The organism is Marinobacter zhanjiangensis, assembly GCF_014651935.1.
Taxonomy (GTDB): Bacteria; Pseudomonadota; Gammaproteobacteria; order Pseudomonadales; family Oleiphilaceae; genus Marinobacter; species Marinobacter zhanjiangensis.
The window spans coordinates 169,237-226,101 of the sequence record NZ_BMXV01000003.1; the positions used below are offsets into that span (position 1 = coordinate 169,237).

Sequence of the window (56,865 nt, forward strand, 5' to 3'; positions counted from 1 at the left end):
TGGATTCAGGGGCAGTAGCTCCCAACGACAGGTCGCGGGGGCTTGCTGCATCCGGCCAGGAAATTATTGTCAGCCGGTACCGTTTCTGCGCATGAAATGCCGGCTGTAGCGAGCCGACAACTCACTGACCTCGAGCAATACCAGCACATCGGCGCACCGGAACTCGGGATCCCAGCATGGCTCTCCGCATACCCGGGCGCCCAGGCGCATGTAAGCGCGCAGCAGGGCGGGGATATCCACCGGGCGTTCGGAGTCTGCCCGGGTCAGGTGAGGCAGGGCCCGCCGTGGCCAGACCCGGTCATCCTCTGATGAAAGATACCGGTCCTGAAGGTGCCGGGCAATACGCCAGGCTTTCAGGCCACCATCGGACATGCTGATGCTGGCGCAGCCGATGATCCGGTCGACCCGGTGCTTGGTCAGCCAGTCTGCCAGCGTTGCCCACAGCAGTCCGATGGTGGCGCCGGTTCGGTAGGCGGGATGTACACAGGTGCGGCCCAGTTCAGCCACCCGACCGGCCCCTGACAGCAATTGCGACAGATCGAATTCGCTCTCGGAGTAGAAACCACCGGTGTGACCAGCCTGGTCCTGGCGGAGGATCCGGGTGGTGGCTACCAGCTCCCCGGTCTCGCTATCGGTCACCATCAGATGATCACACCAGGCGTCGAACGGATCGGAGTCCAGCCCGGGGATTTCGGCGCCAAGATCCGAGTCGTATTCCGCAGAGAAAACGTCGTATCGCAGCCGCTGGGCCTGTTGCACCAGGTGAGGGTCGCGGGTGACCCGGGTCAGCAGACGGCGGGATACGGCAGCACGAGCGGTTTGGGCAGTCATGGCAAACTCTCTTTTTGTCCATTTCAGAACGAGGTTATGAAGCGCCTGTGACACGCCCGTGACGTGGCAATGACGACTTGATGACGACGATGACTTGCCGCCTGGCCCGGCCCACTGTGGCGGCGGCGCCAGAAGCTGCTATCTTTTGTGACGGGAGGTAACATCCAGTGGCGTCATGTATTTCTCGCAGCAATATGTATAATCGTTGTTACACGATTCGGGTAAGCTGCTGAGTTTACTCAGGCCGGACTATCTGGAAGGCACACCAGGTGCGGGGGGCTAACCCGGCGCCCGACGGCAAGCAAGGAAAGGGGGCGTCCCGAGAGCCGGGACGTTCTCTGACAGATAACAACACAAACAGAGATGGATGGCGTGGAACAGACAAACGAAGGCTGGCGAATTCTCATTGTTGAGGACGACGAACGTCTGGCAGACCTGACAAGGGAGTACCTTGAAAGCAACGGTCTGGTGGTCACTCATGAAAGCCACGGTGGCAATGCCGTTGAGCGTATCCGCAATGAACGGCCGGATCTCGTGGTGCTGGACCTGATGCTGCCGGGAGAGGACGGCCTGTCCATCTGTCGGCGAGTGCGTCCCTTCTACCAGGGTCCGATCATCATGCTGACGGCTCGCAGTGATGACCTGGATCAGGTGCTGGGCCTTGAGATGGGGGCAGATGACTATGTCAGCAAGCCGGTCAAGCCCCGGGTCCTGCTGGCTCGCATACGCGCCCTGCTTCGCCGGGCTGGTGGCCCCGCCGGGTCAGAGGGTGAGGAAGGCATTGGCGACTCCCCCGAGGAGCCAGTAAGGCTGCAGTTCAACGACCTGGTGGTGGACCGCTCCATGCGGGAGGCCTGGCTGAATGACGAGAGCATCGACCTGACCAGTGCCGAGTTTGACCTGCTCTGGTTGTTGGCCCGCAGCGCCGGCCGGGTGCTCAGCCGCGAGGAGATATTCACTGCCCTGCGTGGCATCGAGTATGATGGTCAGGACCGGTCGATTGACGTCAGAGTGTCCCGCATTCGCCCCAAGATCGGCGATGATCCGGTGCACCCCCGTCGCATCAAGACCGTTCGCAGTAAAGGCTACCTGTTCGTCAAGGAAGCCTGACCGACCACCGGGCAGCATCGCCTGACGGGACACTTGTGTTAAGGCACACTACACATGCCCTTTAGCTTTACGATCAAGTTGTTCGCCCGTCTGGCCGGCCTCGCGGTGTTGATTACCCTTGTCTGTTCCCTGGTGTGGTGGGGGCTGGCGTCGGTGCGCCACCAGGCGTGGCAGGAGCAGCTGGTGGAGCCATTGATGACGTGGCTGGCCCGTACCCCTTCCCCGGGGCAGCAGTACCACTGGCTCTCTCCCCTTTACGACTTTCAGATCACCAGCGCCGACCGGCTGTCCCTGGACCCGGTGATCCGGGAGCGCCTGCACTACGGGCAGACACCGGTGCTGTCCGATCAGGTGGGCCCGAGGGCTCTGGTCGCCAGGTCCACGGGCGGTGTGCTGTCGCTGCGCCTGCGCAATCTGTACCGGAGTATCGCCGAAGCCACCGCGCTGACGGTGCTGTGGCACATGAATCAGGCGGGGCCGGATGATTATGACGAAATGTCACGTTTGCTCGCCAGGGAACTCAACGTCACTTTGGGTGTTGTCGACCGTGCTGGTCGATTGCCGCCGCCGGAGGTGCTGGAGCAGCTGACCGGACAGGACGCGGTTTTCTTTGGCGATGATCGGCAGGGGCAGGTCATGCTGCGTCTGGAAGACGGTTCGCTGATGCGGATGACAATGCCGGCGGGGTTTCATTCCCTGCCCGGGCCGGTGTTGCTGCTTCTGGTTGTGCTGGCGGGACTGGTGCTGCTGATTGCCGTGCGGCTATTGATGCGTGACCTGGACCAGAACCTGAGAACGGTGGAGTCGGTCGCGGTGCGCATCTCCCGGGGCGAACTGGAGGCGCGGGTAGAGCCGGGGCAGGGCAACCTGGTGTCCCGTCTGTCCCGCTCCTTCAACGGTATGGCAGACCAGATCCAGCGCCTGGTGGAAGTGCAGCGGGAAATGATTCATGCCGTCTCCCATGAGCTGCGAACGCCCGTAGCCCGCATCCGTTTCGGCGTGCAGATGATCGAGACGGCAAGGGACGGGCAAGCCCTGCAGCGGCAGCTTGACGGTATTGATAACGACATCCAGGAGCTGGATGAGCTGATTGACGAGATTCTCACCTATGCCCGCCTGGAGCAGGGCGGGCCGGTGTTCAGGCTGCGCCCCGGTCGGGTGACCGATATCGTGCGCCAGGTGGTGGAGGAGCAGCAGGTGATTCACCCCGGCGCCAATATCGAGGCAGTGATCCCGGAAGCGTCCGAGGTCTTCTCGGAGAGTGATATCGAGCCCCGTTATCTGCATCGGGCGATCCAGAACCTGGTAGGTAACGCCTGCCGTTATGCCCGTGGCGAGGTCAGGGTCCGCTGTCTGCTGGACGAGGAAAACTGCCGTATCGACGTTGAGGATGATGGCCCCGGTGTGCCGGAACAGGAATGGGAGAAAGTGTTCAGTGCCTTTGCCCGGCTGGACGACAGCCGCACCAGGAACTCGGGGGGGTACGGGCTGGGGCTCTCCATTGTCCGGCGCATCCTGTTCTGGCACGGCGGCCAGTCATTCGTCGGTCGCAGTCCGGAGCTTGGCGGCGCGCGCTTCAGCCTGGTGTGGCCCCGCCGTCAATAACCCGCAAACTCATCGGGTATTCTCAGGTGCGCTGGAAGGCGATCAGGTGGTCGGCCTCCACCCGTACGGGAACGTGTTCCCCCAGCCGGAAATCCAGATGGCTGCGGAACAGTGCCTCGAATTCGGTATCGTCTGACAGACGGAACCGGTAGAGGGTGGAGGTGCCCGCGAAAGTCTTTTCCACCACCCTGGGTTTCAGGTCGGAGTCCGGATCATAGACGATGTCGTCTGGCCGGATCAGTACGTCCAGTAAAGTGCCGGCCCGCCACTGGCGGTTACGCTTGCCCGTCAGGCTGCCCAGTTCGGATTCAATGGTATCCGCTCCACTGGCCGTTCCCGGAACAAACGCGCCCTGACCCACAAAGCCTGCCACAAATCGATTGGCCGGCTCATGGTAGAGATTGTAGGGCACGTCCCATTGTTGCACCTGGCCATCCTTGAGCACGGCCACCTGGTCACACATGGCGAAGGCTTCCTGCTGGTCGTGGGTGACCAGCAGGGCGCTGATGCCCAGTTCCTTGAGAATATCCCGCACATCCAGGCTCAGGCGCCGGCGCAGGTCCGCATCCAGGTTGGAGAACGGCTCATCCAGCAGAATCAGGGTCGGTTCCGGTGCCAGCGCCCGCGCCAGGGCAACCCTTTGTTGCTGGCCGCCGGACAACTGGTGGGGGTACTTGTCCGCGAGGTCCTGAAGGTGGACCAGCTCCAGCAGTGAGGCGGTCTTGATGCGCTTTTCGTCCCGGCTCAACCCTTTCAGGCCAAAGCCAACGTTCTCGGCAATGGTCAGGTGCGGGAACAGGGCATAATCCTGGAACACCATGCCGATCCGCCGTTGCTCCGGGGGCAGGGTGAAGCCGGGCACGCTGATGGCCTGATCGTTGAGCCGGATTTCGCCCTCGCTGATGGGCAGGAACCCGGCAAGGGCCCGCAATATTGTGCTCTTGCCGCATCCGCTGGGACCGAGCAGGCAGCCGATATCACCATGACCAAGGGCAAACCGGACGTCGGACACAACGTTGGCCGAGCCATAGCCACAGCCCAGCGCCCTTACATCCAGCAGCCAGCTGTCTGGCATCAGGTTGGGTGGTGGCATGGGCTACTCCGATCCGGTTGAATGGCTGATGGGCTCTACTGCTCCAGTTTTCCGAGAATCAGGAATTCCAGCAGTGCCTTCTGGGCGTGCAGCCGGTTTTCCGCCTCGTCCCAGACCACTGAGCCCGGATGGTCCAGCATCTCATCGGAAATTTCCTCGCCACGGTGGGCCGGCAGGCAATGCATGAACAGGGCATCCGTCGCCGCCAGATCCATCAGGGCAGGATTGACCTGGTAGGGCGTGAAGATTTTCCGGCGAGCATCGGCTTCCTGTTCCTGCCCCATGGAGGCCCAGACATCCGTGACGATCAGGTTGGCTCCACGGGCGGCTTCCCGGGGGTCGTCGAAGACTGTGACGCAGTCCTGGTGGGTATCCAGCAGTCCACTGTCGGGGGCATAACCTTGCGGGCACGCGACGTTAAGGTGGAAACCGAAAAGGCGGGCCGCATTGATGTATGAGTTGCACATGTTGTTGCCATCGCCCACCCAGGTCACGGTGGCGCCGGCGATGTTGCCCCGGTGTTCCCGGTAGGTCTGCAGATCCGCGAGTAGCTGGCAGGGGTGGAAGTCATCCGTCAGGGCGTTGATAACCGGTACCTGGGAAACCTTGGCGAACCGGTCTACCTTGTCGTGGGCGAAGGTGCGGATCATTACGGCATCCACCATGCTGGAGATGACCCTGGCGGAATCCTCAATAGGTTCCCCACGGCCCAGCTGGGTGTCCCGGGGGGACAGAAACAGGGCGCTGCCGCCGAGTTGTGACATGCCCGCCTCGAAAGATACCCGGGTGCGTGTGGACGACTTTTCGAAGATCATCGCCAGCACCCGGTTGCCAAGGCTGTTGCGGACCTTTCCGGCTTGCCATTCGCGGCGCAGGAAGCTGGCATGGTCCAGCAGGTCGCTCAGTTCGTTGATGGTCAGGTCATTGAGTGTCAGAAAGTGTCTTGCAGCCATGGCGATGCCCGTTGTGATTTCCTGGCCGACAGCAAATAGAAAACATGCCGGAATGCGTTTTCGCACCGGCTGTGCGGCCTTGATTGAGAAGCCCCCGGGATAGCCCTGAGCGATTGTTTGTCAGGATTTTCCGAGGGGCTTCGATGGTCCATGTGGACGAAAAGCAATAAGTCTATAGGGTTCCCGGGGGTATGACAATCCAGTGCGCCGTCCAGGACACTGGCGCTATTACCTGAGTGTGTTGGTCGGGATTGCGGTTCCCGTGTACAATAGATTTCAGTTCCATACCGTTTGCATGAGGTGAAATTGTGGATATCAACGAGCAGATCAAGAGCCAACTGGAAGAAAACCCGATCATTATCTACATGAAGGGTACGCCGCAGGCGCCCCAGTGCGGATTCTCGTCCCGTACCGTGCAGGCGCTGATGGCCTGCGGCGAGCGGTTCGCGTTTGTGAACATCCTGGACAATCAGGAGCTGCGCGAGGAACTCAAGAGCTACTCCAACTGGCCGACCTATCCCCAGCTGTACATCAACGGAGAGCTGGTGGGTGGTTGCGACATCGTGCTGGAGCTGTCCGAATCCGGTGAGCTGGCAGAAATGGTCAAGGCCGCTGCCAAAGAGCAGGAAGCCTGAGCCGGAACCTGGCGATAACAAGCCTGTAAGAACCAGAAAAGCGCCTCGCGGGGCGCTTTTTTTGATTGAGCATTGAGCTTGCCCTGTCAGGCCTGCTTGCGAAGCGTGCCGACCACGGCGTCAAGGGCCCGGTCGATCAGGGCGCCCTGTTCCAGTACCGTCAGCCGGCCACGTTGCATCTCATGAGCCAGGTCCACCCGGGTTTTCTCGATCACTTTCAGGCCCATGCGGTTGACGAAGACGAAGGAGTCCGCCTCGTCAATAATGGCGGAGAGCTTGCAGCGGAAGCTGGAGCCGTTGACCAGGCGGAACTCCACCCACTGGCCCACATTGATGGCGTCAATCTCGGGCAGGTATTCGGCAACGCCCGCTTCCAGCGGCTCTTCCGGCTCCATGGTGTCTTCGGGTAACGGCTGCTCGGGCTCCAGATCGTCCGGTTCCCTGGCTTCGGCAAGCGCCAGGTTACGGAATGCCTCGGTCAGTTCGTGTTTGAGTTGGGCCATCATCTCGTCGAGACGGGATGAGTTGTAGGACACTTCCTCCAGACCGGCGCGCAGGGCTTTCAGCAAGCGCGGCACCACCCGTACCCACTGGTCCCTTTCGTCGTCGTCCAGGTGGGGGTGCAGGCACCAGATCAGGTCATCCACCACTCGCACCGACTGCTCCCAGCGGTGTTCCACATCGTTGCGCAGATAAGCCAGGAACATCACCCTGCTCCAGCCGTTCACCAGGATATCGTGAATGGCTGGTGGAACCGGCCGCCGGGCCAGTTTCTCCTTGAGCAGGCGGTCCACGGTGTCCTGTGCTTTCTGGGACTTGATACGTCCGCGCTCGGATTCACGGGTACGCTGCTCGACCAGCGAGGCCTTGCGATTCTCCCGGGTCAGGAACTGGTCGAATTCCTCGCCCAGGGTTTCGAAAAGCTGAACATCACCATCGAACTCGTCCAGAATCCGGGCAACAATGTTATGGATCTGCTCGTAGAGTTTGTCGCGGGACTTTTCATCGGCGTTGCTCCAGCCGATACCGGCGCGAGCCAGGGAGTTGAGCAGCTTTCTGGCCGGGTGATTGGCGCGGCTGAAGAAGGACTTGTCCTTGATGACCACCTTCAGGATCGGGATCTGAAGCCGGCTGATCAGCACCTGGATAGGTGCGGACAGGTTGTAGTCATCAAGGATGAACTCGAACAGCATGGCCACGAGGTTGATCAGGTCCTCGTCCATTTCCTGCAGTGCCGGCTGTTTGCCATCCTCGGGCTGGTGAGTCTCGAGGACATGCTCGATCAGGTCCCGCAAATCCACTGTCACCGGTTCGCCGGCACTCAGGTTTCCGCGGGCGGTATTCTGGCCGGCGGTGTTGGCGGATGCCCTGGACAGCATATGCAGCAGTTCGGCGCCGCCAACAATATGGATTTCGGTGCCGCCATGACCCTGCCCGCCACCGTAATGACTGGTGCTATAGCTGCGGTGCCCGCGCTGCTCGGCCAGTAGTTGGCGGATCTGCTGGAACAGGGCGTCGTTTTCCCGGGCCTGATAGCTTTCCTGCGCTTCCGCTGCCTGATGGCTGTCGGGCCCACCCTGGCCGGGCGCATCAGCCTTCGCGGTTTCGGCGCTCTCGTGGCGGGTTTTGCCCTGATAACGGAAGTTGGGCACAACGCCGGCCTGGACAAGAATCCGGTTGGCCTCGTCCATCAGCATGCCAAGATTGGCGACCACATAGCGGTCGAACTGCTTGAGAACAATCAGCCGCTCACGAATCTGGATCTCGAAGGCGCCGGCGGCGTCGGCAAAGGCACGACAGACATAATCCGGCAGCATCGGGTTGACGGGGCGCTCTTCCGACGCACCGGGGTAGATGACCGTAAACCGGGTCTGCAGTTGCAGGAGTGGCCCCTGGAAATAGGCACGTGCCTTGGAAATCATGGCGCTCAGGGCTACCTGCTCTTCCAGGTCATCGTCCTGTACCAGGGAAAGGCTTTCGGCCGAGGCGGCCTCCTGATGCGCTTGCTGGTCCTGGGATTGCTGGTCAGCGTCCGCCAGAGGCGGATGCTCGAAGAGGGCTCCCACAGAATGCTGGAACTGCTTCTCGACACCCTTGCGCTTGATGCGGATTTCCCGCATGGCTTCGAAATAGCGGTTCTGCTCATTGTTGCTGCGGGCGTTATTGGCCAGTTCGAACAGGGAATCATCGACGGCATCGAATGCCCCCTGCAACAGATCGCCCAGGCCGGCGACCACCGTGTCACGGATGCGGGTTACTTCCGGAGGAACGGATACCGGCGACCCCGCACCCTGACGATCGTGCAGGTAATGTATGCCGGATTGTCTGTTCATGGCTGACTCCTGATACGCCTCAACCGGATACGTTACCGAGCTTACTCTGAATTGGTTCTTTATATGCGTAATCTATCGCAAAACCTGCCGGGGTTACACGATTAATTATTGTTAATCAGATAATCAGTTCCCTTCCCGGCCAACAACGGGTACTTCGGTTATTTCCTTAATAAACAGGCCGGCCCTTGCGGGTCGGCCTGTTACCGGGAAGCAGAGGTGGCAGGTGTCAGCTGACGTACTGTGGACCGATACCCATGCTCCAGATGACAACGCTGATCGCCAGCAGTCCGACAAACATCACCAGGCCCACGGTCAGCACGGACGATGCAAACATGAAGCCCCGGTCTTCAGGAATCTTCATGAGTATCGGCAGGCCTTCGTACAGAAGGTAGACCGCATAGGCGACGGCTGCCGTACCCACAGCCATATTGACCCAGATGTTCGGGTAGACCGCCGTCACGCCCAGCAGGAAAATGGGAGTGGCCGTGTAGGCCGCCAGGGTAACGCCCCGGGGTGTGGATTCCTTGACATCGTAGGTCGCGGCAAAGAAATCGATGAACTTGCCAATGATGAAAACGCCTGCCAGCATCGCCATATAGGCCAGGGCGCATAATTGCAGTGCGCTGCTGGTGGTCAGTTTTATCAGCTGACTGCCTCCCACCTGCCAGCCCACCTGGGTGGTGCCGTAAAAAGCTGCGGCAACGGGAATCAGAGCCAGCAAGAGGATGTGGCCGAAGTACAGCTTGCTGACTGATTCGGATTCCTCGCGAATCGCTTTCCATTCTTTGTCGGGGTGTGTAAACAGCCCGAAGGTGTGTGAAAGGCTCATGGACCTTCTCCTCTGCATTTCCTTTATTGTTGTTGGGTGCGGCAATGGGTCGCACGCTTGCAGTTTTGGGTACAGGAGGTCGTCCGGTCAAGAAACTGCTTAAATCATGATCTTTCTAAAAATGTCCGGTTAGACCTAAAGGGCATAAGACTCAAGTGGCCTTTTTGCGCCGGAACGCCTTTTTCTTCGGTAGCGGGTGAACGATGGCAGCCTTTACCACATTGTCCTTGATTTGCAGGACCTCGGTGCGATGGCCATGGATAACCAGGCACACGTTGGTGTCCGGGATGGTCTCCAGGGTCTCGGTGATCAGGCCGTTGAGGGTCTTGGGGCCGTCGGTCGGCAGTTTCCAGCCCAGGTCCTTGTTGATGATCCGCAGGGCAGCGCTGCCATCGATGATGAAAGTGCCGTTGTCCTGGGGGATGATGTCCGGGCTGGTCTCCGAGTAGTCGGTGGTGAAGTCGCCCACGATTTCCTCGAGTATGTCTTCCAGGGTCGCGATCCCCAGGACATCGCCGTACTCGTCCACCACGATGCCGAAACGGCGCTTGGCTTTCTGGAAGTTGATCAACTGGGTATTCAGTGGCGTGCTTTCCGGTATGAAGTAGGGCTCCCGGGAGAGCTGCATGAGCATCGCCTTATTGATGTCTTCCTGCATCAGCAGGCGCGAGATATTGCGCAGGTGCAAAACACCCTGGATGTTGTTGATGTCGCCCTTGTAGATCGGGAGCCGGGTATGCTGGCTGGTGCGTAGCTGGCGCAGGATGGTATCCATGTCGTCCTCCAGGTCCACGCCCACGATTTCGTTGCGGGGCACGATGATGTCATTCACCGTGACCTTTTCCAGATCCAGTATGCTGACCAGCATGTCCTTGTGTTTGGAGGGGATCAGGGCGCCGGATTCATTCACCAGCGTGCGCAGTTCCTCCCGCGAAAGATGATCGGAGCTGGCATCGTCCGTGGAAATGCGCAGCAATCGGAGAATGGCTCCGGTGAACAGGTTAACTGCCCACACCACCGGGTAGAGGGTCTTCAGTAGGGGGCCGAGAACATAGCTTGCGGGGAAAGCGATTTTTTCCGGAAACAGGGCTGCCAGAGTCTTTGGCGTCACTTCCGCGAAGATCAGGATTACGATGGTCAGTGCCACAGTGGCGATGGCAATGCCGGCGTCTCCCCAGAGCCTCATGGCAATCACCGTGGCGATGGCCGAGGCAAAGATGTTGACGAAATTGTTGCCGATCAGGATGACGCCGATCAACTGATCGGTCCGCTGCAGCAGGCCCTGTGCGCGGCGTGCGCCACGGTGACCGGTTTTGGCCAGGTGCTTGAGGCGATACCGGTTCAGGGACATCATCCCGGTTTCCGAGCTGGAAAAGAATGCCGACAGGACAATCAGGCCGGCGAGCAGTATGAACAGCGCCGTGAGCGATGCCTCGTTCAAGAGAGGGGGTCCTTCTTATTGCGGGTGAGCATGGGAAACCGTCGTCGTGTCTGCTGCTGTCAGCCGGCCCGGTGAAAGACCAGTTCCAGCACAAACTTGCTGCCATAATAGGCCAGCATCAGCAGAGCGCAACCGGCCAGGGTCCAGCGGCTTGCGGTGATGCCACGCCAACCCTGGGTCTGCCGGCCAATCAGCAGGGCGGCAAATACCGCCAGGGAGATCAGCGAGAACACGGTCTTGTGGGCCAGGTCCTGGGCGAACAGGTCGCTGACGAACAGGGCGCCGGTGACAATGGCCAGTACCAGCAGAATGACCCCCGCCCACAGCAGCTCGAACAGCAGGGACTCCATGGTCTGCAGTGGTGGCAGGCTGCGCACCAGGGGGCTGTTGTAGTTGTGTTTCAGCTGGCGGTTCTGGAAATACAGCAGCAGGGCCTGGCCGGCGGCCAGGGTAAACAGGCTGTAAGCCGTGACTGACAGCGCGATGTGGGACAGGATGCCCCAGTCGTCCCGCTGAATGAAGCGTGGCGGTGTGTGGGTCAACAGGGCGGCGACCACGGTCAGGCTGGCCAGCGGGTAGGCGCCTAGGAACAGGCTGTCCACCGGCTTGCTGTGGTTCATCACCAGCAGGATGACCACCACCAGCCAGGAGATCAGCAACGAGCTCTGGAAGAAACCCAGGTTCAGGGCGCCGCCGACGAACAGTGTCTGCCACAACAGGAGACTGTGGGCCACCAGGCCCAGGCCGCCGATAATGGTGACCACACGTTTGTTGATATCAATGTGTCCGCGGAAGCTCAGCGCCTGCAAGGCGGTACCAATGCTGTAGAGGAACAGGGTGGTTACGGCGAGAATCAGCGTTCCCATGGCATTCCTGGCTGGTGGTTATGTGATAAGGTCCGGGCTTCCTGCTTAACAGGCGGTGGAATTTGCCGGGCTGGTCGTTTCAGCGCGTTAGTCTGGTTATAATGTCGTGATTGTGCAACCGGAATCAACCGGTTTGCGTTTGCTGTCATGCTCTTGGGCCATTTTTCTGGCGGCCCGGCATGATCCGGACGTTTCAGCAATTCATTCTTCAGGGCTTACGGATACCACCATGTTTGAAAACCTGACAGACCGACTCTCGGGGAGTCTCAGGAAAATTTCCGGCCAGGCCAAGCTGACCGATGACAATATAAAGGAAACGCTGCGCGAAGTTCGCATGGCCCTGCTGGAGGCTGATGTCGCCCTGCCAGTGGTCAAGTCCTTTGTCGAGGGCGTGCGCCAGCGGGCGCTGGGCCAGGAGGTACAACGCAGCCTCTCGCCGGGCCAGGTGTTCGTGAAGGTGGTCCAGCAGGAGCTGGAGCAGGTGATGGGGTCCGGCGACGAGAAGCTGAACCTGTCCGTGCGCCCGCCGGCGGTGATCATGATGGCCGGCCTGCAGGGTGCGGGCAAGACCACCACGGTTGCCAAGCTTGCCCGCCTGCTCACTGAACGGGAAAAGAAATCCGTGCTGGTGGTGAGTGCTGACGTCTACCGGCCGGCTGCCATCAAACAGCTGGAAACCCTGGCCGGTGAGGTGGGGGTAGAATTTTTCCCCAGCTCCGCGGACCAGGACCCGGTGGCGATCGCCGAAGGTGCCATCGACGCCGCCCGCAAGAAGCATATCGATGTGGTGATCCTGGATACCGCCGGTCGTCTGCACGTGGACGAGCAGATGATGGGCGAGATCGGGCGCCTGCACAAGGCCGTCAGTCCGGCAGAAACCCTGTTCGTGGTGGACGCCATGACCGGCCAGGACGCTGCCAATACCGCCAAGGCGTTCAGCGACGCCTTGCCGCTGACCGGTGTGGTACTGACCAAGACGGACGGCGATGCACGGGGTGGTGCGGCCTTGTCCGTGCGGCACATCACCGGCAAGCCCATCAAGTTCATGGGTGTGGGCGAGAAAACCGATGCCCTGGAGCCGTTCCATCCGGACCGGGTGGCGTCACGGATTCTGGGCATGGGCGATGTGCTTTCGCTGGTAGAGGAAGCCGAGCGCAAGCTCGACAAGCAGAAGGCCGAAAAGCTCACCAGGAAGATCAAGAAGGGCAAAAGCTTCGATCTGGAGGATTTCCGCGACCAGCTGCAGCAGATGAAAAGTATGGGCGGCATGGCCGGCATGCTGGACAAGTTGCCTGGTATGGGGCAAATGGCCCAGATGGCCCAGAGCCAGGTCAGCGACAAGTCCTTCGGGCAGATGGAGGCCATTATCTGTTCCATGACGCCCAAGGAGCGCCGTTACCCCGACAGCATCAACAACTCCCGCAAGCGTCGTATCGCCGCGGGTTCCGGTACCCAGATCCAGGACATCAATCGTCTGCTCAAGCAGCACAAGCAGATGCAGAAGATGATGAAAAAGTTTGGCAAGAAAGGTGGCATGCAGAACATGATGCGGGGTATGCAAGGCATGATGCCACCGGGTGGCGGTGGTGGCGGAATGCCGCCTATGGGCCGTAGGTAGAAATCGGCACCGGTTGCCTGTTTTCTTTACCGGGGAATTAGCATAGAATAGCGCCCCTTTCGAGTATGGGTCGACGTGGCAGCGCAGTTGTGGCTGGCGCGCATCGTATAAAGTTCGCAAAACAGAACAGGATATTGGTCGAAATGGTAACAATCCGTTTGGCTCGTGGCGGCGCCAAGAAGCGTCCGTTCTACCACTTGGCAGTAACAGACAGCCGCAACGCCCGCGATGGTCGTTTTATTGAGCGTGTAGGTTTCTTCAATCCGGTCGCCCGTGGCCAGGAAGAGCGCCTGCGTATTGACCAGGAGCGTGTGGACCACTGGATCAAGCAGGGCGCACAGCCCTCCGAGCGTGTTGCACAGCTGCTGAAGACTGCTGGCAAGTAATAGTCTTTACCGGGGTTCTGGCATGGCGCAGCATCCACAGGAAACTGTGATCGGCCGGATTACCTCGGTCTTCGGGGTCAAGGGGTGGCTCAAGGTCTACTCCTACACAGACCCCGTGGACGGCATACTGAGCTACCGTCACTGGACGCTGGTCCATGACGGCAAGCGTATCGCCGCCGAGCTTGACACCGGTCGCCGCCAGGGGCAGGGGATCGTGGTCAAGCTCAAGGGCATCGATGACCGTGACCTGGCCCGGACCTACGGCGGCGCCGAGATCCGGGTGCCGTTGTCGGAACTTCCGGATCTACCGGAAGGTGAGTACTACTGGTATCAGCTGGAACAGCTGTCCGTGTACACGGTAGAGGGTGAGCGCCTGGGCAAGGTGGATCACCTGCTGGAAACGGGGTCCAATGACGTTCTGATCGTCAAGGCGGATGACGCCTCCATTGATCAGCGCGAGCGCCTGATCCCCTATTTGCCGGACGACGTGGTTCGTGAGGTGGATCTGGCGGCCGGTCGGCTGGTGGTGGACTGGGACCCGGAGTTCTGAGGGTGTGGATTGGCGCGGTCAGTCTGTTTCCCGACATGTTCGGCGCGGTCACCGATTACGGGGTCACCAGCAGGGCAGTGCGTGACGGGTTACTGACCCTTCAGCGCTGGAACCCCCGGGACTTTACCCATGACCGGCATCGTACGGTGGATGACCGGCCCTACGGCGGTGGTCCCGGTATGCTGATGAAGATTCAGCCGCTGCGGGATGCGATTCATGCCGCCCGCAAGGAGGCGCCGGGCAACGCTTGTGTGGTTTACCTGTCGCCCCAGGGCGAGCGGATGAACCAGCAGGTGGTGGAGTCTCTGGCTTCACAGGACAGTCTGATTCTCGTGGCAGGTCGCTACGAGGGTGTGGACGAACGCCTGATCTCGACGGAAGTCGATCGGGAAGTGTCACTGGGGGACTTTGTGCTCTCCGGTGGCGAGCTGGCGGCCATGGCCGTCATTGATGCGGTTGCACGCCTCATCCCCGGAGCGCTGGGTCATGCGCAGTCAGCAGAGCAGGATTCCTTTGCTGACGGTCTGCTGGATTGTCCGCACTACACCAGGCCCGAGATATACGAAGGTCAGGCGGTGCCGGAGGTATTGCTGGGCGGTCACCACGAACAGATCCGGCGATGGCGGCTGAAAGAGTCGCTGAGGCGAACCCGGGAGCGACGCCCCGACCTGCTGGAGCAGCGGGTGCTGACGGACGAAGAGCGTGAGCTGCTGGACGAGATTTTAAACGAACCGGGTGCCTCTGATTGAATCAGGGCATTATGAGATTGGGTATCAGGAGCACAGTACGATGAGTGGCAAGAACGACATCATCAGTCAGATTGAAAACGAACAGATGACCAGGGAAGCCCCGCAATTTGCACCGGGCGACACCGTGGTTGTTCAGGTTCGCGTAACTGAAGGTAACCGTGAGCGTCTGCAGGCGTTTGAAGGTGTGGTTATCGGCAAGCGCAACCGTGGCATGAACTCCTCCTTCACCGTTCGCAAGGTATCCTATGGTGTGGGTGTTGAGCGTACTTTCCAGACGTTTTCCCGTCTGATCGACAGCATTTCCGTGAAGCGTCGCGGCGATGTTCGTCAGGCCAAGCTTTACTACCTGCGCGAACTGTCCGGCAAGGCTGCACGGATCAAGGAAAAGCTGGGCTGATTCCAGTCCGGTTGAAGACTCTGCGGCGGGTTTGCAAACCGGTGGCAGTGTTCTCGAAAAGGGCGGCTCCGGCTGCCCTTTTTCGCGTCGGGCGGCCAGCAATCGATGGGACAGTCGCCGTCAGGGCGTGCCACTCTTGCGGAGGTCCGGGGGCATGAGTACACGTACCCCGAATAGCGCGATCAGGGATGAGGATGATCAGCTTATCCAGCGGTTCCTGGACGCCTTGTGGCTGGAAGACGGTCTGGGCGAGAAAACCCGTGCCGCCTATGGCAGTGATCTGCGCCAGCTGTCTCACTGGCTGGCGGAGCGGCCAGCAGCCCCTTTACTGCAGCAAGCCGGTCGCGACGACCTGCTGGGCTGGATATCCGCCGCTTTTGTCGAGGGTCGCAAGAATGCCACTGCGGCCCGTCGCCTGTCGGGGCTCCGGCGTTTCTTCCGCTATCTGCTACGGGAGAAGCTGATTGCGGAAGACCCCACCTTGCGGATCGAAAGTCCTCGCCTGTCCCGCCGCCTGCCGGATTCACTGTCGGAAACCGATGTTGAGGCGTTGCTCGATGAGCCTCTGGGTGACCGGGTTCAGGACGAGCGCCTGGAGCTTCGGGACCGGGCCATGTTGGAGATCCTCTACGGTTGCGGGCTGCGGGTGACCGAGCTGGTGTCCCTGAGGGTGGATCAGGTCAACCTGCGCCAGGGTGTGGTCCGGGTTACCGGCAAGGGCGACAAGGATCGCCTGGTCCCGCTGGGGGAAGAGGCGATTGACTGGTTGCTGCGTTACATGAATGAAGCCAGAAGTGATTTGCTGAGGGGACGCGTCAGCGATGACCTGTTTCCCGGCAACCGGGGCAGTGCCATGACGCGCCAGGCGTTCTGGTACCGGGTCAGGCATTACGCCCGGCGCGCCGGCATCGCGAAAAAACTGTCGCCACACACACTGCGCCATGCTTTTGCCACCCACCTGCTGAATCATGGTGCTGACCTGCGTGTGGTACAGATGCTGCTGGGACATGCGGATCTGTCCACCACCCAGATCTATACTCATGTGGCGCGCCAGCGTTTGCAGGATCTGCACCAGAGCCATCATCCCCGGGGTTGATCATCCACGCCCGGGAGTTTCGCAGAGTTTATCCGCTGAACTTTTTCCTCCCGCCTCAGTCACATTAGGGTTATCGGGCAATTGCCTCGGTACCACGGCTCTGATTTACTGAGGCCCCGATTGACACCCATTCACTTCTTTTACCCAGTACGCAGGAATATTCATGAGTCACATTTTCTTCCGATTGTTGCCAGCCCCGGCAGCCGGTCTGATCGCCGGTCTGGCGTTGTGCCTGTTGGCTTTTGTCCCCGCCGTTCATGCGGCAAGTCCCGAAGAAACCATCACTGAACGGCTGAACCAGTCGGTTCCCGGTCTGAGGGTTGATGATGTGTCGGAGTCGGCGGTACCGGGGCTGTATGAAGTCCGGACCAACAACCGCGACATGATCTACGCCACTGAAGACGGCGAGTACATTATTGCCGGTGAACTGTTGCAGCTCACCGACGAGGGTGTGGTCAACGTTACCGAGCAGGCCAGGGCCGGCGAGCGGGGCGAAACCATGGCGGCTTACGGCGAGGAAGGACTGATCACTTTCAAGGCGGACGAGGAGCAGGCCGTGGTGGATGTGTTCACCGATATCGATTGTCCCTATTGCCGCAAGCTGCATGACGAAATGGATCGTCTTAACGAGCTTGGTATCACCGTAAACTACTATGCCTTTCCTCGCTCGGGGCCTGGTACCCCCTCGTTCCGTAAATATGAGTCGGTGTGGTGTGCGGATGACCCGCAGGCTGCCATGAGCCAGGCCAAAGCCGGTGAACAGGTTGAGGAAATCACCTGCGAAAACCCGGTGGCCGAGCAGTATCGCCTGGGTCAGCAGGTGGGTGTGACCGGTACGCCGGCGATCCTGCTGGAAGATGGCGAGATGATTCGTGGCTACGTACCGGCAGAGAAGCTGGCCGAAGGCCTGGGGTTGCTGTGAGCTGCCACGGGTAATGGCACGGCCGGTGCTGTTCTGAGCCTTGCTAATCGGTATACTATGCGCGCTATTCATTTAACGGGCATTGAGGTGGCAGCTTGAAAGAAGTCAGGGTCGGAATCTGCGGATTGGGAACCGTCGGTGGCGGAACGTTTAACGTGCTGGCCAGGAATGCCGGCCTGATTTCCGGTCGTGCTGGTTGCAGTATCCGGACCGCACGAGTGGCGACACGTACCTGGCGGGATGATATCGACCTGGGAGATATTCCCTTCAGTACCGATATCATGGATGTGGTCAACGATCCGGATGTGGATATCGTCGTCGAGCTGATCGGTGGCTATGAAGCCGCCCTGGAGCTGGTTCTGGCTGCCATTGCCGGGGGCAAGCATGTGGTCACCGCCAACAAGGCGTTGATTGCTGTCCACGGTAACGAAATCTTCGAGGCTGCCGACAAGGCCGGCGTGGTGGTTGCCTACGAGGCCGGCGTTGCCGGGGGTATTCCGGTCATCAAGGCCATTCGTGAAGGTCTGGCGGCCAACCGCATTGACTGGCTGGCCGGCATCATCAACGGCACCGGCAACTTCATCCTCACCGAGATGCGCAAGGGCCGGGCGTTCAACGAGGTGCTGCAGGAAGCCCAGGACCTGGGCTACGCCGAAGCAGACCCCACCTTCGATGTGGAAGGGGTGGACGCCGCCCACAAGCTCACCATCATGGCCTCCGCCAGCTTCGGGGTGCCGCTTCAGTTCGAGCGTGCCTACACCGAGGGCATCTCCCGTCTGACTCCCTATGACATTGCCCATGCCGAATTGCTGGGCTATCGCGTCAAGCACCTGGGCATTGCCCGTCGCCGGGAAGGCGGTATCGAACTGCGGGTTCACCCCACCCTGGTTCCCCGTAGTCACCTGATTGCGCAGGTGGACGGTGTGCTCAACGCTGTTCTGGTGGATGGCGATGCCGTGGGCCAGACCATGTATTACGGGCCGGGCGCCGGTGACGAGGCGACCGCCTCCGCGGTGATTGCGGACATCGTCGATGTGGCCCGGACCATCCAGGGAGGCGGCGCAGGCCGCGTGCCTTATCTGGGCTTTGCGCCGGATGCCATCGAGAATCTGGAAGTGCTGCCCATGGAGTTCACCCAGTCAGCCTACTATCTGCGTATCCAGGCCCTGGACCGTCCGGGTGTGCTGGCGAAGGTGGCTTCCATTCTCAGTGAGCATGGCATCAATATCGAATCCATCATGCAGAAGGAATCCGAGGTCCATGACGGTCGGATTCCGGTGATTATCCTTACCCACACGGTGCAGGAACGTCAGGTCAACCAGGCTATCGAGGATCTGGAAGCCCTGGATGAGGTGGACGATCAGGTTGTCCGCATCCGCGCAGAAAACTTCAACTGACAGGTAACCACGTGAGATACATCAGTACACGGGGCGAAGCTCCGGCCCTGGGCTTTGAAGACGTTCTTCTGACCGGTCTGGCGACGGACGGGGGGCTCTATGTGCCGGAGTCGCTACCGCATTTCAGCCTGGAGGAAATCCGCAGCTGGCGTGGCCTGTCCTACAGCGAACTGGCGTTCAAGGTCATGTATCCGTTCGTGGACGATGCCATTCCCGAGGTGGATTTCCGCCAGATGCTGGAGGAAACCTACGACGTATTCGCCCACAAGGCCATCGCGCCACTGGTTCAGCTGGATGTCAACGAATGGGTGCTGGAGCTGTTCCGCGGCCCGACCTTGGCGTTCAAGGATTTCGCCCTGCAACTGCTTGGCCGCCTGCTGGACTATGTACTGGAAAAGCGTGGCGAGCATGCGGTAATCATGGGCGCCACTTCCGGTGATACCGGCTCTGCCGCCATCGAGGGTTGCCGCCGTTGCGAGCACGTGGATATTTTCATCCTGCATCCCCACGAGCGGGTTTCCGAGGTACAGCGCCGGCAGATGACCACTGTGCCCGGCGACAATATCCACAATATTGCGGTGAAGGGCAATTTCGATGACTGCCAGCGCATGGTCAAGGCCAGCTTTGGCGACCAGTCGTTCATGGGGGGCAAGGTCCGTCTGGCGGCGGTGAACTCCATCAACTGGGCCCGGATCATGGCCCAGATCGTCTATTACTTTCAGGCGTCCCTGTCACTGGGTGGCCCGGACCGCTCCATGGCGTTCTCGGTACCCACCGGCAACTTCGGAGACATCTTTGCCGGTTACCTGGCAAAGAAAATGGGCCTGCCCATCTCGCAACTGGTGATCGCCACCAACCGCAACGATATTCTGCATCGCTTCATGAGCGGCAATCGGTATGAGCAGCACCAGCTGGAGCATACCCTGTCGCCAAGTATGGATATCATGGTGTCGAGCAACTTCGAGCGCCTGCTGTTCGACATGCATGGACGCGATGGCGCTGCCGTCAAGCTGCTGCTGGAGAATGCCGCCAAGGGGCCGGTGAGCATTGAGGACTATCGCTGGCGCCATGCCCGCAAGCTGTTCGACAGTGAGTCGGTGGACGACAAGACCACCTGCGAGACCATCCGCCAGGTGTACGATGACAACGAATACCTGCTGGACCCCCACACCGCCATTGGCGTAAGGGCAGCCCGGACCTGTCGCCGGGACAGCAGTGTGCCAATGATCACCCTGGGCACCGCGCACCCGGCCAAATTCCCGGATGCCATTGCCGCGGCCGGTCTGTCGGTCAGGCCGGAGCTGCCGCCCCATATGGCGGACCTGTTCGAGCGGGAAGAGCGCTACACCGTGCTCGAGAACAATCTGACCGCAGTTCAGGACTTCATGGCAAAGCACTGGAAATACGCCTGATGCACCCGGAGGGGGTCGCCCCTTCCGGCCACCACTGAGTGTCTATGACTCCCAAGAAAATTCTGCGCCGCCCCGGCTCTGATACCAATCAGGACGACTGGGGCAGTGACCTGCCGCCGTTACTTCGTCGACTCTACGCCTCACGGGGTGTGTCTTCCGATGCCGAGCTGAGCTATACCCTGAAGCACCTTGCGTCTCCCATGCAGTTGCGGGGAATCGACCGGGCCGTGGAGCTGCTGGCGGATGCCATCGAGCACCAGAAAAAGGTTGTGGTTCTCGGCGACTTCGACGCGGACGGCGCCACCAGTACGGCGGTGGCCATGCTTGGGCTTTCCATGCTGGGTTTGGGCCAGATCGATTTCCGTGTGCCCAGCCGTTTCGCCGACGGCTATGGCCTGACCCCTGGCATCATTCACCGCCTGGTGGAGGAGGGTGATACGCCAGACCTGCTGGTGACCGTGGACAACGGCATCTCGGCCCACGAAGGCGTGCGCGCCGCCCGTGAAGCCGGCATGAAGGTGGTGGTCACCGATCACCACCTGGCGGGCGAGAGTCTTCCGGAAGCGGATGCCATCGTGAATCCAAACCAGCCCCAGTGTCCCTTCCTGAGCAAGAATGCCGCCGGGGTCGGGGTGATGTTCTATGTGCTCACCGCCCTGCGCAAGCACCTGCGGGAGCAGGGCAGGCTGCCACAGCCGGAACCTAATCTCGGTACCCTGCTGGATCTGGTGGCCCTGGGCACGGTGGCGGATGTGGTGCCTCTGGATCACAACAACCGCATTTTCGTGGAGCAAGGCCTGCGCCGCATCCGGCAGGGTCTGGCCCGGCCGGGGATCCTGGCACTGCTGGAAGTGGCCGGTCGCGATCACACGGTGATCAGCTCCACCGACCTGGGCTTCGTGGTGGGCCCGCGCCTGAATGCCGCCGGGCGCCTGGACGACATGAGCATTGGTATTGCCTGCCTGCTGGCGGATGACCCCGATGAGGCCATGCATCTGGCCCGGGAGCTGGATACCTTCAACCGGGAGCGGCGCACCATCGAACGTGACATGAAGGCCCAGGCTCAGGAGTTGCTGGCCTCCATGTCACTGGACCTGGAAGGCCTGCCCTGGGGGCTGGCGCTGTTTGATCCGGATTGGCACCAGGGGGTGATCGGTATCCTGGCGGCCCGTATCCGGGAACAGACCCACCGGCCGACCATTGCGTTCGCTCCGGACGAGGAGGGTCAGCAGCTCAAGGGGTCGGCCCGCTCCATCCCCGGCCTGCACATCCGTGATGCCCTGACCGTGGTCGACGCCCGTCACCCGGGCCTGCTGAAAAAATTTGGTGGTCACGCCATGGCCGCCGGCATGACCATCGCCAGCGATGACCTGGCGCGCTTCAGCAAGGCCTTTGACGAGGCGGTAAGGGATGCGTTGACGGAAGACGACCTGGAGGCGGCCATTGTGACCGATGGCCCGTTGAGCCCTGCTGAATTGTGCCTGGAGACGGCCCATTTGCTGAAACGCGCCGGGCCCTGGGGCCAGCATTTCCCGGAACCTCTGTTCGATGGCGACTTCCGGGTGATCAGCCAGCGTATCGTTGGCGAGAATCACCTGAAACTGGTGCTGCAACCCGTGGACGGCCGCGATGCGGTGGATGGCATTGCGTTCAATACCGGGCCAGAGGTGCCGGATTTTACCCGCAGCGGCGCCCGGGTGGTCTACAAGCCGGATGCCAATACCTTCCGCGGGCGTACCAGCCTGCAATTACTGATTGACTATCTGGAGCCGATTTAGCCCCTCTCCCTTGAGGGGAGAGGGGTTGGGGTGAGGGTGGAGACCCCCGACTCCGTCATTCGACTTGGCGCCCTTTGCGGGCGCTCCCCCTCACCCTGACCCTCTCCCTCCAGGGGAGAGGGGACGCATGCCGCTGGTAGGGTGCGCTATCACGGTTTCGGAATCACCCGCTCCCGCACGAAAACGATCAGTATCGCCACCAGCGTGAGTACCGGCCAGGACCCGGTCAGCATGAACGGGGTGTTGCCACTGGCCGTGCGAACCTCGCCGTCCATCACCGACCGCTCGAACTGGGGGATGCGCTCCGTGATCTGGCCCTTCTGGTCAATGACCGCGGTTACCCCGTTGTTGGTGCCCCGCAGCATGTAGCGCCCGGTTTCCAGGGCCCGCATGCGGGCCATCTGCAAGTGCTGGTGAGGGCCGATGGAGTCCCCGAACCAGCCGTCGTTGCTGATGGTCACCAGCATATTGCCACGACGGGCATTCATGGCCACGAAATCCGGGTAGGCCACCTCGTAGCAGATGGCAGGTGTCAGCCGTGCCTTGCCGGCTTCCAGTGGATGCTGGTATTTAGGCCCGGCGCTGAAGCTGGACATGGGCAGATCGAAGAATCCGATAATGCCCCGCAGCCACTGCTCCAGCGGAACATACTCGCCGAAAGGCACCAGCTTTTGCTTGTGGTAGACGCCTTCACCCGGCTCGCCAATGGCCATGATGGAATTATGGAAGGTGTAGTCCTCCCGGTCGGCACTGTAGGTGTACCAGGGGATACCGCTGATCAGCGTGCTGTCCTCGCCCAGCCTGGACTGGATGTGCTCGATGATCGGCCCGGCCTGGTCCTGGGTAATGGGAATGGCCGTTTCCGGCCAGAGAATGATATCCCGGTTCCAGTTATCCTCTGTCAGCTCCAGATAGATCACCAGTTGATCCCGCAGGAAATCCGGGTCCCATTTTATCTGCTGGGGGATGTTGCCCTGCATGGTGGCGAAACTCAGCGTCTCTTCAGACACTTCGGTCCACTGAATGCGGTTCAGCGCGGGCCCGGCCAGCCAGATCGCCAGGGTGCAGGCGCCGACTATCGCCGCCCGGGATCGCTGCCTGGCCTGAAGTAGCCAGTAGAGACCATACAGGGCGGCACCGGTGGCGGTTACCACAAGGGTAATGCCGTGAACGCCGGTGACCGGCGCCCAGCCCGCCAGGGGCCCATCCACGTGCGCGGTGCCCAGGTAGGACCAGGGGAACCCGGTAAGCAGCCAGCCCCGGATCCAGTCCGCCAGTACCCACACCGCAGGGAACAGGATCAGCCGTCGGACCTCGCTGTGCTTCGCCAGCTTGCCCCAGAACCAGAAGGCCAGGCCGTGCACCAGGGCGAGTCCTGCCACAAACAGAACCATCAGCGTCACCGCAATGGGGATCGAGGTGTTGCCGTGTTCGCTGATGCTGATATAGATCCAGGTAACGCTGGATGCAAACAGCCCCAGGCCGGTCATCCAACCGGCCAGGAACAGGTGTCGCGACGCCAGGGGCAGGGCGGCAAATACGATCAGGGCGGTGGACAGCGGCCCGATCCACCACCATTGCCAGGGCGACAGGGTCAGCGTCTGAAGTGCGCCAGCCAGCACCAGAAGCAGGTAGTTGAGCCAGCGTGGCGTTCCGGCCAGCGGATTACTCGACATCGTCCCTCGTCACCTGCAGCAACCGGATGACCCGGTTGTCGGCGTTGGCAATGGTAAAAGTGAAGCCATGGAAGCTGATGGTCTCGCCCCGGCGGGGCAGGTGGCCGAATTCCTTGAGCACGATGCCGCCAATGGTATCGAACTCCTGCTGATCCATTTCGGTACCAAAAAATTCGTTGAAGTCTTCTACCGAGGTCATCGCCTTGATAGCCCAGGAACCATCACCGTGGGGCTTGATGTTGGTTTCCTCGTCGAAGTCGTGTTCGTCCTCGATCTCACCCACAATCTGCTCAAGCACGTCCTCGATGGTGATCAGGCCGGCGGTGCCGCCATACTCGTCGACCACGATGGCCATGTGGTTGCGGGTTTCCTTGAATTCCTTGAGCAGCTGATTGAGGCGTTTGCTCTCGGGCACGAAGGTAGGCGGACGCAGAATCTCGCGGATACGGTTCCAGTTCAGGTCATTGTTCAGGGCCAGTGGCAGCAGATCCTTCGCCAGCAATACGCCGATGACGTCGTCCTGGCTGTCGCCGATGACCGGGAAGCGGCTGTGGGCCGAGTCGATGATTTCCTTGAGGAAGGATTTGGGCTCCTGAGCCCCCTTCACGGTCACCATCTGGGAGCGGGGTATCATGATTTCGTCGACACGCATGTCAATGACCTGCATGGCGCCTTCGATGATGCTCATGGCATCGCTGTCGATAATATTATGTTCTTCGGCATCGCGAAGAATCCCCAGCACGTCCTCGACGGACTCAGGCTCGCTGGAGAAAGCCTGGGATATTCGCTCCAGCCAGGACTTGTTGCCCTGGCCGCGACTCGACTGATCGTCGCTCATGAGTGTGGTTCCGATTCCTCTGTCTGGTAAGGGTTGCTGAAGCCAAGTGTGGCCAGCAGCCGGATTTCCAGGGCTTCCATGACCCCGGCCTGGTCATCTTCAATATGGTCGTAACCCTGAAGATGCAACAGGCCGTGGATCACCATGTGGGCCCAGTGTGCTTCGGGTGTCTTGTTCTGTTCCGTGGCCTCGCGGGCCACCACCGGCGCGCAGATAACCAGATCGCCAGCCAGAGGGACTGTTATACCGGCTGGCGCTTCAAATGGGAAGGACAGCACATTGGTGGGCTTGTCCTTGCCACGAAACTGGTGGTTCAGGGCACGGCTCTCGGCCTCGTCCACCAGGCGCAGGGTGACCTCGGAATCGTCAGGCTGCTGCCAGCCGGCTTGCGCCCAGCGGGTCAACTCATGGTCTGTGGGCAGGTCATCGGTGTCGATGATCCGCTGGATGTCGACGGTCAGCTGGCTCATGTGGGAGTGCTGTCGCCAAAGGCGTCGTAGGCTTCAACAATACGTTGCACCAGCGGATGACGAACCACGTCGGCGGATTCGAAGCGGGTAAAGCCGATGCCGGAGACCTGGCTCAGTACGCTGGCAGCGTGGATCAGTCCCGAGTTCTGTCCCCGGGGCAGGTCCACCTGGGTGGTGTCACCAGTGATTACCGCGGTGGAGCCGAAGCCGATCCGGGTCAGGAACATTTTCATCTGTTCGCGGGTGGTATTCTGACTTTCGTCCAGAATGATGAAGGAATTATTAAGGGTCCGTCCGCGCATGAAGGCCAGCGGGGCAATTTCGATCACGCTTTTTTCGATCAGACGGGTGACCTGCTCGAAGCCCAGCATTTCATACAATGCGTCGTAGAGGGGGCGCAGGTAAGGATCCACTTTCTGGGCCAGATCGCCGGGCAGGAAGCCCAGTTTCTCGCCCGCCTCTACCGCCGGTCGTACCAGCAAGATGCGTTTGACCTGTTCGTCTTTCAGGGCTTCCACGGCGCAGGCCACGGCGAGCCAGGTCTTGCCGGTACCGGCGGGGCCGATGCCGAAGTTGACGTCGTGGTTGCGGATGTTGTGGACGTATTTCTGCTGGTTCTTGCCCCGGGGCCGGGCCTGGAGTTTCGGGGTTTTGATGACGATCTGGTTGCCGTCCCACTCGGCGGCTTCCGGCAGGCGTTCGAAGCCGGATTCGCGGATGAACAGGTGGACGGTTTCCGGGCTGATGTCGTCGCTGGCTTCGGTTTCCCGATACAGGTGACGGATGACCTCGGTGGCGGCGGTGGCGTTTTCCGGCTGGCCTTCGATGCGGAAATGGTGACCACGGCGGCCTATGCGGACGTCCATGCGGCGTTCGATGTGCTTCAGGTGTTCATCAAACTGTCCACACAGGACGGTCAGCCGGCGTTGGTCGGCTGGGCTCAGATCGAATTGTCGGGCTTCGGTGGTTGTAGTCAATCTTTCCTCTGGTTCGGTTTGGGGGTTGGGCCGTGGTGCCAGTCCCGGCATTCAGTATAGCTCTTCGTTGACTGGCAAACCCCTCAGGGAGTTTGGTAAAGCTTCCTTGATTTCCACATCGATAAAGTTTCCCACCACCTCGGGATTGTCGTGGCGGAAGTTGACGATGCGGTTGTTCTCGGTGCGGCCGGCGTATTCGCCCGGGTCTTTCTTGGACAGACCGGTGACCAGGATGCGCTGGGTGGTGCCGACCATCTTGCGGCTGATGTCCATGGCCTGCTGGTTGATGCGCTGCTGGAGGATCGACAGGCGCTGCTTCTTGAGGTCCATGGGCGTGTCGTCCGGCAGGTCAGCCGCCGGTGTGCCCGGGCGGGCGCTGTAGACGAAGCTGAAGGAGACATCAAAACCGATGTCGTTGATCAGCTTCATGGTGTCTTCGAAGTCTTTTTCGGTTTCACCCGGGAAGCCGATGATGAAGTCGGACGAGAAGCTGATATCCGGGCGGATCCTGCGCAGGCGGCGTAGCTTGGACTTGTACTCCAGTGCCGTGTGGCCGCGCTTCATGGCCGCCAGGATGCGGTCGGAGCCGCTCTGTACCGGCAGGTGCAGGTGGCTGACCAGTTCCGGTACCCGCTCGTAGACGTCGATCAGGGCATCGGAGAATTCCACCGGGTGTGAGGTGGTGTAACGGATGCGGTCGATGCCGTCGATGGTGGCGATGACTTCGATCAGCTCCGCCAGGTCCATGGCGTCGCCGTCATGGGTTTCGCCCCGGTAGGCGTTGACGTTCTGGCCCAGCAGGTTGACCTCGCGGACGCCCTGGCCGGCCAGGTGGGCCACTTCCACGATGACATCGTCCACCGGCCGGCTGACTTCCTCGCCACGGGTGTAGGGCACCACGCAGAAGGTGCAGTACTTGCTGCAGCCTTCCATGATGGACACGAAGGCGGAGGGACCATCAGCCCCGGGGTCCGGCAGATTGTCGAACTTCTCGATTTCCGGGAAGCTGACGTCCACGACACCGACGCCATTACCCTTGGTCTTGATCTCGGTGATCATGTCCGGCAGCCGGTGCAGGGTCTGGGGGCCGAAGACCATGTCCACGTAGGGCGCGCGGTCGATGATGGCCTGGCCTTCCTGGCTGGCGACACAACCGCCCACGCCGATAATCAGCTCCGGCTTGTGCTTTTTGAGGCTCTTCCAGCGGCCGAGCTGGTGGAAGACCTTCTCCTGGGCCTTTTCCCGGATGGAGCAGGTGTTCAGCAGCAGGATGTCGGCATCGTCCGGCGTGTCGGTCATTTCCAACGCCTCGCCGGTTTTGAGCAGGTCCGCCATGCGCGCGGAATCATACTCGTTCATCTGGCAGCCGTGGGTCTTGATGTAGAGCTTCTTGGCCATGGGTCTCAACTAACGTGGTGAATTCGGCGCCTGCGGGACGCTGGCAGAATTGAACCGTGTATTATAACGGGGTGGCCACTTATCAACCACCGTTGTCTCGGTTAGTTGGTAGTCTGTTGTGGTAAACTTCGCCTTCTCCGATCCCGCCATGGGTTATAACAGCAGTAGACGACACCGCCATGACTCCGGAACGCCTTGCCCGAATCAAACAGATCCTGGACACCCGCCAGCCCGATATCAGCGTGCTCACGGACCAGGTCCACAAACCCCGCAACCTGTCCGCCATTATCCGCTCCTGCGATGCCTTTGGCCTGGCCAATATGCACGTGGTGTGGCCGAAGGAGGGCTTTCGCGCGTTCCGCAAGACGGCCGGCGGCAGCTACAACTGGGTGCGGACGCATACCCATCCCTCCATGGACGATGCCATGGCCTCGCTGAAGACCAGTGGCCACAAGCTCTACGCCGCACAGCTCTCGGACCGGGCCGTGGACTACCGCGAGGTGGACTATACGGTGCCCTGCACGGTGATCCTGGGCAATGAAGTGGACGGGGTCAGTGACAGGGCGTCAGACCAGGCGGACAAGCACATTATTATTCCCATGATGGGCATGGTGGAGTCACTGAACGTGTCGTCCGCCTGCGCCATTATCCTGTCCGAGGCCCAGCGTCAGCGCCAGCTCGCCGGCCTGTTCGACCAGCGTCGCCTGCCGGATGACGAGTACATGCGCCTGCTGTTCCAGTGGTGTCAGCCTACGGTCAAGCGCTACTGCGATGACCGCAAACTGCCATACCCGCCGATTGATCCGGAGACCGGGGAGTTAATCGACGGGGTGGGGTGGATGAATAAGGTACGGCGGCAGCGGCGTCCCGACCTGGTCAATGACTGACACCTGACGCCTACTGGTCTTCCAATCGCTTTCGAGCTTGGTATGGGGCTCGTCTCGTATCGAGTATAGCCACAACGCTGACCACTTCGTTTTCTAGATCGTAGTAGATTAGAAAGGGAAAACGTTTGGCCGGGCAGCAATAGTAGCTGAGCCGCTTTTCGTGAACGCCTGCGAAGAACTCAAGTGATTCGATATCGGTGGTAATGGAATCGAAGAAGTATTCCCCCAGTCCTTCCAATAATTCGTCATAGAACAGCGTGGCAGTGTCGATATCTCTGACAGCCTCGTCCGTGAGTCTTACTGTCCTGTGTTTCATGTTTTGGGGCCGCGCTCCTTCAATTGATCAAGATTCAGATAATTCACCTGGTTTTCCTGAATTCGAGAAGTGCGGCGCTGTAGTTCCTCAACATGCCATTCGGGTGAAGCCGGCAGCTCACTATCGCGGGTCAATGCATCCCAGAGCTGTTCCATGGCCCTGATTTTCTCAAGACTGGTCATGCTGTCGACGTTGTCCATGGCTTTGTCCGTACATATGAATTTATACCAATAGTATGCATCAGATGCTTAACTGGTTCACCATGCCTTCACTCGCTGTCTCGTCCTTCCAGATAACGCTGCAACTGCTCCCGCAAAGCCTTGGGCAGGCGGGTGATGGTGAGCGCGTCCTTGTCACGGTCGTAGTAGACCGCCTGGTTTACCAGATCCGATGAGAATGACAGGCTCATGCCACCGCCGGAGCCGGCGATGCGGACCAGTTTCTTTACCTTGCGGTGGTCGGGGTGCAGTACGCCGCTTTCCGGGACTTCGGCGTTCTGCGAGGCAAATTCCCGGAATCGTTCCGGCTGGTTCTCATCGAGGTAGCCGGACAGGGCGCCGATCTCCACCGGCTCGCCCAGGGCGTGCTGTTCCTTGCAGAATTCGTAGGCTTTGGCGCGGACTTCTCCGGCCTTCTCCGGTTCCGAGGTCTTGGCGAAGGCTTCCACGGCGTCCAGGAAGGTGACGGTTTCCTTTTCCACATCCACCTGGTTGGTGAAGCCGCACAGGCGGATAAAGAGGTCGCCGCCTTCGCCGGTGCCCCGGCCATGGACCAGGGTCAGGTAATTTTCCGCACTGCTGTCACCAAGCCAGTCATCCAGTTCGATGCGTACGGCCAGGTTCAGTCGTGACAGGCTCAGTACCTCGGTGGCGTCCAGTGCCTGGTTGTTATCGAAGCGCATGGCGCTGTCGGACTCAAGTACCAGCAGATAGGCCACTTCGCCATCGGCCAGAGCCTCGTGCACCAGCATCAGGTGACCGGAGAATTCTTCCTGGGCGCCGTTGAGCAGTTCCTGGAACTGGCCGAAAAGGCGCTCTGAAAGGGAAGCGAAGGTCTGCTTCTCCTCCATATAATCCTTCAGCCAGGCGCTGAACGGGCTTTCACCGATATCCTCGGAGAAGCGCCCGTATTTCTTGCCGGGCTTGCTGTTGAACAGCCGTTTCATCTGTTTGTGCAGCATCTCGTAGTCGCCACCGGGTTCCTGTAGTGGCTCGCCGGTCTGCAGGCGGGCTGGCTGGCCGGGTTGATACTGACTGGCAAAGGCGGTTCGGAGTTGCTTGATGGCCATAGAAGCGCGAATCCTGATGGGGTATTGAACGGGCCATGATTTTGCCATGGTGAGGCGGTCAGTAACACGGGTGTAAACGCAAACAGCCCCGGTTTCCGAGAAAACCGGGGCTGTCATGTTTACGGGTGGCTGATTCAGGCGATCAGACCCGCTTGTGCCGCATCAGGCCCTGGATCAGCTCGTTGACTGCTCCCGGAATAGCCGCTTCGTCGTCCGCACTGATGCTGACAGTTGCAACGTCGGTGCCGAGATTGACGGCAACCGCAATCAGGCCGTGTGCGGCCAGCATTTGTGAAGTACGGCGGCGGTCGTCGGCAGTACCAGCGTTGTCCTCAGTGAGCACCACGGAGGTTTTGCCCTGATCGAACAGGGCCCGCTCCACGGCAACGGCCAGGTCGTCGGCCTTGCGGCCGTTACAGGCAACGATGGCAGGCTTCTGGGCCAGGCGGCGCTCACGCTCCTCAGCGGTTACCGGATCGAGGGATTCCACCTTGCCGGCGGTACCGGCCACCATGCCGGCACCGATGGTGACGTTGGTCAGCCGGTCAATCACGATAAAGCTGCCGGTGGCGTGGTTACGCGGGTAGGCGTCAAACGCGATGGGCTGGCTCAGGGTCAGCTCGCACAGGCCGATTTCGTTCAGGGCCAGCTGTGTGGGGTTGGCGCGCTGTTCCAGCGTATTCACGTCGGTCTGATGGTGGATCCGTTTCACCGTGCCAGACGTAAACGTGGGCCCCAGCTTGATGTCATAGAGGCGGCCGGTTTCCAGCGGGGCGTCGGTCATCCAGACGATATTGGCAGTGAAACGATTGCCCACCTCCGGCTCATCGTCAATCTTGACCAGCATGTCGCCCCGGCTGACATCGATTTCATCATTGAGGGTCAGGGTCACAGCCTGGTCGATGTAGGCTTCCTCAAGGTTGCCATCAAAGGTGACGACTTCCTTGACGGTGCTGGTACGGCGGGATGGCAGCGCCATCACTTCCTCGCCCGGGCGGATAACGCCGGAGGCGATGGTGCCGCAGAAGCCCCGGAAGTTGAGGTTGGGGCGGTTGACGTACTGCACAGGGAAACGGAAATGCTCCAGATTCTTGTCCCGGGATACTTCCACGGTCTCCAGGATTTCCATCAGCGGCTGGCCGGTGAACCAGGGCATGCTCTCGCTCCTGTTCACCACGTTGTCGCCTTCCAGTGCTGAAATCGGCACGAAACGGATGTCCTTCAGGCCCAATTTGGCAGCAAAGGCCAGATAGTCTTCCTTGATCTCGTTGAACCGTTGTTCGCTGTAATCCACCAGGTCCATCTTGTTGATGGCCACCACGATATGGCGAATGCCTTGCAGAGACGCGATAAAGGAGTGCCGGCGGGTCTGGGTCAGCACGCCGTGGCGGGCATCGATCATCAGGATCGCCAGCTGCGCGGTGGACGCCCCGGTGGCCATGTTGCGGGTGTACTGCTCGTGGCCCGGGGTGTCGGCAATGATGAACTTGCGCTTGTCGGTGGAGAAATAGCGGTAGGCCACATCGATGGTAATGCCCTGTTCCCGCTCCGCCTGCAGGCCGTCGACCAGCAGGGCCAGATCCAGCTTCTCGCCGGTGGTGCCCATCTTGGCGCTGTCTGTCTTCAGGCTGGCCATATGATCTTCGTAGATCATCTTGGTGTCGTGGAGCAGGCGGCCGATCAGGGTACTCTTGCCGTCATCGACGCTGCCGCAGGTGAGCAGGCGCAGCAGCTCCTTGTTCTCGTGCTGTTTCAGGTAGGCCTGAATATCTTCTGCTATCAGATCAGACTGGTGTGACATTTTAGAAGTACCCTTCCCGCTTTTTCTGTTCCATGGAGCCGGCCGAATCGTGATCGATCACGCGGCCCTGGCGTTCGGAGCTGGTGGCCAGCAGCATTTCCTGGATGATCTCCGGCAGGGTGTCGGCTTCGGACTCGATGGCACCGGTCAGCGGATAACACCCCAGGGTGCGGAAACGGACCGATTTCATCACCGGCTTCTCGCCTTCCTTCAGGGGCATGCGGTCATCGTCTACCATGATCAGGGTGCCGTCCCGCTCGACCACCGGGCGCTTGGCTGCATAGTAGAGCGGTACGATCTCGATATTCTCGAGGTAGATGTACTGCCAGATATCCAGCTCGGTCCAGTTGGACAGCGGGAATACACGGATGCTCTCGCCCTTGTTGATCTTGCCGTTATAGATGTTCCACAGCTCCGGGCGCTGGTTCTTGGGATCCCAGCGGTGGTATTCATCACGGAACGAGTAGACCCGCTCCTTGGCCCGGGACTTTTCCTCATCCCGGCGGGCGCCGCCAAAGGCAGCATCGAACTTGTACGTGTCCAGGGCCTGCTTGAGGGACTGGGTTTTCATGATGTCAGTGTGTTTGGCGCTACCGTGGGTGAATGGCCCCACGCCCTGCTTCACACCCTCTTCATTGATGTGAACGATGAGGTCCAGGCCGTATTCCTTTGCCTTGCGGTCGCGGAACTCGATCATTTCCCGGAATTTCCAGGTGGTGTCCACATGCAGCAGGGGGAACGGCGGCTTGCCCGGGTAGAACGCCTTGCGGGCCAGGTGCAGCATGACCGCGGAATCCTTGCCGATGGAGTAGAGCATCACCGGGTTGTCGAACTCTGCCGCGACCTCCCGGATGATGTGAATGCTTTCAGCTTCCAGTTGCTTGAGATGGGTCAGGTTGTACGTGGTCATAATTCAGCTCACCGAGTGTCCGATACCGATGCCCGGACAGGGTTCAAATAGGTTCGAATTGAAGGCCGTTACTATATCAGGGGCCAGAACTTATAAGAAGGTGGGCTAGTAGAGTTTACGGCTATAACAATATGCAGCCAGTCGCCGGCTGGTTATAGTCGATTCAGGCGCAAACCGGGGATCAGAGGCTACGGGCTGTCAGCAAGCGGTGGACGTACTCGTCCACGTAATCAAACCCCCGACCGTCGAAATCCACGAAGCGGATGCCCAGATGGAATTCATTGCGGGCGACGCGCCGGAGATGGGCGATGTGGCAGCGGGCGGACAGCTGTATTGACTGCTCTGCGACCACCGGCACTTCAAAGCGGGCGTTAACATCGACCCAGTCGCCGGGGGCGGGGGCTCGTTTGCCGGGGATCAGGGTTTCGGTGACTGCAGTGGTGCAGTGGATCAGCATGCCGGAGCGGGACAGATTGCAGATGTCGCATTCGATGGCCGGCTGGCCGGGGCGGTTGAGGGTAACCTTCAGATCAACATCGACACGTTGCTGGTCCCGCAGATTCGGTTCCGCGGAACGGGGCTTGACCCGCATTGGTTTGGCGGACTCGATATCGAGTGGCTTTCCCATGGCTTCACCTTGTTCGATCATGTTACCTGTCGTTCCCCGAAGACGGTAACGAATCTCTGAAAAAGCCCCTGGTTCGCCTCCTGCGATCCTGACAACGGTGTCTCTGTCGGTGTGTCCTTGCCGGTCATTGAATCAACCGGTGCCAGGCCTCTTTTTCAGAGGCTCGTGGAAACCTGTCTAACTTCGGACCAAGATTATTATTTTACATTTCACCGGAGTGTAACTGGTTGATTACTGACCAGCAAGGTAGTGTGTCGTGACCTGTGTCATATAATTACACATATGTTTGAAGGTTATTCTGCGGTTTTGGAGTGACTATTAATGTCTTCTGTCCGAATGGGGTTGAAGACTGGTTGAATGGTGCCTGGGCCAGGGGGCGGTGCCTTCTTCCCGGACACGCTCCTTACGGCACCCCTTCGGGGTCCGGCCCGCAATCGCAGATTGCGGTCGTGAGGCTATCGCATGAAGCTTTGCTTCATAATCGCTCGGCCTCACCCCTGTGTTGCTCGGGCTCCGCCCCTCAGTGCTGATGGCTCCTGCGTCGCACTGAGGGTCCGGGGCAGGCCATCCCAGGCCTGCCCGTGAAGAGCTTTCGCTCTTCACCCATGGCTCCGCACGGTCCCGGAAGAAGATCCCGGCCCCGGGCCCTTCCTGGCTTAGTGCTGGACTGTCGCCACTATCCGCCAAGTTTCTTCTGAAGAATCTCGTTAAACAGCTTGGGGTTCCCCTGTCCCTTGGAGGCTTTCATCAGAGGGCCCATAAAGCCACCCAGCATCTTCTTGCGCTTCTTGGGATCTTCCTCGTTCTGGTACTGGGCTACCTGATCCGGCATGCCGGCCAGGACCTCGTCGACCATCTTCTCCAGCTCACCGGTATCGGATACCTGCTTCAGGCCCTTGGCGTCGATGATGCCGTCGACATTATCGCTCTCGCCAGTCCACAGGGCCTCAAACACCTTCTTGGCGCCCGCAGAGGACACCGTGTTGTCCGCGATGCGGGTCACCAAAGCACCCAACTGGGCGCCGCTGATGGGGGAGTCGGCGACTGCCTTCTCTTCTGCGTTCAGCCGGGCAGAGAACTCACCCAGAATCCAGTTGGCAGACAGCTTGGCATCCTTACCGAGGTTCACTGTCTCTTCAAAAAAGGTCGCGAGTTTCGAGTCGCTGGCCAGCAGCCCGGCGTCGTAGTCGTTCAGTCCGTACTGCGCCTGGAAACGGGCCTTACGGGCGTCTGGCAGTTCCGGCAGGCTGTTACGGGCTTCTTCGATAAAGGCCTCGTCCAGCACCACGGGCAGCAGGTCCGGGCAGGGGAAGTAGCGGTAGTCGTTGGCTTCCTCCTTGGTGCGCATGGAGCGGGACTCGTCCCGGTCACCGTTATACAGGCGGGTTTCCTGCACGATCCTGCCGCCGTCCTCGAGAATGTCCATCTGCCGGTCCACCTCGTGGGCGATGGCCTGCTCCATGAAGCGGAAGGAGTTGAGGTTCTTGGTCTCGGTTCGGGTGCCCAGGGTGTCGGAACCCTTCGGCTTGAGGGAGATGTTCACGTCAAAGCGCATGGAGCCCTGGGACATGTCGCCATCGCCGATGCCCAGTGAAGTCACGATGCCGTGCAGTTTTTTGGCGAAGGCGACCGCTTCCTCGGCATTGTTCATGTCCGGCTCGGTGACAACTTCAATCAGTGGTGTACCGGCCCGGTTCAGGTCCACCCCGGTCATGCCGTGGAAGTCCTCGTGCAGGGACTTGCCGGCGTCTTCTTCCAGGTGGGCGTGGTGGATGCGCACCCGCTTGCTTTCGCCATTGCTCAGGTCAATGTCCACGTAGCCGGGGCCGACAATCGGGCGCTCCAGCTGGGTGGTCTGGTAGCCCTTGGGCAGGTCCGGGTAAAAGTAGTTCTTGCGCTCGAACACGGAGCGGCGTTCGATCTCGGCATTCACCGCCAGCCCGAACATCACCGCATAGCGGAAGGCCTGCTCATTGGGCACCGGCAGGGTGCCGGGCATGGCCAGGTCAACGGCGTTGGCCTGGGTGTTGGGCTCGGCACCATAGGCGGTGCTGGAGCCGGAAAAGATCTTGGTGCGGGTGGCGAGCTGAACATGGATTTCCAGCCCGATCACGATATCCCATTGCATGTAGAAATCTCCTTACCGGGGCTCGCGCTGGTGCCAGTCGGTCACCTGCTGGAACTGATGGGCGGCGTTCAGCAGCCGGGCTTCCGAAAAATAGTCGCCAATGATCTGCAGGCCAACCGGCAGGCCATCCACGAAACCGGCGGGAATGGACATGGCCGGAACGCCGGCGAGGTTGACGGCAATGGTGAATACGTCCTCCAGGTACATGGTGACCGGGTCGGTGTTCTTCTCGCCCTGGGCAAACGCCGGCGAAGGCGACACCGGGCTCATCAGCACGTCCACTTCCCTGAACGCGTTGATAAAGTCCTGCTGGATCAGGCGGCGAACCTTCTGCGCCTTGAGGTAGTAGGCATCGAAGTAGCCGGCGGACAGGGCATAGGTGCCCACCAGGATGCGCCGCTTCACCTCTTCGCCAAAGCCTTCAGCCCGGGTCCGTGTGTAGAGGTCCATCAGGTCCCTGGGGTCCTCGCAGCGGTAGCCATAGCGTACACCGTCGAAGCGGGACAGGTTGGCCGAGGCTTCCGCCGGGGCGATCACGTAGTAGGCGGCAATAGCCAGCCCTGCATTGGGCAGCGACACTTCCTTTACCGTGGCGCCCAGCTTCTCGTACTCCTTTACCGCGTTGCGTACCTGCTGTTCCATGGCCGGGCTCAGCTGGTCGGAGAAGTATTCCCTGGGCAGGCCGATTTTCAGGCCCTTCATGGGCTCGTTCAGGGTGGCCGTGTAGTCCGGCACCTCCCGGTCGACACTGGTGGAGTCCCTGGGATCGAACCCTGCCATCACGTTCAGCATCAAGGCATTGTCTTCGGCGGTGCGGGCCATGGTGCCGCCCTGGTCCAGGCTGGAAGCAAAGGCAACCATGCCGTAGCGGGATACCCGGCCGTAAGTAGGTTTGAGGCCGGTGATGCCACACAGGGACGCCGGTTGACGGATGGAGCCGCCGGTGTCTGTGGCGGTGGCCGCCGGCACCAGGCGTGCCGCTACAGCAGCGGCGGAACCGCCGGAGGAGCCGCCGGGCACGCGCTGGTTGCCCCAGGGGTTGGTGGTGGCACCGAAATAGCTGGATTCGGTGGACGACCCCATGGCGAACTCATCCATATTGGTCTTGCCAATACATACCGCGCCGGCCTCGCGGAACCTGGCCGTCACAGTGGCATCGTAAGGCGGCACGAAGTTCTCCAGCATTTTCGAACCACAGGTTGTGCGCACGCCATTGGTGCAGAACAGGTCCTTGTGGGCAAGGGGGAGGCCGGTCCAGGGCGTAGCCTTGCCGGCGGCCCGTTGCTGGTCGGCGGCCTCGGCTTCGGCCAGGGCCTGGTCTTCGGTGATGGTAATAAAACTATTGTACTTGCCGTCCTCGGCCCGGATACGATCAAGGAACTGCCGGGTGAGTTCCACGCTGGAAATCGTGCCGCTGCCCAGCTCGCGGGAAAGTTCTGCTACGGATTTGTTGTGCATGATGATTCCTGGTGTCGCTGGTAGATCACTCGATAACGCGGGGTACGAGGTACAGGCCGTTCTCGGTGGCCGGCGCGATGGCCTGGAAGGCGGCTCGCTGATTGGTTTCCGTGACCTCGTCGGGGCGCAGTTTCTGGACCGCGTCCAGGGGATGGGCCAGCGGCTCTACCGCGTCTGTATCAGCGGTACCCAACTGGTCCACCAGGTCGAGGATGTTGCCCAGGTCCTTTTCCAGGGCCGACACCTGCTCATCATCCACCTGGATGCGGGCAAGCACCGCGACTTTTTCAATGTCCGTGCGGGAAATGGTCACGCATTGCCTCCGGGGTCGTTAAAAACGAACATGTTAACAGATTACGAGTACGTCGCAGTACCCTGACGGGGCTGTAACGGCCTGTAACGCGGCGTATCACGCCTTGCCTGCCGGGGTGCTCACTGCTAAAGTTGCGGCATCATTTCCCTACGGCATTTCTCAGGTTGAAATAACGCGAATGTTGAAACGTATCCGAGGCCTTTTTTCCAGCGATCTCTCGATCGATCTTGGTACCGCTAATACCCTTATCTATGTTCGCGAACGGGGGATCGTTCTGAATGAGCCCTCGGTGGTGGCCATCCGCACCAATAACTCCCAGAAGACGGTTGCGGCTGTCGGTACTGAGGCCAAGCGAATGCTGGGCCGTACCCCGGGCAATATTACTGCCATCCGCCCCCTGAAGGACGGTGTGATTGCGGACTTCGTGGTAACCGAGAAGATGCTGCAGCATTTTATCCACAAGGTGCACGAGAACAGTTTTATTACGCCCAGCCCCCGGGTGCTGGTGTGTGTGCCCAGTAAATCTACCCAGGTGGAACGCAAGGCCATCCGCGAATCGGCTCTCGGTGCCGGTGCCCGCGAGGTGTTCCTGATCGAGGAACCCATGGCAGCTGCCATCGGTGCCGGCCTGCCGGTGGAAGAAGCCAGCGGCTCCATGATCGTGGATATCGGCGGCGGTACCACCGAGATTGCCATTATCTCCCTGAACGGTATCGTTTACGCGGAATCTGTAAGGGTCGGTGGTGACAAGTTTGATGAAGCCATCGTCACCTATGTGCGCCGCAATTACGGCAGCCTGATCGGTGACTCCACCGCCGAGCGTATCAAGCATGAGATAGGCTGTGCCTATGAGGGTGTGGAGATCCGGGAAATCGACGTGCGTGGTCGTAATCTGGCTGAGGGTGTGCCCCGCGCCTTCACCCTCAACAGCGAAGAAATTCTGGATGCCCTGCAGGAATCCCTGGCCCAGATCGTGCAAACGGTCAAGAGCGCCCTTGAGCAGTCTCCCCCTGAACTGGCTTCGGACATTGCCGAGCGCGGTATCGTGCTCACCGGTGGCGGCGCGCTGCTGCGCGGTTTTGACAAGCTGATCAGCGAGGAAACCGGTCTGCCGGTGATTATCGCTGAAGACCCGCTGACCTGTGTGGCCCGCGGTGGCGGCAAGGCCCTGGAAGTGATCGACCGCAGCGGAATCGGAATGTTCTCCCAGGAGGGGTGATCATGGCACCAGGTGCCGTCCTTACAGTCTCGCTCCTGATGCCGCCGCTGGAGGGAAACCTCAGCGGCGGTTGCGTTATCGGGGCAGGGGGGCTGTGCCATTAAGACCATCTTTGTCCAGGGCCCGGTCCCCGGTTTTCGGCTCCTGTTCGTGCTGGTGCTGTCACTGGTGCTGATTGTGGCGGATGCCCGATTTGATCGTCTGGAACCGGTTCGCAGCAGTATTGCCAGCTTTCTTGCCCCGGTGTTCTGGCTGGGCAATGCGCCGGATCGTTTCAGTGGCTGGTTCGCCGGCGTGATCACTCCCCGTGAAGATCTCCTCAGCGAGAACGAGGCGCTCAGGGCGCGCCTGATGGTGCTCGAGCGCCGCGCGCTCAAATATGGTGCCCTGGCCGCCGAAAACAACCGACTGCGCGATCTGATGAATGCCTCCGACACCCTGGACGACCGGGTCGTGGTGGCGGAAGTGGTCGGCGTGTCGCCGGATCCGTTTTCCCATGAAGTGATTATCAACAAGGGCCGGCGTGATGGTGTCACTGCCGGTCAGGCGATTCTTGATGCTCACGGTCTGATGGGGCAGGTGCTGTATACCTCTGCCTTTACCTCGCGAGTGCTGCTGATTTCCGACAGTAGCCATGCGGTGCCCGTGGAAGTGCTGCGTAATGGCCTGCGGGCCATCCTCCTTGGCAACGGCAACATCAGCCAGCTTGAGCTGGTCCATGTCCCTGATACGGCGGACATCCGGGAAGAGGATGTGCTGGTCAGTTCGGGGCTGGGTGGTCGCTTCCCGAAGGGGTATCCGGTCGCCGAGGTGTCGTCCATCAGCAAGGAGCCCGGGGCCCCGTTTGTGACCATCCAGGCGACGCCGCTGGCCCGGCTGAGCCGGAGCAAGCTTGTGTTGGTGGTGTTCCAGGGCGCTGGCGCCGCTGATGCCGATGAGCTTTACGATCAGCAGGGTGCCGGGCAGCAGGGCGCGGGGGCCGGTTCCGGTAATGCCGATGATGGCGGCGGGGAGAGTAACTGATGCTGTCGATTATCAGCTACCCGGTCATGTTTGTCAGTATTCTGTTGTCACTGGTGCTGAGCATTTCCCTGTTCCCGTCGGCCTGGTTCGAGTTCCGCCCCGAGTGGCTGGGGCTGATGGTGTTCTACTGGACGTTCCGGGCGCCGGCCCAGTTCGGCATTCTTATGGCCTGGGTGCTCGGGCTGCTGCTGGATGTGCTGGAAGCCACGCCCCTGGGGGTGAACGGACTGGGCATGGCGATGATCGCCTTTCTGGTGCTGACGGTACATCAGCGCTTGCGTATGTTCCCCCTGGTGCAGCAGTGTGTGATTGTGTTCCTGCTGTTGGGCATCAACCAGATGCTGGTCCACTTTATCAAGCAGTTGCTGGGCGCTGAATCCACCGGCTTCGCCTATCTCTGGCCCGCTGCCACCAGTGCCTTGTTGTGGGTGGTGGTGTGTCCGTTGCTGGACAGGTTGAACCTCAGGCTGGGCTGAACCCGACATCCGGGAAATGGCATCATGACCAGAGACGTCATACTGGCCTCGGCGTCGCCACGCCGGGCCGAACTGCTGCGGCAGCTTGGGCTATCCTTTGAAATATTGCCGGTCGACATCGACGAGTCTCCGCACATTGGTGAATTGCCAGCGGACTATGTGCACCGGCTGGCAATGGAGAAAGCCCTGACCGGCTATCAGCGCCATGGTCGGCGGGAGGCTCTGGTGCTCGGCTCGGATACCACGGTGGTGCTCGACGGGCAGATCCTTGGCAAGCCGGCGGATGAGGCAGAAGCCCGGGGGCTGTTAGGGTTATTGTCCGGCCGGGAGCACCAGGTTGTTACCGGTGTCGCCCTTGCCGTGGAGAGCGGTGTCGAGGTCCGGGTCAGCGTTACGGAGGTCCGCTTCCGCGCCCTGGATCCTCGTGAGGTTGATGCCTATTGCGCCACCGGTGAACCCATGGACAAGGCCGGCGCCTATGGTATACAGGGCCGTGGTGGTGCCTTCGTGGCCAGCCTGAGGGGCAGTTATAGCGCGGTGGTCGGCCTGCCGCTGGATATCACCGCCAGCCTGCTGGCGGATGCCGGCCTGCCGGTCTGGGACTACTGGAACTGACAAACGGAGAATGACATGAGCGAAGAAATCCTGATCAACGTTACCCCCGTGGAAACCCGGGTGGCACTGGTTGAAAACGGGATGCTTCAGGAGGCTTATGTCGAGCGCACCAGTCGCAAGGGCATTGTCGGCAATATATTCAAGGGCAAGGTGGTCCGGGTATTGCCCGGCATGGAAGCGGCGTTCGTGGATATTGGTCTGGAGCGGGCCGCCTTCATTCACGCCTCCGATGTGGTGCCGGTGGATGCTGGCGGCGACAACGGGCAGGCCACTGACGGCCCCCGCACCGTGCCGGATATCCGTACCCTGCTGCGTGAGGGGCAGTCGCTGGTGGTCCAGGTGACCAAGGACCCTATCGGTACCAAGGGCGCCCGGCTGACCACCCAGCTGTCGATTCCCTCCCGCTACCTGGTGTTCATGCCCGGCGTTCACCATGTGGGCATTTCCCAGCGCATCGAGGATGACAATGAGCGGGCACGCCTCAAGCAGACGCTGGAAACCGCGATTGGCGACCAGGACCACTGTGCCGGCGGCTTTATCATCCGCACGGCTGCCGAGGGCGTCGCCGAGGAGGATCTGCTGGCGGACATGGCGTACCTGCAGCGTCTCAACCACTCTATTGTCGAGCGTATTGAGCACGTCAGGGCGTCAGCCATTGTTTACCAGGACCTGCCACTGTTCATTCGTACCATCCGGGATCTGATTCGCCCGCAGACCGAAAAGGTCCGCATCGACTCCCGCGAGAGCCACCAGCGGGTCATGGAGTTCGTCCGCGAATTTGTGGTCGAGTTCGAGAACAAGGTGGAATACTACCCGGGCGAGCGTCCCCTGTTTGACCTCTACAGTGTGGAAGATGAGATCCAGAAAGCTCTCAGCCGCAAGGTTCAGCTCAAGTCTGGTGGTTATGTCATCATCGATCAGACCGAGGCCATGACCACCATCGACATCAATACCGGTGCCTTCGTGGGGCATCGCAATCTGGAAGAAACCATCTTCAAGACCAACCTTGAGGCGGCAAGGGCTATCAGCCGACAGCTGCGGCTGCGTAATCTCGGCGGTATCATTATTATCGATTTCATTGACATGGAAGACCCGGAGCACCAGCGACAGGTGCACCGCATGCTGGAAAAGATGCTGGAACGGGACCATGCCAAGACCAAGATCACCGGTGTCTCCGAACTGGGGCTGGTGGAAATGACACGCAAACGGACCACCGAAAGCCTGGGCCAGATCCTGTGTGAGCCCTGCCCGATCTGTGACGGGCGTGGCTTCCTCAAGACCGCGGAAACCGTATGCTACGAAGTCTTCCGCGAGATTCTGCGGGTCAACCGTGCCTATGAGGCAGAGAGTTACCTGGTGATGGCGTCACAGAAGGTGGTCGACAGGCTGCTGGATGAGGAGGCCGATAATGTGGCGGACCTGGAAACCTTTATCGGAAAGTCGATACGGTTTCAGGTTGAGCCCTTCTACAGCCAGGAACAATACGATGTGGTCCTGCTCTGAGTGTGATGACCGAACAAACCCCAGCCCCAGCCGGCAAGAACCCTGAGCGCAAGCCGCGCACCAGGGCCGCCGGCCTGCTCCTGAAAGCAGCCGTCTGGCTGCTGGTGTTCCTGCTGATCATCGTTGCCCTGGGCACTGCGGGAGCCAGGTACATGGCACGGCATATTGACGATTACCGGCCCGCCATTGAAGCTCTGCTCAGCGAGCGCCTGGGCCAGGAAGTCACCATCAGCGGCCTGTCGGCAAGCTGGCAGGGGCCCGACCCCGTGCTGCAGGCCAGTCGCCTTGATATCGCCCACCACTCCAGGGACGACGCCAGTGCCGTTGCCCTGCAACACCTCCTGCTGCGGCTGGATGGCCCCCGTTCGCTGTTGCGTATGGGGCTGGTGTTCCAGCGCATCGAGGCAGACGGGCTGGATCTGGTGGTGACCCGTGGGGCGGGCACGGATATCGGTATTGAGGGCCTGCGCCTGCCCGAGTCCGGGCCGGGGTTGTCCGAAACCGGGGGCCTTTCCGGTGAGCAGTGGCTGCAGCCCCAGCGTTGGCTGAATGAGCTGGCGGGGCGGATATCGGATCCGGAAATCCGCCTGACTCACCTGACGGTCGGATTGCAAACGCCGGACGCGGAAACCCTGTTTGTAGACATACCGCAGCTGGATCTGGCCTACGATGATGAGCGCTTGTCCGCCTCCGGGCGCGCCATGCGCCAGGGCACCCTGGAGCAGCTGGTCACCTTCTCGATTCAGGGGACCGACCTGTTCGAGGGACGGTTTACCGGGAAGGTATGGGCGGACATTACCCCCGGCGGGATTCTTGAGGCGGCGACTCGTGGGCTGCAATGGCGGCATTTTCAGCTGCAGGGCCTCGATGCCAGTGCCACCACCTGGCTGAGCTTCGAAAACGGCCGGCTTGAGCGCCTTAACGGCCGCATCGACATGCCTCGCCTGGAACTGGACAGTGATCTGGCAACGCTGCCGGCCATCGAGGCTCTGGCCGCGCGCATCGGCTGGCGGCGAACCGCAGAAGGGGGTGAGCTGACGGTTCAGGATCTGCAATGGCGCTGGCAGGATGAGGCGGTAACGGGCTTGTCGTTGAAACTCGGTTATGACCGTCTACGTTACCGTGTTGCCGCTGCGGATCTGCCTCTGGGCCTTCTGGCGCGGATGGCAGTGGAGTCGAACCTGCTCCCGGCAAGGGTCGAACCCGAGGTGGCCGGGCTGAGCCCCGAAGGCCGGTTGTCACTCCTGCACCTGATGCTGCCCCGTGATGATCCTGGTGAGTTCGAGGTATCGGCGGTGTTCGACGAGGCCGGTGTCCAGCCCCATCGCGGCGCCCCGGGTGGCCGCAACCTGCAGGGCCGGCTCTGGCTGAGTCGGGATGGCGGCCGGTTCAGGGTCGAAGGTAAGGATATGACTCTACTCGTGCCGAACCTGTATGCGCAGCCGCTGACCTTCAGCCACACCGAGGGTGAGGTGGCATGGCGTAACGAGGGCGGCATCACCCGGGTATTCGGCCGGAACCTGGAGGTGACCCACGGCGAGACTACCCGTGCTAACGGTGCCTTTGACCTGCGGCTTGATCGTTACGGTGAGGACAACCTGGGTCTCAGAATTGCCGTGGCCAATGCCCCGGCCAGTAAGCTGTCGGTGTTCCTGCCGTCGAGGGTTCTGGATCAGCAACTTTATGACTGGCTTACCCGTGCGGTCACCGGTGGTGAGCTGGTCAGTGGAGAATTCTACGGCCATGGGCAGATTGGCGACGGGCGTCCAAAGAGCAGTTTCAGTACCGCCATGGAATACCGTTTCCGCGATGCCAGCATTCGCTACGAGCCATCGTGGCCTGAGGTTACCGGGGCCAGTGGTACCGTTACCATCCATGATCGCGATACCCGTGTGGTCCTGGATAAGGCCACCACCGGCGGCGTGGCACTGGGCGGTGCCGAGGTTGAGGTGGTGCAGGGAGCCGACGCGCCGACTGTCCGGGTGTCAACCAGCGCAAGGCTGACCGGCGAACAGGCGGGTTACTGGCTCAGGGAGACTCCGCTGGGCCGGATGGCAGGGGACGTGGGCCAGAGCCTTTCCGTCTCCGGTGATTATGATCTGGATCTGTCCCTGTGGGTGCCACTGGCGGTCGGGCAGGATGTGGGTGTCGAGGCGAGCTTGCAGACGGAAAACGGTGGTCTTTTGTACTCACCGGCCAATTTGCGCTGGCAGAACATCCGTGGTGCTGTGAGCTACAGCAGCGAGAATGGTATCAGTGAGGATCCCCTGTCTGCCCATTTTCTCGGCCAACCGGTTGGCATCCGGTTGCGTACGGATCCGGGTCGCGGTGCGCTGACTATCATCCAGTCCGGGCAGACCTCCGTGGCTTCGCTGACGGCAGCGCTGATGCCGCAGGGACAGTCGCTGCCCGGCTTGTCCGGTTGGTTGCCCTACACCGCCCGCCTGGACGTTGTGCCCGGGGCCGATGCCCAGTTGGCGGTAACCACCAATGGCTCGGGAGTACGCTCGGAGTGGCCCGCACCACTGTCCCGGGAGCCCGGCCCTGATGAAACCATTGAAGCCCTGCTGCGCTGGCCGGAGGGTGATCAGCTGTTGCTGGAAGCCCAGTGGGGGCAGCGACTGTCTGCGGCACTGGAGTGGCAGGGGGACCGTTTCCGTAGTGGTCAGGTGGTCATGGGTAACGATTCCGCCCGCTTTCAGGTCGAGGATGGGCTGATGGTCCGGGCCGCTTTCGACCGTTTTGCTCCGGCCCGCTGGCAGGACTGGCTCGAACGCCTGGGTGTTGGCATCAGTGGATCATCATCGGGCGCCGAAGGCACGGGAGAAAGGTTCGACTGGCTGAACAACATTGATCTCAGGATGGATGAACTCCTTCTCGGGGACAGCGCGATTCCCGGCCTCCGGATCATGGCACGCCCCCAGCCGGATGGCTGGCTACTGACCACCAATTCGGAACGTGCCACCGGCCGGGTAAGGATTCCCGACAGCGGAGACCGTGTCTGGGTGGACCTGGACCGGCTTCGCCTGGCCAGGGGCCAGGAATCTGCCCCGGATGAGGCTGCCGCCCTGCTCACGCCGTCGGAACAGCTGGATGCCTTCCGGGGCATGGCGGCAGGGCAGTGGCCGGAGGTGGAGGTGCGTATCGCGTCGCTGGAAATGGAGAATGACCCGGCGGGGTCCTGGTCCTTTGTGCTGTCACCGTCCCCGGATCAGGTAACCCTGAGGGACCTCCAGGGGCGCATCGGATCACTGGTATTCGATGGCCAGCTGCGCTGGGGGGTCACATCCGGCGAGCAGATTACCGTGGTACAGGGTGTGCTGGAGGGCGGCGGACTCCAGGACCTTTCCAATCTCCTGGGGCAGCAGATGCCGTTGACCAATCAGAATTCGGTGGTCGACCTGAATGTCGCCTGGCCAGGGCGGCCGGACCAGTTTGCCGCCGGCCGCCTGAATGGTGAGTTCAGCGTCCGTCTGGATGACGGCGTTATACTGCAGAACAGCGAAACGGCGCAGTTGTTCCGCCTGTTCAACCTGCTCAATACCGATACCCTGCAGCGCAGGCTGCAGTTCGATTTCTCGGATCTCTACGAAGCCGGTGTTGCTTTTGATGCCATCTACGGCAAGGCAAAGCTGGAACATGGCGTGCTGACGTGGAACCCGGATCTTCAGCTGGCAGGCCCCTCCGGAGCGCTGCGGCTGTCCGGCCTGACCAACCTGGCCGATGAGACTCTCAATATGCGGCTGGTGGTAATATTGCCACTGACCCAGAATCTGCCCCTGGCGGCCATACTGATGGGGGCATCGCCGCCGGTGGGGGGAGCCCTGTTTGTGCTGGACAAGCTACTGGGTGAACCATTGAGCAAACTGACCAGTGCCACTTATAGTGTGAGGGGAACCTGGAACGATCCGGACGTGAAGCTGCGCAATATTTTCGATTCCGGCAACCGGGAATAAGTCAGGAGTTCCCGAAAAAAATCATCCACAACGGAGATCGCTATGGCGAATGCCCAGACCGTCGCCGCCATTCAGATGGTGAGCACCGGGGATATTGACGATAACCTGAACCAGGCCTCCCTGTTGCTCGCCCGTGCCGCCGAGCAGGGTGCCCGTGTAGCGGTACTGCCGGAAAACTTTGCCGTGCTGGATACCGCCAATATGCCAGTGCATGGTAGCCGGGAAGTATCCGTGGACGGTCCGATTCGCAGCTTCCTGGCGGACCAGGCCCGTAAGCACGGGCTCTGGATTGTGGGCGGGTCATTGCCCATTGGCGCCAGGCCTGACGGTTCGGCCATTGAAGACCGCGTGCGAGCCAGTTGTGTGGTGGTGGACGACCAGGGCCGGGAAGTGGCCCGTTACGACAAGATTCACCTGTTCGACGCCATGGTGGAGGACACCCAGGGGCAGTACCGGGAATCGGACACCTTCGAGCCCGGTGAAGAGCTGGTGACCGTCGATACGCCCGTGGGCCGGCTGGGGCTTTCCATCTGCTACGACCTGCGCTTCCCTGAGTTCTTCCGCCAGCTGCGGGAAAGGGACGTGGACTGGGTGACCCTGCCCAGTGCCTTTACCTGGCTTACCGGTGACGCCCACTGGCACCCCCTGGTCCGCGCCCGGGCGATCGAGAACCAGGTCTGGATAGTAGCGCCGGGGCAGGGGGGGCAAAACAGTGAACGCCGTCGGACCTACGGCCACTCTATGATCGTCGACCCCTGGGGCAAGATCATGAAGGAGCTGGCGGAGGGCGCTGGTGTCATCACCACCGAAATAAACCTCGACCACCTGGCGGAGGTGCGAAAGCGCATGCCCGTGTGGGAGCACCGGCGCCTCTGAGAGCGCATGCGGCCCGGAAACGACTGATTTGCCACGGAATCCACGGAATAACACGGAAAAAAGATAAAGAAAAAATTGGCTACGGACGAAAAGATTGAATGCCTGAAAGGATCTTTCGGTTTTTTTCCGTGTGAGTCCGTGGCAACCTTCAATTTTTCCTTCCGTGTTCTTCTGTGGGTTCAGTGGCTAAAAATCTTTGCTTCACGAACCCTTTTCGGCCTCGTCAATGCACTCCCGCAGGTAGCGGAACAGCTTCCTGCTCTGGCCGGTATTGTTCCCGCTTTTCACGTCTTTCTGGGCGTTTCTCAGCAGGTTGCGAAGGTGCTGCACGTCGGTTGTCGGGCAGTGTTCAATGAATCCGGCAACCGCCGTATTGCCTTCGGCAATCAGCCGGTCACGCCAGCGCTCGGCCAGATGGTGGCGGCGGGTATGCTCTTCACTGCCGGCATCAAAGGCTTCCACGGCACGACGCAGGGCTTCCGGATCCTCCTCGTTGCGAATCACCTTGCCCAGGTATTGCAGGTGCCGGCGACGGGCTTCGTGCTGGCGAATGCGCCGTGATTCCACGATGGCGGCCTTCAGGGTCTCACTCATGGGGAGGCTGGTCAGTTGCTCGTCACTCAGGTCCATCATGCGTTTGCCCAGATCCTGCAGGGCGTGCATTTCCCGTTTCAGCTGCGACTTGCTCTTGATCAGTTCATCGTCGTCGGTGACGGGATCGTGGGAATGGGATTGCTTGCTCACGGCTTATTCGCCCTCGCCAAAATAGTCATTGATCAGTGCCTCAAGGGCCGCAATGGCCTGCTGTTCGTCGGGGCCGTCTGCCACCAGTTCGACTTCAGTGCCACTGCTGGCCGCCAGCATCATGACCGGCATGATGCTTTTGGCATCCACCTCGCGGTCGCCCCTCGCGAGTAGCACCTTGCTTTCGAAGCCGGATGCGGTTTCAACCAGTTTGGCGGCTGCCCGGGCGTGTAACCCAAGCTTGTTGATGATGGTCACTGGCTGGCGGATCATGAAGTACCACTGGGTTTCGGGTTCAGGTGGGGCAATTCCGTGTGCCGGGTCTGTACCCGGTTGTATTGTCGGCTGAAATAGCGGGACAGCTGTTCACACACATACACTGAACGGTGCTGGCCACCGGTACACCCGATGGAAATGGTCATGTAGCTGCGGTTGCTCTTGCTGAACTGGGGCAGCCAGTTGTCCAGCAGCCGGGTCAGGTCATCAATCATGCGGTTGGTCATCTCGTCGGAGCCGAGAAAATCGATCACCTGCTGATCCATGCCGGTGTATTTGCGCAATTGCGGATCCCAGTAGGGGTTGGGCAGGCAGCGAACGTCCAGCACATAGTCGGAATCCACCGGCACCCCATGCTTGAAGCCGAATGACTGGAACAGCAGTGCCAGCTCCTGCTCGCTGCGGCCGATAATACGTTGTTTGACCATGTCCCGCAGCTCATACATGGACAGATCTGTTGTGTCCAGATACAAGTCGGCCAGCTGGGCGATGGGCTCAAGAAGCTGTTTCTCGTAGCGGATGGCTTCGGTGAGAGAGGTGTCATCGTCACTCAGCGGGTGCTTGCGGCGGGTCGCGTGAAACCGCTGCAGCAGGGACTGTTCGGAGGCATCCAGGTAGATGATTTCGGTGGTCATGCCCGAGTCCAGCAGGCGCTGGTGGATGGCTTCGAAATTGGCGATCTCATCGGACAGGTTGCGGGCATCAATGCTGACGGCGATGTTTTCCAGCCGGCTGCCGGAATGACCGGACGTCGCTTCCGTGGTGAGCGGAAACAGCAGGCCGATGGGCAGGTTGTCGATGCAGTAGAAGCCCAGGTCTTCCAGTACGTGCAGGGCCGTACTCTTGCCCGAGCCCGAACGTCCGCTAACGATGATCAGCTTCATGAGACTTGTCCCTTGGCGACTTGGGGGTAATGAGCCGTAGCACGCGCAATCTCCCGGCCGGAAATCAGGCGCCGGTCATTTTCTGGTACAGATCGTCGGCCGTCTCGCAGGCTCTCAGGGCGTCGCAGAAACTACGGTCATTGAACTGTTCGGCCAGCTGGCTCAGCAGTTCCAGGTGCTCCGATGTGGCTTCACGGGGCACGATCAGCGTGAACAGCAGGTCCACCGGCTGGTTGTCGATAGCGTCGAAGGAGACGCCTTCTTCCAGCGTGACCAGTGCACCCACCACCCGGGTACAGCCCTCAAGCCGACAGTGTGGGATGGCAATCCCCTGACCGATACCGGTGCTGCCCAGACGCTCACGGGCGATGAGATTGTTGAATATCTGGGTTTCATCCAGTTCCGGGTACTCCCCGGCCACTGCTTCGGCGATAAATTCCAGAATCCGCTTCTTGCTGGTTCCGTTCACGCGACAGTGAGTGAGCTCCGGCGCCAGGATACTGTTGATGGTCAAGGTCGAATCGGTCATGGATTCTCATCGGTCCCGATAAAAAAATGCTGCGGTACGAAGCCGTACCGCAGCGCTGTGATTCAGATTATAGCCGTTTCGGCATGGCAACCGTTAGCGGGCGGTTGCTCCGTGCATCCGGTCAACATTCTTTTCCTTGTGCTTGAGGATCTGCCGGTCAAGCTTGTCCACCAGGCCGTCGATGGCCGCGTACATGTCCTCGTTCTCCGCCTTGGCGTGAATTTCACCGCCGACCACGTGCAGGGTGGCCTCCGCAATCTGGCGCACCTTTTCCACTTCCAGGGTGACCTGACAGTTGCTGATGTGATCAAAGTGGCGCTCAAGCTTGTTGAACTTTTCGTTGATGTAGTCCTTGAGGGCGGGAGTCAGTTCAACGTGATGACCGGAAATGTTCAGTTGCATGGGCTTCTCCTGTTTGTCAGACCCGTTTTTTCAGACCAGTCGTTTCCGCTCGTTGGAGGGCGGAATATGCATGGCTTCACGGTATTTTGCCACCGTGCGCCTCGCCACCTTGATGCCCTGCTCTCCCAGCATCGTGGCAATCTTACTGTCGCTGAGCGGTTTTTTCGGCGTCTCCGCTGCAATCAGTTTCCTGATCATCGCACGAATGGCCGTAGAGGAACATTCGCCGCCTTCCTCGGTACTGACGTGGCTCGAGAAGAAATACTTCAGCTCGAAGATGCCACGGGGCGTGTGCATGTATTTCTGCGTTGTGACCCGGGAAATGGTGGACTCGTGCATCTCTACAGCCTGGGCAATGTCCGACAGGATCAGCGGTTTCATCGACTCTTCCCCATGGTCCAGAAAACCCTGTTGATGTTCAACTATTCGTGTCGCGACCTTCAACAGGGTTTCGTTGCGGCTTTGCAGGCTCTTGATGAACCATTTCGCCTCCTGCAACTGATCCCGCAGATAGGTGTTGTCGGCGCTGCTGTCGGCCCGCCTTATAAGGGAAGCATAGCTGGCATTGACGCGAATGCGCGGGGCAATTTCCGGGTTCAGTTCCACCCGCCAGCGTCCCTTGTCCTTGCGTACGATGACGTCGGGAATCACATAATCCGGTTCCGACCGGTCCAGGGCATTGCCGGGATGGGGATTGAGGGAGGTGATCACCGCCAGCACGTCCCGCAGTTGGTCCTCCTTCAGGCGGCTGCGGCGCAGCAGTTGGGCGTAGTCCCGGTTGCCCAGCAGGTTGATGTAATGGGTGATCACCAGCCGGGCCTTGTCCAGCCAGGGGGTGTCCGGTGGCAGCTGGTTGAGCTGGATCAGCAGGCATTCCTGCAGGTCGCGGGCAAAGACACCGGGCGGGTCGAAGTGCTGCAGGCGATGGAGAACCGCTTCCACTTCATCCAGTTCCACCGGATCCTCGTCTTCGTCGTCCATCAGGCCGGAATGGATTTCTTCCAGGTCAGAGACCAGGTAGCCGCGATCGTCCACCGCATCCAGCAAGGCGTGGGCGATGGCGCTGTCCCGTTCACTCATGGGGGTGAGGTTGAGCTGCCATTCCAGGTGATCGTGCAGAGTCTCGGTGGTCGGGCTGCGGCTTTCGAAATCGGAGTCGTTGTCGTCATCCCCCCGGGCGGCGGGCGCCGGGGCTGACTGATAGATGTCGTCCCAGGCGGTGTCCACCGGCAGGTCATCGGGAATGGCATCGGAACTGTTGTTTTCCGCAGACCAGTCTGACTCTTCCCAGCTGTTGTCGGCCTCGGAGGCGGTGGTCGATTCGGCCTGATCGCGGTCGTCCCGCTCCTTCTGCTCCCGGTCTGAGTCAGACGCCTCGGTGTCGTCTTCTTCGGGGGTTTCCAGCATCGGGTTGGAATCAAGTGCCTGCTGGATTTCCTGTTGCAGGTCCAGGGTGGAAAGCTGGAGTAGCCGGATCGCCTGTTGCAGTTGCGGGGTCATCGTCAGGCTCTGACCCATCTTTAACTGTAAGGAGGCTTTCATAACCATGATTTCACATCCATCACCCTTCTGAGGTAACCGTAACGCGGCTGTGGCAAAAATGACTGATTCAGCTCAAGAAAAGGCTGGTCAGCGACAAAAAAATCAGCGTTACCGGATACTTGGAAATAACAAGCAAGTTCTTTGCCGAGTGTACCCCCTTGCTGCCGCCAACACAATTACCGGGCTGCCGCGGTGTGTTGCAGTATGTAAAACGGGAAGAGGAGACTAATGGGTTCAGGGGGTCAGAGCCTGAACTCATTCCCCAGGTAGACTTCCTTGACCTGCTGGTTGGCGAGCACGTCGTCCGCCGAGCCAGAGGCGATAATGTGGCCATTACTGACAATGTAGGCCTTCTCGCAGATATCCAGCGTTTCCCGCACGTTATGGTCGGTAATCAGTACCCCGATGTTCTTGTCCCGCAAGTGGCGGATGATCTGCTTGATATCACTGACCGAAATCGGGTCTACTCCGGCAAAGGGTTCGTCCAGCAGGATGAAGGCCGGTTCCATGGCCAGGGCACGGGCAATCTCCACGCGCCGCCGTTCGCCCCCGGACAAGGCCATGCCGGCGCTGTCCCGCAGGTGAGTGATGTGGAATTCCTGCATGAGTTCTTCCATCTTCTCCTCCCGTTGCCGGCGGTTCAGGCCCTTGCGGGTTTCCAGGATCGCCATGATGTTATCGCTCACCGACAACTTGCGGAAAACGGACGCTTCCTGGGGCAGATAGCCGATGCCCTGCCGTGCCCTGCCGTGCATGGGCAGCGGGGTGATGTCCTTGCCGTCAATGCTGATGTGGCCATGGTCCGCCGGTACCAGGCCAACAATCATGTAGAAGCAGGTGGTCTTGCCGGCGCCGTTGGGGCCAAGCAGGCCTACAATCTGGCCGCTCTCGATACTCAGGGAGACATCAATGACGACTTTCTTCTGCTTGTAGCGCTTGGCAAGGTGGTTTGCCTGCAGTATTGCCATGTGGATCGCCGTCAGTTGCTGTTAGTGTCTGAAGTGTTACCCCGGGGCTGGATGATCATTTCGACCCGGCCGGAACCTTCGCCCTCCGGGGTCCGGCCTTCACCGGTAACAACCCGGTTAACGGTGTTGTAGTTGATCACGGCGCCCCGGAACTCGTCACCATTCTGTTCCACTACCGCTTCCCGCTCGAAGCGCAACAGGCTGTCGCTGGCGGAATAGTGAATCTCCAGGGCCTCGGCATTGACGGCACCCGCGGCTTCCGTGGCCGGGCGGTAGTAAGTGGCCGGACGCCCGCTCGCGTCGATACGGTCAAGGCCGGCGGTATTGCGGGAGACATCAACCCGATCGGCGGTCAGCAGGATTTCGCCCTGACGGACCTCGACGTTGCCCCGGTAGACGGCCGTACCCTGGCTGTCATCCAGTCGGGCGGAGTCGGCGGTGACCCGGATCGGCTCATCCGAATCCAGGTTGAACGCCAGGGCGGGCAGTGCCGGCCCCAGTGCCAGCGTCGACAGCAATAGCAGGCGGCCTGCCAGATTACGGACGGGTTTCATAGATCCCCTCAACAGAGTTTTCCAGTTCCAGTACCCGCTCATTGAACCAGCCTGTCATTCCGCGGGCGTGGGTGATGCTGCCCGGTGATTTCAGGGTAACAGGGCGATCGGTGGTCGCCTTGCCGGCGGGGTTGTCGATGCGGAGGTATTCGGTCAGCAGCACGGCGTCGCCGCCTTCCACGCTGCGGGTCACTTCCACGCTGCCTTCCAGCTCCATCACTTCGGTGGACATGTGATAAAGGCCATGGTTGCTGGTCACCAGCCAGCGCAGGTCAGCTTCGTGATCATACAGGGTGGCGTCCGGAGCCTCCAGAACCGCTTCCTGTCGATCATCGAACTGTTCGGTGCGGGGGCTGGTGGCGACAAGCTTGGGCCGGCCCTGCTCGTCAAATGATCGCAGTACACCCTGATTGATAAAGGTATCCGGCTCGGTTTCCCCTCTGAGCCTCTCGGCCTCGGTGTCCGTGGTGCGGGATTCGTCACTTTGCCAGAGCATAAAGCCCAGGGCCAGGACCGCAATCAGCAGACCCGGGTTGCGGATGCCGGGGCGAGCCAGCAGGTCCAGTATCCGCACCAGCAGATTGCGGGCGTCGTCCGGGGATTTCATAAGCCCTCTCCCAGCCAGGTCTGCAGTTCCTCGTCCAGGCCCCCGCGGGCGAGCAGCAGCAGATCGGTCAGTTCGCGGACGGCACCCGTGCCCCCGGCAGCGCGGGTACAGAAGTCGGCATGCTGGCGGACAAACCAGTGGCCGTTGGGTACGGTGACGCCAAGGCCGGCATGACGTATTGCCGCCAGATCCGGCAGGTCATCGCCGATATAGGCGGCCCGGGCGGGCGGCAACTGTCGTTCACTCAGGAGTTCCTGCAGCGCCGCTACCTTGTCTTCGCGCCCCTGCAGCACGGTGGTGATGCCCAGGTTGGTCATGCGTCGTTCGGTGAGGGGCGAGCGCCGGCCGGTGATCACCGCCACCTCGATACCGGCGGCCATGGCCTGCTTGAGGCCGAGCCCGTCGAGAATGTTGAACGCCTTGAGCTCGTCACCGCGGGCCGAGAACAGCAGTGCGCCGTCAGTCATTACCCCGTCCACGTCGAGGGCGAGCAGGGTGATATTCCTGGCCTTTGCGAGGATAGCCTCGGGCCACTCAGGCTTGCCGGTCGGGGTTGTGTCGCGGGTCATTGCCACTCCGTCAGATAACGCCGGCACGCAGCAGGTCGTGCATGTTGATGGCACCCACCAGTTCTTCGTTGCTGTCAAGCACCGGCAGGGCGTTGATCTTAAGCTCTTCCATCACGTGGAGGGCCTCGGCGGCAAGCTGGTTGTCGTGAATGGTGCGCCCGTTACGGGTCATTACGTCGCGAATCAGCGTCCTGTGTATGTCGATGGAGCGGTCCAGGGTGCGACGGAGGTCGCCGTCGGTAAAGATACCCGTCAACTCGCCCTCGTCGTTGACCACAGTGGTCATGCCCAGGCCCTTGAGGGAGATCTCCAGCAGGGCACCGGACATTGGCGTGTTCTCCTGTACCCGTGGCACACGATCTCCGGTATGCATGATATCGGCAACCCGAAGCAGCAGGCGGCGACCCAGCACTCCGCCGGGATGGGAAAGGGCGAAATCCTCGGCGCTGAAGCCCCGGGCTTCCAGCATGGCCACGGCCAGGGCGTCGCCCATCACCAGCGTGGCGGTGGTACTGGAGGTGGGGGCCAGCCCCAGCGGACAGGCTTCCTTGGCAACGCTGATGTCCAGATTGGCCACGGCTTCCCGGGCCAGGGTGGAGTCCGGATTGCCGGTCATGCTGATCAGCGGTGCGCCCATGCGCTTGAGCAGGGGCAGGATGGTCAGCACCTCGCCGGTGTTGCCGGAGTTGGAGATAGCCAGTACCACATCGTCACTGGTGATCATGCCGAGATCACCGTGGCTGGCTTCACCGGGATGCACGAAAAAGGATGGCGTACCGGTACTGGCCAGGGTGGCAGCAATCTTGTTACCGATATGGCCGGATTTGCCCATACCGGTCACCACGACACGCCCCTTGCACGCCATCATCACTTCGCAGGCACGGATGAAATCGTCGCCGATCCGTGCGGAAAGGGCTTCCACGGCCTGGCGTTCCACTTCGATAGCCTTCAGTGCGGCAGAGACAAACGGTTTGGTCATGAGGCTCCTGGTCAGTTCGTCCCGGGTCAGGGCGAATCCTGATAACGCCGGGTTGGTAACAGGTGCGACAGTATATCATCAACCGGACATCCGGGGCTGCCTGATCCCTGAGGTGGCATTTCCTTTCTGTCGTCCTTCGAAAGTTTAACGCCCCGGGCCATTGAGCGGCGATGCAAGTTGGCATACTGTAACGCCAAATTCCCCGGCACCTTTAATCCGGCACGTTGCGATATGTCTGACCGTTCCTGCATCATTCTGGACGATGTTGTTTTTACCCGGGGGCACCGGCGCATCTTCGATGGTGTGTCCCTGACCATTCCCCGTGGCCGGATTACCGCCATCATGGGCCCCAGCGGCAGTGGTAAAACGACGTTATTGCGCCTTGTCGGGGGGCAGTTGAAGCCGGACAGTGGTCGGGTGCTGGTGGATGGTGAGGACGTTTCCCGCCTCAGGCGCAAAGACCTTTACCAGCTGCGCGAGAGAATGGGCATGCTGTTCCAGAGTGGTGCGCTGTTCACCGACCTGAGTGTGTTCGAGAATGTGGCTTTTCCCTTGCGGGTCCACACGCCCCTGCCCGACGACATGATCCGCGATATCGTACTGATGAAGCTGGAGGCGGTCGGGCTCCGGGGTGCCCGTGATCTGATGCCCGCCGAGCTCTCCGGTGGCATGACCCGGCGGGTGGCGCTGGCGCGGGCTATCGCGCTGGATCCCGAGCTGATCATGTATGACGAACCCTTTGCCGGCCAGGATCCGATTGCCATGGGGGTGGTGGTCAAGCTGATCCGCGAGCTCAATACTACCATGGGCCTGACCAGCGTACTGGTGTCCCATGATGTGCCGGAGTCTCTCAGTATCGCCCATTACGCCTGTATCATTGCCGATGGCAAGCTCATCGGAGAAGGCACGCCCGAGCAGCTGAAGGCGCACCCGTCACCGCGAGTCCAGCAGTTCCTGAACGGTCAGCCCGACGGGCCCGTTCCCTTTCACTACCCGGCCCCGGATGCCGCTGCGGACTGGGGCTGCGTGGTGCCTGGCGAAGAGGATTCCCGTGCCTGATTATCTGACCAACCGCATTGCCCGCCTGGGCCGGGGCACAATGGAGGCGGTAGCCTCCCTGGGTCGCTCGGCAGGCTTCCTGTGGGGCTCGCTGGTGGGGGTGCCCAGGCCGTCGGTGGGGCTGCCACTGATGGTGCGGCAGATCTACAACATCGGTGTACTGTCGCTGGCTATCGTCGTGGTGTCGGGGCTGTTTATCGGTATGGTGCTGGCGTTACAGGGGTATTACATCCTCAGTGACTTCGGCTCGGAAAGTGCGATCGGGCAGATGATCGCACTGACCCTGTTGCGGGAGCTGGGGCCGGTAGTTACGGCCCTGCTGTTTGCCGGTCGCGCCGGTTCCGCCCTGACCGCCGAGATTGGCCTGATGAAGGCGACGGAGCAGCTCTCCAGCATGGAGATGATGGGGGTTGATCCATTGCGCCGCGTGATCGCGCCCCGCCTGTGGGCCGGCTTTATTTCCATGCCGGTGCTGGCATTGATTTTCTCGGTGGTGGGCATCTGGGGTGGCATGCTGGTGGGCGTGCAGTGGCTGGGCGTGTTTGAAGGCTCCTACTGGGGCAACATGCAGTCATCGGTGACGTTCTTTGACGATGTCGTCAATGGTCTGATCAAGAGCCTGGTGTTTGGTTTCGTCTGTACCTGGATTGCGGTCTACCAGGGTTATGACTGCGTACCCACATCGGCCGGCATCAGCTCGGCCACCACCAGGACGGTTGTGTTTTCATCACTGGCGGTGCTGGGTCTGGATTTCGTCCTGACCGCCGTCATGTTCGGGAGTTTCTGATGGCTCAGAGAACAACAGACATTATCGTCGGCCTGTTTATCCTCGCCGGCGGGGCGGCTCTGCTGGTGCTGGCGTTACAGGTGAGCGGGCTGACCCTGAAGCCCGGCGGCGAGACCTACAGCGTTCAGGCCTACTTCAACGATGCCGGCGGGCTGTCGTCAAGGGCGCGGGTGTCCATGGCGGGTGTGACCGTGGGGCGGATCCGGGA

General features: G+C 60.6%; 56 protein-coding genes (1 of these 56 only partly in view). 24 read left to right on the forward strand and 32 right to left on the reverse strand.

The features are described 5' to 3' along the window. Nucleotides 1-69: 69 nt before the first annotated feature. Nucleotides 70-831 carry a GNAT family N-acetyltransferase gene (locus IE079_RS07465; protein WP_189575034.1) on the reverse strand — a complete coding sequence of 254 codons (762 nt, stop codon included), beginning with the start codon at nt 829-831 and terminating at the stop codon, nt 70-72. A 363-nt stretch (nt 832-1,194) separates the two neighbouring features. Here IE079_RS07465 and IE079_RS07470 point away from each other — a divergent pair, with 363 nt between their 5' ends. Beyond that, nucleotides 1,195-1,941 carry a response regulator gene (locus tag IE079_RS07470; protein ID WP_189575035.1) on the forward strand — a complete coding sequence of 249 codons (747 nt, stop codon included), beginning with the start codon at nt 1,195-1,197 and terminating at the stop codon, nt 1,939-1,941. Between the two features lie 54 nt (nt 1,942-1,995). Then, the gene (locus IE079_RS07475; RefSeq protein ID WP_189575037.1) at nt 1,996-3,546 is read left to right on the forward strand and encodes an ATP-binding protein; all 1,551 of its coding nucleotides are present in this window, start codon (nt 1,996-1,998) and stop codon (nt 3,544-3,546) included. Between the two features lie 22 nt (nt 3,547-3,568). Here IE079_RS07475 and IE079_RS07480 read toward each other — a convergent pair whose 3' ends face one another. Together IE079_RS07480 and argF are read right to left on the reverse strand one after the other, a co-directional pair. Beyond that, nucleotides 3,569-4,639 (reverse strand): ABC transporter ATP-binding protein, encoded by a 1,071-nt coding sequence (locus IE079_RS07480; protein ID WP_227712374.1) that lies wholly within the window; start codon nt 4,637-4,639, stop codon nt 3,569-3,571. 35 nt (nt 4,640-4,674) lie between these two features. Then, entirely contained in the window at nt 4,675-5,592 is a 918-nt protein-coding gene (gene argF, locus IE079_RS07485) for an ornithine carbamoyltransferase (protein WP_189575039.1), read from the reverse strand. A gap of 308 nt (nt 5,593-5,900) precedes the next feature. Between argF and grxD the strand changes: the two genes are divergently transcribed. Beyond that, complete coding sequence (gene grxD, locus IE079_RS07490; RefSeq protein ID WP_189575042.1) at nt 5,901-6,227, forward strand: Grx4 family monothiol glutaredoxin; 327 nt, start codon at nt 5,901-5,903, stop codon at nt 6,225-6,227. Between the two features lie 86 nt (nt 6,228-6,313). Here grxD and IE079_RS07495 read toward each other — a convergent pair whose 3' ends face one another. From IE079_RS07495 to IE079_RS07510, 4 genes are all read right to left on the reverse strand, one after another. Beyond that, a complete protein-coding gene (locus tag IE079_RS07495; RefSeq protein ID WP_189575044.1) occupies nt 6,314-8,560 on the reverse strand; it encodes a DUF1631 domain-containing protein in 2,247 nt (748 codons plus the stop codon). Between the two features lie 226 nt (nt 8,561-8,786). Beyond that, nucleotides 8,787-9,389, reverse strand: coding sequence for a Yip1 family protein (locus tag IE079_RS07500; RefSeq protein ID WP_189575046.1), 603 nt, complete (start codon nt 9,387-9,389; stop codon nt 8,787-8,789). Nucleotides 9,390-9,540: 151 nt separating this feature from the next. Further along, nucleotides 9,541-10,830, reverse strand: coding sequence for an HlyC/CorC family transporter (locus IE079_RS07505; RefSeq protein ID WP_189575048.1), 1,290 nt, complete (start codon nt 10,828-10,830; stop codon nt 9,541-9,543). Between the two features lie 59 nt (nt 10,831-10,889). Continuing rightward, nucleotides 10,890-11,696, reverse strand: a complete 807-nt coding sequence (locus IE079_RS07510; protein WP_189575050.1) for a cytochrome C assembly family protein — start codon at nt 11,694-11,696, stop codon at nt 10,890-10,892. 229 nt (nt 11,697-11,925) lie between these two features. Between IE079_RS07510 and ffh the strand changes: the two genes are divergently transcribed. The 10 genes from ffh to recJ all read left to right on the forward strand — a co-directional run bounded on the left by ffh (nt 11,926) and on the right by recJ (nt 22,001). Next, nucleotides 11,926-13,314, forward strand: coding sequence for a signal recognition particle protein (gene ffh / locus IE079_RS07515; protein ID WP_189575052.1), 1,389 nt, complete (start codon nt 11,926-11,928; stop codon nt 13,312-13,314). A 143-nt stretch (nt 13,315-13,457) separates the two neighbouring features. Next, on the forward strand, nt 13,458-13,700 hold the full coding sequence (gene rpsP / locus IE079_RS07520) for a 30S ribosomal protein S16 (protein WP_189575054.1): 243 nt from the start codon (nt 13,458-13,460) through the stop codon (nt 13,698-13,700). Nucleotides 13,701-13,722: 22 nt separating this feature from the next. Continuing rightward, complete coding sequence (rimM, locus tag IE079_RS07525; protein WP_189575056.1) at nt 13,723-14,250, forward strand: ribosome maturation factor RimM; 528 nt, start codon at nt 13,723-13,725, stop codon at nt 14,248-14,250. Nucleotides 14,251-14,252: 2 nt separating this feature from the next. Further along, nucleotides 14,253-14,999 carry a tRNA (guanosine(37)-N1)-methyltransferase TrmD gene (gene trmD / locus IE079_RS07530; RefSeq protein ID WP_189575058.1) on the forward strand — a complete coding sequence of 249 codons (747 nt, stop codon included), beginning with the start codon at nt 14,253-14,255 and terminating at the stop codon, nt 14,997-14,999. Between the two features lie 40 nt (nt 15,000-15,039). Continuing rightward, nucleotides 15,040-15,396 (forward strand): 50S ribosomal protein L19, encoded by a 357-nt coding sequence (rplS, locus tag IE079_RS07535; protein ID WP_189575060.1) that lies wholly within the window; start codon nt 15,040-15,042, stop codon nt 15,394-15,396. Between the two features lie 154 nt (nt 15,397-15,550). Then, nucleotides 15,551-16,492 (forward strand): site-specific tyrosine recombinase XerD, encoded by a 942-nt coding sequence (gene xerD / locus IE079_RS07540; RefSeq protein WP_189575062.1) that lies wholly within the window; start codon nt 15,551-15,553, stop codon nt 16,490-16,492. A gap of 163 nt (nt 16,493-16,655) precedes the next feature. After that, nucleotides 16,656-17,414 carry a thioredoxin fold domain-containing protein gene (locus IE079_RS07545; protein WP_189575064.1) on the forward strand — a complete coding sequence of 253 codons (759 nt, stop codon included), beginning with the start codon at nt 16,656-16,658 and terminating at the stop codon, nt 17,412-17,414. 95 nt (nt 17,415-17,509) lie between these two features. Continuing rightward, nucleotides 17,510-18,811, forward strand: a complete 1,302-nt coding sequence (locus IE079_RS07550) for a homoserine dehydrogenase (RefSeq protein WP_189575067.1) — start codon at nt 17,510-17,512, stop codon at nt 18,809-18,811. Nucleotides 18,812-18,822: 11 nt separating this feature from the next. Further along, on the forward strand, nt 18,823-20,223 hold the full coding sequence (gene thrC / locus IE079_RS07555) for a threonine synthase (protein WP_189575069.1): 1,401 nt from the start codon (nt 18,823-18,825) through the stop codon (nt 20,221-20,223). A gap of 44 nt (nt 20,224-20,267) precedes the next feature. Then, complete coding sequence (gene recJ, locus IE079_RS07560) at nt 20,268-22,001, forward strand: single-stranded-DNA-specific exonuclease RecJ (RefSeq protein ID WP_189575071.1); 1,734 nt, start codon at nt 20,268-20,270, stop codon at nt 21,999-22,001. A 149-nt stretch (nt 22,002-22,150) separates the two neighbouring features. Here recJ and lnt read toward each other — a convergent pair whose 3' ends face one another. Genes lnt through miaB form a run of 5 tightly spaced genes read right to left on the reverse strand, consistent with a single transcriptional unit; the run spans nt 22,151 to nt 27,360 of the window. After that, complete coding sequence (gene lnt, locus IE079_RS07565; protein WP_189575073.1) at nt 22,151-23,677, reverse strand: apolipoprotein N-acyltransferase; 1,527 nt, start codon at nt 23,675-23,677, stop codon at nt 22,151-22,153. Beyond that, complete coding sequence (locus tag IE079_RS07570) at nt 23,667-24,515, reverse strand: CorC family transporter (protein WP_189575075.1); 849 nt, start codon at nt 24,513-24,515, stop codon at nt 23,667-23,669. Before IE079_RS07570 ends, lnt begins: the two co-directional genes overlap by 11 nt. Further along, nucleotides 24,512-24,985 (reverse strand): rRNA maturation RNase YbeY, encoded by a 474-nt coding sequence (gene ybeY / locus IE079_RS07575; RefSeq protein ID WP_189575077.1) that lies wholly within the window; start codon nt 24,983-24,985, stop codon nt 24,512-24,514. The genes IE079_RS07570 and ybeY overlap by 4 nt, the downstream gene beginning before the upstream one ends. Next, nucleotides 24,982-25,962, reverse strand: a complete 981-nt coding sequence (locus tag IE079_RS07580; RefSeq protein WP_373296187.1) for a PhoH family protein — start codon at nt 25,960-25,962, stop codon at nt 24,982-24,984. The genes ybeY and IE079_RS07580 overlap by 4 nt, the downstream gene beginning before the upstream one ends. Nucleotides 25,963-26,013: 51 nt before the next feature. Beyond that, nucleotides 26,014-27,360, reverse strand: a complete 1,347-nt coding sequence (gene miaB, locus IE079_RS07585; protein ID WP_189575080.1) for a tRNA (N6-isopentenyl adenosine(37)-C2)-methylthiotransferase MiaB — start codon at nt 27,358-27,360, stop codon at nt 26,014-26,016. Between the two features lie 179 nt (nt 27,361-27,539). On the opposite strand from miaB, the gene trmH reads away from it, so the two are divergent. Next, entirely contained in the window at nt 27,540-28,247 is a 708-nt protein-coding gene (gene trmH / locus IE079_RS07590) for a tRNA (guanosine(18)-2'-O)-methyltransferase TrmH (RefSeq protein WP_189575081.1), read from the forward strand. A gap of 10 nt (nt 28,248-28,257) precedes the next feature. On the opposite strand, the gene IE079_RS07595 is transcribed toward trmH, so the two are convergent. The 9 genes from IE079_RS07595 to gatC form a co-directional block, all read right to left on the reverse strand. Next, the gene (locus IE079_RS07595; RefSeq protein ID WP_189575082.1) at nt 28,258-28,563 is read right to left on the reverse strand and encodes a type II toxin-antitoxin system RelE/ParE family toxin; all 306 of its coding nucleotides are present in this window, start codon (nt 28,561-28,563) and stop codon (nt 28,258-28,260) included. Continuing rightward, on the reverse strand, nt 28,560-28,763 hold the full coding sequence (locus IE079_RS07600; protein WP_189575083.1) for an addiction module protein: 204 nt from the start codon (nt 28,761-28,763) through the stop codon (nt 28,560-28,562). The genes IE079_RS07595 and IE079_RS07600 overlap by 4 nt, the downstream gene beginning before the upstream one ends. 68 nt (nt 28,764-28,831) lie before the next feature. Next, nucleotides 28,832-29,851 (reverse strand): nucleoid-associated protein, encoded by a 1,020-nt coding sequence (locus IE079_RS07605; protein WP_189575084.1) that lies wholly within the window; start codon nt 29,849-29,851, stop codon nt 28,832-28,834. 142 nt (nt 29,852-29,993) lie between these two features. Next, a complete protein-coding gene (gene cysN, locus IE079_RS07610) occupies nt 29,994-31,652 on the reverse strand; it encodes a sulfate adenylyltransferase subunit CysN (RefSeq protein WP_189575085.1) in 1,659 nt (552 codons plus the stop codon). Between the two features lies 1 nt (nt 31,653). After that, nucleotides 31,654-32,562: a sulfate adenylyltransferase subunit CysD gene (cysD, locus tag IE079_RS07615; RefSeq protein WP_189575086.1), complete on the reverse strand. Its 909-nt coding sequence runs from the start codon at nt 32,560-32,562 to the stop codon at nt 31,654-31,656. Nucleotides 32,563-32,743: 181 nt separating this feature from the next. After that, nucleotides 32,744-33,211, reverse strand: coding sequence for a PilZ domain-containing protein (locus tag IE079_RS07620; RefSeq protein ID WP_227712375.1), 468 nt, complete (start codon nt 33,209-33,211; stop codon nt 32,744-32,746). A gap of 655 nt (nt 33,212-33,866) precedes the next feature. Continuing rightward, the gene (gatB, locus tag IE079_RS07625; RefSeq protein ID WP_189575088.1) at nt 33,867-35,318 is read right to left on the reverse strand and encodes an Asp-tRNA(Asn)/Glu-tRNA(Gln) amidotransferase subunit GatB; all 1,452 of its coding nucleotides are present in this window, start codon (nt 35,316-35,318) and stop codon (nt 33,867-33,869) included. A 12-nt stretch (nt 35,319-35,330) separates the two neighbouring features. Continuing rightward, nucleotides 35,331-36,776 carry an Asp-tRNA(Asn)/Glu-tRNA(Gln) amidotransferase subunit GatA gene (gatA, locus tag IE079_RS07630; protein ID WP_189575090.1) on the reverse strand — a complete coding sequence of 482 codons (1,446 nt, stop codon included), beginning with the start codon at nt 36,774-36,776 and terminating at the stop codon, nt 35,331-35,333. 25 nt (nt 36,777-36,801) lie between these two features. After that, complete coding sequence (gatC, locus tag IE079_RS07635) at nt 36,802-37,089, reverse strand: Asp-tRNA(Asn)/Glu-tRNA(Gln) amidotransferase subunit GatC (RefSeq protein ID WP_189575092.1); 288 nt, start codon at nt 37,087-37,089, stop codon at nt 36,802-36,804. A 178-nt stretch (nt 37,090-37,267) separates the two neighbouring features. Between gatC and IE079_RS07640 the strand changes: the two genes are divergently transcribed. The 7 genes from IE079_RS07640 to IE079_RS07670 all read left to right on the forward strand — a co-directional run bounded on the left by IE079_RS07640 (nt 37,268) and on the right by IE079_RS07670 (nt 46,757). Further along, the gene (locus tag IE079_RS07640; RefSeq protein WP_189575094.1) at nt 37,268-38,308 is read left to right on the forward strand and encodes a rod shape-determining protein; all 1,041 of its coding nucleotides are present in this window, start codon (nt 37,268-37,270) and stop codon (nt 38,306-38,308) included. A gap of 108 nt (nt 38,309-38,416) precedes the next feature. Further along, a complete protein-coding gene (mreC, locus tag IE079_RS07645) occupies nt 38,417-39,331 on the forward strand; it encodes a rod shape-determining protein MreC (RefSeq protein WP_189575618.1) in 915 nt (304 codons plus the stop codon). After that, the gene (gene mreD, locus IE079_RS07650; RefSeq protein ID WP_189575096.1) at nt 39,331-39,807 is read left to right on the forward strand and encodes a rod shape-determining protein MreD; all 477 of its coding nucleotides are present in this window, start codon (nt 39,331-39,333) and stop codon (nt 39,805-39,807) included. The genes mreC and mreD overlap by 1 nt, the downstream gene beginning before the upstream one ends. 24 nt (nt 39,808-39,831) lie before the next feature. Further along, complete coding sequence (locus IE079_RS07655; protein ID WP_189575098.1) at nt 39,832-40,422, forward strand: Maf family protein; 591 nt, start codon at nt 39,832-39,834, stop codon at nt 40,420-40,422. Between the two features lie 15 nt (nt 40,423-40,437). Then, entirely contained in the window at nt 40,438-41,925 is a 1,488-nt protein-coding gene (gene rng, locus IE079_RS07660; protein WP_189575100.1) for a ribonuclease G, read from the forward strand. A 5-nt stretch (nt 41,926-41,930) separates the two neighbouring features. Then, nucleotides 41,931-45,881 carry a YhdP family protein gene (locus IE079_RS07665; protein ID WP_189575102.1) on the forward strand — a complete coding sequence of 1,317 codons (3,951 nt, stop codon included), beginning with the start codon at nt 41,931-41,933 and terminating at the stop codon, nt 45,879-45,881. A 42-nt stretch (nt 45,882-45,923) separates the two neighbouring features. Further along, a complete protein-coding gene (locus tag IE079_RS07670; protein WP_189575104.1) occupies nt 45,924-46,757 on the forward strand; it encodes a carbon-nitrogen hydrolase family protein in 834 nt (277 codons plus the stop codon). Between the two features lie 201 nt (nt 46,758-46,958). Here IE079_RS07670 and yjgA read toward each other — a convergent pair whose 3' ends face one another. The 11 genes from yjgA to IE079_RS07725 all read right to left on the reverse strand — a co-directional run bounded on the left by yjgA (nt 46,959) and on the right by IE079_RS07725 (nt 54,811). Further along, nucleotides 46,959-47,501 carry a ribosome biogenesis factor YjgA gene (yjgA, locus tag IE079_RS07675; protein ID WP_227712376.1) on the reverse strand — a complete coding sequence of 181 codons (543 nt, stop codon included), beginning with the start codon at nt 47,499-47,501 and terminating at the stop codon, nt 46,959-46,961. Between the two features lie 3 nt (nt 47,502-47,504). Then, on the reverse strand, nt 47,505-47,774 hold the full coding sequence (locus tag IE079_RS07680) for an HPr family phosphocarrier protein (protein WP_189575106.1): 270 nt from the start codon (nt 47,772-47,774) through the stop codon (nt 47,505-47,507). Continuing rightward, a complete protein-coding gene (gene rapZ, locus IE079_RS07685; RefSeq protein WP_189575108.1) occupies nt 47,771-48,661 on the reverse strand; it encodes an RNase adapter RapZ in 891 nt (296 codons plus the stop codon). The genes IE079_RS07680 and rapZ overlap by 4 nt, the downstream gene beginning before the upstream one ends. A gap of 64 nt (nt 48,662-48,725) precedes the next feature. Then, nucleotides 48,726-49,190 carry a PTS IIA-like nitrogen regulatory protein PtsN gene (ptsN, locus tag IE079_RS07690; protein WP_189575110.1) on the reverse strand — a complete coding sequence of 155 codons (465 nt, stop codon included), beginning with the start codon at nt 49,188-49,190 and terminating at the stop codon, nt 48,726-48,728. A gap of 93 nt (nt 49,191-49,283) precedes the next feature. Further along, nucleotides 49,284-49,592 carry a ribosome hibernation promoting factor gene (gene hpf / locus IE079_RS07695; RefSeq protein WP_189575112.1) on the reverse strand — a complete coding sequence of 103 codons (309 nt, stop codon included), beginning with the start codon at nt 49,590-49,592 and terminating at the stop codon, nt 49,284-49,286. A gap of 30 nt (nt 49,593-49,622) precedes the next feature. Next, on the reverse strand, nt 49,623-51,134 hold the full coding sequence (locus IE079_RS07700) for an RNA polymerase factor sigma-54 (RefSeq protein WP_227712377.1): 1,512 nt from the start codon (nt 51,132-51,134) through the stop codon (nt 49,623-49,625). Nucleotides 51,135-51,376: 242 nt separating this feature from the next. Further along, complete coding sequence (lptB, locus tag IE079_RS07705) at nt 51,377-52,102, reverse strand: LPS export ABC transporter ATP-binding protein (protein WP_189575117.1); 726 nt, start codon at nt 52,100-52,102, stop codon at nt 51,377-51,379. An 11-nt stretch (nt 52,103-52,113) separates the two neighbouring features. After that, the gene (lptA, locus tag IE079_RS07710) at nt 52,114-52,656 is read right to left on the reverse strand and encodes a lipopolysaccharide transport periplasmic protein LptA (RefSeq protein ID WP_189575119.1); all 543 of its coding nucleotides are present in this window, start codon (nt 52,654-52,656) and stop codon (nt 52,114-52,116) included. Next, entirely contained in the window at nt 52,640-53,263 is a 624-nt protein-coding gene (gene lptC / locus IE079_RS07715; protein ID WP_189575121.1) for an LPS export ABC transporter periplasmic protein LptC, read from the reverse strand. The genes lptA and lptC overlap by 17 nt, the downstream gene beginning before the upstream one ends. Continuing rightward, complete coding sequence (locus tag IE079_RS07720; RefSeq protein WP_189575123.1) at nt 53,260-53,832, reverse strand: KdsC family phosphatase; 573 nt, start codon at nt 53,830-53,832, stop codon at nt 53,260-53,262. The genes lptC and IE079_RS07720 overlap by 4 nt, the downstream gene beginning before the upstream one ends. A 10-nt stretch (nt 53,833-53,842) precedes the next feature. Further along, nucleotides 53,843-54,811, reverse strand: a complete 969-nt coding sequence (locus IE079_RS07725) for a KpsF/GutQ family sugar-phosphate isomerase (RefSeq protein ID WP_189575125.1) — start codon at nt 54,809-54,811, stop codon at nt 53,843-53,845. A 231-nt stretch (nt 54,812-55,042) separates the two neighbouring features. On the opposite strand from IE079_RS07725, the gene IE079_RS07730 reads away from it, so the two are divergent. The 3 genes in view from IE079_RS07730 to mlaD are tightly spaced (at most 4 nt apart) and all read left to right on the forward strand, a layout consistent with a single transcriptional unit that may run on beyond the window. Beyond that, nucleotides 55,043-55,870, forward strand: coding sequence for an ABC transporter ATP-binding protein (locus IE079_RS07730; protein WP_189575127.1), 828 nt, complete (start codon nt 55,043-55,045; stop codon nt 55,868-55,870). A gap of 4 nt (nt 55,871-55,874) precedes the next feature. Continuing rightward, nucleotides 55,875-56,657: a lipid asymmetry maintenance ABC transporter permease subunit MlaE gene (mlaE, locus tag IE079_RS07735; RefSeq protein WP_189575622.1), complete on the forward strand. Its 783-nt coding sequence runs from the start codon at nt 55,875-55,877 to the stop codon at nt 56,655-56,657. Further along, nucleotides 56,657-56,865 carry the 5' portion of an outer membrane lipid asymmetry maintenance protein MlaD gene (gene mlaD / locus IE079_RS07740; RefSeq protein ID WP_189575129.1) on the forward strand. The gene runs 250 nt beyond the window's last position, so the window shows 209 of its 459 coding nt (coding positions 1-209); it begins with the start codon at nt 56,657-56,659; its stop codon lies beyond the right edge, outside the window. Before mlaE ends, mlaD begins: the two co-directional genes overlap by 1 nt.

Coding starts and splice junctions, on each gene's coding strand:
- IE079_RS07465 (WP_189575034.1), bottom strand. CDS start 831: ATGACTGCCCAAACCGCTCGTGCTGCCGTATCCCGCCGTCTGCTGACC.
- IE079_RS07470 (WP_189575035.1), top strand. CDS start 1,195: ATGGATGGCGTGGAACAGACAAACGAAGGCTGGCGAATTCTCATTGTT.
- IE079_RS07475 (WP_189575037.1), top strand. CDS start 1,996: ATGCCCTTTAGCTTTACGATCAAGTTGTTCGCCCGTCTGGCCGGCCTC.
- IE079_RS07480 (WP_227712374.1), bottom strand. CDS start 4,639: ATGCCACCACCCAACCTGATGCCAGACAGCTGGCTGCTGGATGTAAGG.
- argF (WP_189575039.1), bottom strand. CDS start 5,592: ATGGCTGCAAGACACTTTCTGACACTCAATGACCTGACCATCAACGAA.
- IE079_RS07495 (WP_189575044.1), bottom strand. CDS start 8,560: ATGAACAGACAATCCGGCATACATTACCTGCACGATCGTCAGGGTGCG.
- IE079_RS07500 (WP_189575046.1), bottom strand. CDS start 9,389: ATGAGCCTTTCACACACCTTCGGGCTGTTTACACACCCCGACAAAGAA.
- IE079_RS07510 (WP_189575050.1), bottom strand. CDS start 11,696: ATGGGAACGCTGATTCTCGCCGTAACCACCCTGTTCCTCTACAGCATT.
- ffh (WP_189575052.1), top strand. CDS start 11,926: ATGTTTGAAAACCTGACAGACCGACTCTCGGGGAGTCTCAGGAAAATT.
- rpsP (WP_189575054.1), top strand. CDS start 13,458: ATGGTAACAATCCGTTTGGCTCGTGGCGGCGCCAAGAAGCGTCCGTTC.
- rimM (WP_189575056.1), top strand. CDS start 13,723: ATGGCGCAGCATCCACAGGAAACTGTGATCGGCCGGATTACCTCGGTC.
- rplS (WP_189575060.1), top strand. CDS start 15,040: ATGAGTGGCAAGAACGACATCATCAGTCAGATTGAAAACGAACAGATG.
- xerD (WP_189575062.1), top strand. CDS start 15,551: ATGAGTACACGTACCCCGAATAGCGCGATCAGGGATGAGGATGATCAG.
- IE079_RS07545 (WP_189575064.1), top strand. CDS start 16,656: ATGAGTCACATTTTCTTCCGATTGTTGCCAGCCCCGGCAGCCGGTCTG.
- recJ (WP_189575071.1), top strand. CDS start 20,268: ATGACTCCCAAGAAAATTCTGCGCCGCCCCGGCTCTGATACCAATCAG.
- lnt (WP_189575073.1), bottom strand. CDS start 23,677: ATGTCGAGTAATCCGCTGGCCGGAACGCCACGCTGGCTCAACTACCTG.
- IE079_RS07570 (WP_189575075.1), bottom strand. CDS start 24,515: ATGAGCGACGATCAGTCGAGTCGCGGCCAGGGCAACAAGTCCTGGCTG.
- ybeY (WP_189575077.1), bottom strand. CDS start 24,985: ATGAGCCAGCTGACCGTCGACATCCAGCGGATCATCGACACCGATGAC.
- miaB (WP_189575080.1), bottom strand. CDS start 27,360: ATGGCCAAGAAGCTCTACATCAAGACCCACGGCTGCCAGATGAACGAG.
- trmH (WP_189575081.1), top strand. CDS start 27,540: ATGACTCCGGAACGCCTTGCCCGAATCAAACAGATCCTGGACACCCGC.
- IE079_RS07595 (WP_189575082.1), bottom strand. CDS start 28,563: ATGAAACACAGGACAGTAAGACTCACGGACGAGGCTGTCAGAGATATC.
- IE079_RS07600 (WP_189575083.1), bottom strand. CDS start 28,763: ATGGACAACGTCGACAGCATGACCAGTCTTGAGAAAATCAGGGCCATG.
- IE079_RS07605 (WP_189575084.1), bottom strand. CDS start 29,851: ATGGCCATCAAGCAACTCCGAACCGCCTTTGCCAGTCAGTATCAACCC.
- cysN (WP_189575085.1), bottom strand. CDS start 31,652: ATGTCACACCAGTCTGATCTGATAGCAGAAGATATTCAGGCCTACCTG.
- cysD (WP_189575086.1), bottom strand. CDS start 32,562: ATGACCACGTACAACCTGACCCATCTCAAGCAACTGGAAGCTGAAAGC.
- IE079_RS07620 (WP_227712375.1), bottom strand. CDS start 33,211: ATGATCGAACAAGGTGAAGCCATGGGAAAGCCACTCGATATCGAGTCC.
- gatB (WP_189575088.1), bottom strand. CDS start 35,318: ATGCAATGGGATATCGTGATCGGGCTGGAAATCCATGTTCAGCTCGCC.
- gatA (WP_189575090.1), bottom strand. CDS start 36,776: ATGCACAACAAATCCGTAGCAGAACTTTCCCGCGAGCTGGGCAGCGGC.
- IE079_RS07640 (WP_189575094.1), top strand. CDS start 37,268: ATGTTGAAACGTATCCGAGGCCTTTTTTCCAGCGATCTCTCGATCGAT.
- mreD (WP_189575096.1), top strand. CDS start 39,331: ATGCTGTCGATTATCAGCTACCCGGTCATGTTTGTCAGTATTCTGTTG.
- IE079_RS07655 (WP_189575098.1), top strand. CDS start 39,832: ATGACCAGAGACGTCATACTGGCCTCGGCGTCGCCACGCCGGGCCGAA.
- rng (WP_189575100.1), top strand. CDS start 40,438: ATGAGCGAAGAAATCCTGATCAACGTTACCCCCGTGGAAACCCGGGTG.
- IE079_RS07665 (WP_189575102.1), top strand. CDS start 41,931: ATGACCGAACAAACCCCAGCCCCAGCCGGCAAGAACCCTGAGCGCAAG.
- IE079_RS07670 (WP_189575104.1), top strand. CDS start 45,924: ATGGCGAATGCCCAGACCGTCGCCGCCATTCAGATGGTGAGCACCGGG.
- IE079_RS07680 (WP_189575106.1), bottom strand. CDS start 47,774: ATGATCCGCCAGCCAGTGACCATCATCAACAAGCTTGGGTTACACGCC.
- rapZ (WP_189575108.1), bottom strand. CDS start 48,661: ATGAAGCTGATCATCGTTAGCGGACGTTCGGGCTCGGGCAAGAGTACG.
- ptsN (WP_189575110.1), bottom strand. CDS start 49,190: ATGACCGATTCGACCTTGACCATCAACAGTATCCTGGCGCCGGAGCTC.
- hpf (WP_189575112.1), bottom strand. CDS start 49,592: ATGCAACTGAACATTTCCGGTCATCACGTTGAACTGACTCCCGCCCTC.
- IE079_RS07700 (WP_227712377.1), bottom strand. CDS start 51,134: ATGAAAGCCTCCTTACAGTTAAAGATGGGTCAGAGCCTGACGATGACC.
- lptB (WP_189575117.1), bottom strand. CDS start 52,102: ATGGCAATACTGCAGGCAAACCACCTTGCCAAGCGCTACAAGCAGAAG.
- lptA (WP_189575119.1), bottom strand. CDS start 52,656: ATGAAACCCGTCCGTAATCTGGCAGGCCGCCTGCTATTGCTGTCGACG.
- lptC (WP_189575121.1), bottom strand. CDS start 53,263: ATGAAATCCCCGGACGACGCCCGCAATCTGCTGGTGCGGATACTGGAC.
- IE079_RS07720 (WP_189575123.1), bottom strand. CDS start 53,832: ATGACCCGCGACACAACCCCGACCGGCAAGCCTGAGTGGCCCGAGGCT.
- IE079_RS07725 (WP_189575125.1), bottom strand. CDS start 54,811: ATGACCAAACCGTTTGTCTCTGCCGCACTGAAGGCTATCGAAGTGGAA.
- IE079_RS07730 (WP_189575127.1), top strand. CDS start 55,043: ATGTCTGACCGTTCCTGCATCATTCTGGACGATGTTGTTTTTACCCGG.